Raw genomic sequence first — 49,457 nt, 5'->3', positions numbered from 1 at the left:
GTTCACTTTGCAGCCGGGCGCATAGATTGAAGTCGATTTCTCCGAATCCGCAATTTTGGGATTCTGTACGTCCGCGGGGATGTTGTTTTTCGTCTTCCAGGTTTTCCATTTTTCCTGGTTGAAGCTCGAAACGTCCTTGGGGCTGGACGTCCACTCGATCGCGTAGGAGTAGGTTTTCGTCTCGGTGGTCGTCTTCGTACCGGTAAGGGACTTGTCCGTTTTGCTGTCGCTCTTTACGTTTTCAACCCAGGCCATGACCTCCGTGGACTTGGAGATCGAAAGATACTTCCCCTTTTCGAGGTTCGCGCCGTCGCCGATCGCGTCCGCCACCGGTGTCCCGGTCACGTATGCAAGGTCGTCGCCCTTCGCCTGCTCCACGGGCACCGCGTTTTTGAATATTTTGTTCCAGTGTGTGCGCGAAGCCCCGCAATAGAGCACCGGCCAGCTTAATGCAAAGCAGACCAGGCCGACCAGCATGTTCTTGAACGAGCCGCCCATCTGGCTCAAAGCGCCCTGCTCGGTTACGGTGGTTTCGCTCATACTGTCGGATCCGGAAGAGGAACTTCCTCCCTCATCGTCTCCGAGTTCAAGATCATTATACGCCAGGTTCATACCGCCCTCCTTTGTTATTTCTCCAAATATTTTGAGTTGGTGTAGTAAAACAAATCCGCGATTGAATGTCTTAATTAAAACACAAAGTGCGACAAAAGTCAAAATGAAATTCAATAAAGAAAAAGCCCGGCAGCATACATGCCGCCGGGCATATTTATCTGATGGTGCTGAAAGGAGACTATATCCAGCCGAGAATACCCGCAAATACGATGAGCATGAGCGCGTTCACCGCGAACAGCGTGCCGATCACCGTCCTCTGTATCCTGGGCGCCCAGTCATAGCAGTACATCGAGACCACGAAAAAGGGGATGTACACCGTTACGAAGACGGGAAAGGCCCCCCACCAGGAATACACCCAGACGAACGCGGGCGTCTTCGCCAGGAAGATCTCGAATATGGAAAAGAAGGCGGCGTTTCCCAGCGCGATGGCGAGCCTGTTGTTTATGCCGAATATCTTCATTTTCGGGTCGGGGGGAAGAATCTTGCTGAAGATGAGCCCCGCGATCGAAAACATGAGACTCAGCTCCACGCCCACGCCCACAAGCAGCAGGAATGCCGTTCCCGTGGGCGCCGTCCAGAGCGCGTGTCCGGAAAAATGCTGGATGAGCGCGTTCATGATCTCGAAAAACCAGTGGACCATGTAAAGGGACAATCCCGCGGCGATGCCCCTCCAGTTTTTATTGGATATCTCGTTGAAGTACACGTAGAAAACGAGCGCCAGCAGTGTGATCACGTACCACTGGAACACGTCGCCGCTCCGGAGGAGCGCCATGGCCTTTGTGGTTGCTTCGGGGTTATTCATGCGTTTCTCCTTAAAGTTGCGTCATGAGATACATTATCCGGCTCGCGCGCTCGCGCGGAGTCATCTTTGAAAGCAGGAACGAGGTGATACTCTGGCGGCCGGCATCCGCCGCGTCGGCGTCCATCTGCCTGAGCACGTCGATCACCAGGGAGTCTTCCCATCGCAGCATGATGGCGACCGCGTCGTCGGGCGGGATGGTCCCGATCTTCTGCGCGAGATCGCGCACGTTTTTCATGTAACCCGAGTATTTCTTTTTTTCGTTCTCAAGCTTCCTCGCCTCGAGGTCCAGGCCCTTCTTTTTGTCCTCAAGCTTATCGCGCTCGGTGTCCAGGGATTTTTCAGCCTCGACTAGGTGCGCCTCCCGCTTGTCGATCTCTTCAATGCGCTCGCGCAGCTTGTGCTTTTCTTTTTCGAATTCCTCGCGCTCCACCAGGGAGGGCTCGTCGTTCTTCGCATCGATCACCCTGGGCGCTTCGCGGGAATACACCTTGTGGAACATGCGGTCAAGGTTGATGAGCCCGATATAATCCAGCCAGAAGAAGCCCACCACCACGAGGAAAACCGAAAGAAGCAGCAGGTAGATGATTTTCGCTTTGCCGGTGATAGTCATTATGTCACACTCCCGTCTATTGCTTTTCCCATTAAATTTTCATTCGCCTGTGCATCACGGCTCTACTTGCTGTTCTGCAGGTACTGCGAAATGACTTTTTTCACGTAGTCCTGCGTCTCCTTGTAGGGAGGCACCCCGCCGTTCTTGTCCACGGCGCCTTCGCCCGCGTTGTAGGCCGAAAGCGCTTTCTTGTAGTCCCCGTTGTACCGGTCGAGCAGGCCGCGCAGCAGGCCCACGCCGGCGTCGATATTCTCCTCGGGGGAAAACGGGTCCTTCACCCCGAGAGCCTGGATCACCGTGGGCATGAGCTGCATGAGTCCCTTCGCGCCCCTGGGGGAAACGGCGTTGGGATTGAAACCGGATTCTGCCTTGATGACCGATAGAACCAGGTCCTCGGGGACGCCGTTGCGCGTCGCGCTTTCCCGCGCGATCCTGGTGATGTCTTCCATGTTTATGCCGTTCTTCGCGGTTGGTGCCTGCACGCGGTGTACCTGCTCCTGGCGGGATACGGGAAGATAGGCCGCCGCGGACTGCGCGCCTCTCACCGCGGCGGGATCCTGTTCCGCCGGACGGATATCGCGCACCGCCCCCGCACGCGCGTCCAGCTGCGACTGGAAATTTTTTTCCTGGGCAGGGGCCTGCGCGGGCTTGCGGTAGAGGTTGAAGCGTTTCTTCAACTCGTGGATGCGCCCCATGACCTTGTACATGTCCTCGACCATCGGTTACTCCTGCCGGGCTTCTTCGAGACGGCTCTTGATATGGAGCTTCTGGTTCATGTCGTCGATTTCCTTCGCCATTTCCCTGTTGTACTCGTACTGGTACTCCTGCCACTTGCGTTCCTTCAGGCGCTCGACCACCTTTCGCTGTTTCTGGGCCTCTATGAGCCTCTCGCGCACCTTCTGAATCTCCGGCTCCAGGCGTTCGATCTTTACCTGCTGGTCCTTTACCACCATGTGCGCGAATTCCATGTAGCGCTGAAACATCACGGATTCACCGTATGAAAACCGGCCCTGCTTCAACCGGCCTGAAAATTTTTCGTGCTGCTCACGGATCGCGCGCCGATATTGCTCCTGCTTCATCCTCTCCCGGTTCTGCACGGAGAGCACCCCGGCCAGTTCGTTCTGGATCTCCTTTTCCCTGGCCCCCCTGAGATCGAGCAGTTTCTCGAGTGTGAATTTAAACTTTTTCATGTCCTAGTGCCGTGCGAACCCTTGGTGACCGATACCGCCCTTTCTAGCGTACGGTGCGCTGACGGGCGAAATACGGTGTCGCCGCGGCGAATTCCTTTCTTACCCCGGTCTCCGCCTTTTTGAAAATCCCCAGCAGGCGCGCGTGTATTCCCTCAAACTCGTCCTTTTCGTACACGCCCTGCTTTAAGAACGCGTCCATTTCTTCTTTCTTATCAATCGCCCTGTCTATCGATGGATTCGAGCCCCTTGCATAGGCTCCCAGGTTGATTAAATCCTCGGCATCCCTGTAGGCGGCGAGCAGTTCGCGGAATTTTCCGGCGGCCTCCTTGTGTTCGTCGTCGACCACGTCCTTCATGCACCTGGAAATCGATCCGAGCACGTCGACCGCCGGGTAATGTCCCTTATGCGCGAGATTGCGCGCAAGCACGATGTGACCGTCAAGTATCCCGCGCACCGCGTCGGCAATGGGCTCGTTCATGTCGTCGGCCTCGACGAGTATCGTGTAGAAGCCCGTGATGCTGCCGGCGCCCTCCCGCGTCCCCGAACGCTCCAGAAGCCGGGGGAGGAGCGAGAACACCGAAGGCGGAAAGCCGCGCGTCGCCGACGGTTCGCCTGCGGCGAGCCCTACTTCCCGCTGCGCCAGCGCGAAACGGGTCACCGAATCCATCATGAGATTCACGTCCTTGCCCTGGTCGCGAAAATACTCCGCGATCGCGTGCGCGAGATAGGCGCCGCGTATGCGCATCATGGGCGGCTGGTCGGATGTCGCGACCACAACCACCGATCGCTTGAGCCCTTCCACGCCCAGTTCTTTTTCGACGAAATCCCTCACCTCGCGACCGCGCTCGCCGATGAGCGCGATCACGTTCACGTCCGCGTTCGTATAACGGGCCATCATGGCGAGCAACGTCGATTTGCCCACCCCCGAGCCGGAGAAGATCCCGATCCTCTGGCCCTTGCCCACCGTGTTGAGCCCGTCTATCGCCCTGATCCCCACGGAAAGAGGTTCCCTGATGATTCTTCGCTGGAGGGGATTCAGGGGATGCCCCTGCACGGGGTACCGCGCCTCTGTGAAGACCTCCCCCTTCGAGTCGAGGGGCTTGCCGGTCCCGGATATCACGCGCCCCAGGAGCTCGGGCCCCACGGGAACCATCAGTGAAGAGCCGGCCGCGATCACCTCGGCGCCGGGAACGATCCCTTTCATGTCGCCTATCGGCATGAGAATGACCCGGTTCTTGTGAAAACCCACCACCTCGGCGTGCAGGTACTCCCGGTTGGCCATGCGAATCTTGCACAGCTCCCCGAAATGCACCGCGGGCCCTACGGATTCGATCGTGAGCCCCACGATCCGGTCGACCCTGCCGGTGTAATTGACGAGGCTCACCTCTTCGATGATCTTGGTGTACTTGGCGAGAACTTCCGCCTTGTCATGCTGGAGAATCCGTATCATTGTTTCTTTCCGTTAGGCGCTATTAGATCGGGTTCGCGTTACGTATCGCTTCCTCGATCGCATCCAGCTGGGTCGAAATGCGCGCGTCGATCGCGCCCACGTCGGTCTCTATGATACACCCGCCGCGGTCCACGCGGGAGTCTTCGTAAATGTTCACCTTCTTGAGCGATTCCATCATCTTGATGAGCTCGTCCTTGTGGGCCGTAGTCATGTCGAGGTCCGCGAAGTTGACGCGGATATCGATACGGTCGCGGTCCTTCACGCGCTTGATGGCCTCGCGTATGCTGTTGATGACGACCTCGCGCCGTTCCACGATCTCGTCCTTGATCACCTTCCGCGCGATCGTGAGGATCATCTCGGTCATGAGCTTTTCCGACGACCGCATGATGTCGTCCCGGATGTCGACGGCCGTGGACACGATGGTCCCCAGGCGGTCGATGAGGCGCATAACCTCGGCCTGGCCTTCCTTATAGCCTTCCTCGCGCCCGGCCTCGTAACCCTTCTTGTACGCCTCATGCTCGATCTCGGAAACCTTGAGCTCGGCGTCCTTGATCATTTTTTCCGCTTCGAACTTGCCGCGCTCGATCTCGCGCTCGGACTCGATGCGCAGGCGCTCCATCTCGGCCTTGATCTGCTCGCGCGCAGTCTGGAGCTCCTGGAACGCGGCGGCCTTTCCGTCTTCTTCGATCTTTTTCTGTCTCTCGCGGGCCTCGTCCAGCATGCGCCGGACTTCTTCCTCGGTCTCGCGGCGGTAACGCTCGAGCTCTGCCTCCATCTCCTCGATGGACGGCCCCTGGTAGACGTCTATGGGGTTCCCGGCCTCGTCGACCTCGAACTCCTTGTATTCCTCGTCGGAGATGACGTTCTTCTGGTACTTCTCCGGCATCTCAATCTGCTTCGCGGCACCGATGACCACGATCTCCATGGGCTTGAAAACAAGTTTAGACAATCAGCTCCTCCTCGCCGGCGCGCGCCACGATGATGTCGCCGGACTCCTCCAGTTTGCGGATGATGTTCACGATCTTCTGCTGGGATTCCTCGACGTCGCGAAGGCGAATCGGACCCATAAAATCCATGTCCTCGCGCAACAGCGACGACGCGCGCTTCGACATGTTGCGGAATATCTTTTCCTGCACTTCCGCGTCCACGCCCTTGAGCGCCTTGGCGAGGTCCTGCGTATCCACCTCCCTGAGCACCTTCTGGATGGAGCGGTCGTCCAGGAGCACGATGTCCTCGAAAACGAACATGCGCTTCTTGATTTCCTCGGCGAGCTCGGGGTCTTCCTCCTCGAGCGCCTCGATGATGATCTTTTCCGTTCCGCGGTCGACCTGGTTGAGGACCTCGACGATCGAATCGATACCGCCCGCGGAGGTATAGTCCTCGGAGGCGAGTGTCGAAAGCTTTCGTTCGAGCACGCGCTCCACCTCGCGGAGCACGTCGGGAGAGGTCCGGTCCATGGTCGCGATGCGCTTGGCGACGTCCGCCTGTATCTGGTGCGAGAGGCCCGAGAGGATGAGCGCCGCTTTCACGGGGTCAAGGTACGCCAGGATGAGCGCGATCGTCTGGGGGTGCTCCCCCTGGATGAAGTTCAACAAATGGCTCGGGTCGGTGCGCCGTATAAAGTCGAACGGCCGCACCTGCAGGGACGAGGTGAGCCGGTTGACGATATCGATCGCCTTCTGCGTGCCCAGCGCCCTTTCCAGGACCTCGCGCGCGTAGTCGATCCCGCCGGTGGAAATGAAGTCCTGGGCCATCATCATTTCCTGAAACTCCATGAGGACCTTGTCCTTCTCTTCGGGCTCTATCTTGTCCAGGCGCGCGATCTCGAAGGTAAGCTGTTCGATCTCGTCCTCGCGGAGGTGCTTAAAAATCTCCGACGAAACGTCGGAGCCGAGCGAGACCAGGAACATGGCCGCCTTCTGGCGGCCCGTGAGCTGGGATTTTTTGGACTGAAGCATCGGCCTACCTCGACAGTTTCGGGTTTCTGCGGGGCCTGCGCCCCCGGGAACCAAGATACTTCCCGGTCGCGGCGCCAGTCAAATGAAAATGCCCCGCCTCCGGCATTTACTCCTCCGCCAGCCAGGTGCGCAGGAGCGCCGCCACGTCGTCCGGACGCTCCCGGGCGAGGGAGACCGCGTTCGTCTGGAGCTCCAGGCGCGCCTTTTCCTCCAGGGAAAGCTCCACGTCCACGCCCTCCTCTTCGGCCGCGCGCAGGGCCGCTTCCCGCATCCGCTGCTGTTCGAGCGCGAGCTGCTCGTCCCTGACGCGCTTCCGGCGCTGAAGCTCCTTCCCTATCGAGCGGAAGAGCACCATTCCCACGAAGAGCGCGAGCACGCCGATAAGGGCGGCGAGCAGGATTCTCCTGAGCTGTTCCTTCTTCTGGAATTCCTCGCGAACCTTGTTCCATTCCTTCGTCCGGTCGAACATGATGTTCTCGACCGCCACCTGGTCGCCGCGGCCGCCGTTGAAGCGGATGGATTTCTTGACGATGTTTTCCGCCTGTTTCAGCTCCTCGCGCGTGAGCCCGATCTGGACCGGTTTCTTCGCGGGATCCAGGTCGTATTCACCGTCGGCGAGGCGCGGGAGATCCTGGAACCCGTCGATCGCAATGGCCACGGATATGCCCTTGATGTCATACGGCGCGCGCTGGATCTTCTTGAGCGCCTTGTTCACGACGTGATTCTTAACGTTTTCTTCCTTCTTGTATTTCGAGAACTGGTCGTCGGAGGCCTTGTAGCCGGCAGGCTTATTGCCCTCGGTGCCCGCGGGCCCCTCGGGATTCCAGCCGTGTCCCTCGAAGTTCTCACTCGTCGTCTTTTCGGAAATGGTAAGTGAGTCCTTATACTTGCGCTCGCTGTACGGCGTTTCGGGATTGTCGGCCTCGAGCTCGACCGGGGAATATTCTTCGCGCTCTTCCTGTATCTTGTCCCAGTTGAAGTCCATGTTGAGCCTGACCACCTGGATGCGATCGGGCGTATAGATGTTTTCAAGCCCCTTCTTGATGTCCTTTAACAGCTGGGCGCGCGCCTGCTCCTCGATCTTGCGCCGGTACTCGATAAGCGTGTATTCGGCCTTCGCGGCCTCGTCGTCGTCGTTGAAATCGGAAATGATCTTGCCGACCTCGTCCGTTACCACCACGTTGTCGGGTTTGAGCTTTCCGCCCACGGCGCGGGATACCAGGTAGGTGATACCCCTCACCTCTTTCCTGCTGAGCTTTTCGTAGCCGGGCGCCAGGTAGACGGTGACTGCGGCAGTATACGGGTTTTCGTTCTTGGTGAAGAGATCGTCCTCGGTAATGGCGATTTCAACGTCGGCCTTGTCGATGTTCTTGAGGGCCTCGATGTGGCGCTTGACCTCGTCGCGCAGCGCCCTCATGTACTTTATGTTTATTTCCTTGTCGGTTTCGGTCCATTTGGAGAGATCGAAAAGCTTCCAGCCAGGGATGCCCTTGGGAATCATGTTTTCCTGGGCCAGGCGGGTCATGATGAGCTCGCGCTGTCCCGGGCCTACGAAAATGGAGGTTGTCCCGGAGGTCGAGTACTTGAATCCCATCTCGTCGAGTTTCTTGGTGACCTGGCCGAAGTCCTCGGAGGGAAGGTCGGCGAAAAGAAGCACGTTCGATTTTTCGCTGGAGACGGCGAACAACACCATGAAGGACACCACCAGCACCGCCGCCACGGAAATCACGATGATGCGCTTGGTCTTGTCAAGCTTGCCGTAGACCTCCTTAAGCTGGCTCCACAACCTGTTAAAAAGCTCTCCCATGGGACCCTCCGTTAGACGATGAGTTGATGCCCGAACGCCGGCTTCAGAAATTAATTGTCAAGTTTACCGCTGTCTGTTTAGGTGACATAATACACCTACCAAACGTAAAAAAAATTGTAAACAAAAAAATCAATTAATTTCCAAAAAAATTCAATTAATTGACTAACTCGATCAATTAATTTCCACCCGCGCGCCGGTACGCCCCTCATCGCTTCCTTTCCGCCCCCTGCCCTCTACCTTAGATTCATCAATTCCCTATACGTCCGTATGGCTTCGTCCCGTATCGCCTTGGCGAAGGAGAGCGATATCTCGGCCTTCTGGCCGGCGATCATTACCTGGTGGATGTCGACCGAATCGGGCTGGGTAACCATCTTCCTGGACAGGTCGTCGCTGTCGGCCTGCAGGTCGTTGACCTTCCGGATGGCGCCCTTCAGCATGTCGGTGAAGGAGCCGGACGGCGCATCGGTCTCCCCCGTCCCTTCTTTTCCGGTAAAATGGAGCTTGTTAGTGGTCAGCAGATTGACGATGTTGCCCCTTCCCGCGATTTCAGCAATATTCATGGCACATTCTCCCGTTAATTTTTCCATCGCGGCTCTCCACGACCGCCCCAACGCGCACGTCCTCTCCGCCCCCGCCCATCCTGGATCCCTTCTTTAGGTTCTCAAGGGTGGAACAATCGTGCGTTATGTTGATCTCCAGCCTGCCCGTGTGTTCATTTTTCATGTCGTATCATCTCCTATGCGGTTCCCCGCCCGATTTCAAGAGCCCTGTTGTACATCGTGCGCGCGCTATTCACCATGGTGACGTTCGCCTCGTAGGACCTGGACGCCGAGATGAGGTCTGTCATCTCCATGACCACGTTCACGTTGGGCATCTCAACGTAGCCGGCCTTGGGACCGGCCTGGATCGCGTCCGGGTGCGAGGGATCGTAGGTGAGCCTGAAGGGGGACTGGTCCTCCTCTATCTTGATGACCCGGACCCCCTGCCCCGTCCCGTGCCGGATGCCGTCGGGCACCAGGGGCGATTTGTATTCGGGTCTGATATTTTCCGGTGCGAAGATGGCGCGTTTTCTCCGGTACGGTCCACCCTCCGGGGTGCGCGTCGATCCCGCGTTGGCGATGTTGGAGCTGATAAGGTCCATCCGGAGCCGTTGCGCGGTAAGCCCCGAGGCCGATATATTAAAGCTGGCGAACATTCCCACGATCAGCTACCCCCTTATGCGGTCCGCATCGATATTTTCAACAGCTTGTAATTCTGGTTCAGCATCGTCACATAGGCGTTGTAGCGCATCTGGTTCTTGGACGCGTCCACGATCTCCTTCTCAATATCCACATTGTTGCCGTCGTTCCTGTAGGTGGTGGAGTAATCCAGGTTGACCCGCGGCCGGACAACCTTGACGTCGCGCTCCACGAAGAATGGTATGTGGCGGTCATCGGTCACGATCCCGGGAAACCGGTTCGAGTCGTCCTGCTTTTCCTCCAGCACCCTGTTGAGCTCGCTCTCGAAATTGACTTCGCTTCTTTTAAAATGCGGAACGTCCACGTTCGCGATATTGTTCGCGATCACGTTACGCCGCAGCGATTCCGCGTCAAGGGCGCGTTCAAGAAGGTAGTTGGTCCGTGCGGCACCCGTCCCGTCAAACATAGCCTGCTTCCTCCCGCCAGAGACCTGGCCTTACCTGATACATCGGCATTTCACGGGGGAGCATGAGAAAATTTTCACTCAAGAGACATAATTTTCCGACACCCCGTTATCCAATAATTGTTTGCCATTAGCCCGTGCCCCTGGTATCGTCGGGAATCGAGTCGAGAGGGGGGGGGCTGGCGCCGATGCGCATCCGGGATGAAACCGAAGAAAAGACGGATTAACCGCCAATGCACGCTAACGAACGCGAATCATACTATCATTCGCGTTTATTCGCGTCTATTCGCGTCTATTCGCGGTCGTTTCCTTCATTTGGAGGACAAAGCATGACGATCCATTCCGGGCTTTCACGAACAGGCCGCATCCCCACCCGTCCACTGGGACGCCGTTCCCGGCAGGTCGAAATTCATTATGAACGTCAAACCGCTTGAAAGCAACGTGAACGAGCTTATCCGCCTGTACGCGGAGATCCGCCCGGAAATCCGTCTCAGGACCGCATTGTTCGCGTCGATCTGGCGGGACGGGACGGAAGAGGACATCTTCGCCGAACTGGTGTTCTGCCTTCTCACCCCCCAGTCGGGGGCCTTTCGATGTGCGCGCGCCCTGGAGATAGTGCGAGAGGACGGTCTCATGATGCGCGGCACGGCCCGCGAGATAGCGGCGCAGCTCGCGATCGTGCGCTTCAGGAACAAAAAGGCCTCGTATATCGTTGAAGCCCGCGATCGCTTCATGAATACCGGTGCGATCGACGTGCGCGGCAGGCTTGCCGCCGCGGGGGACCTGTTTCAAAGAAGGGAATGGCTCGCGACGAACATCAAGGGTCTTGGTTTCAAGGAAGCGAGCCATTTCCTGCGCAACGTCGGCTGGGGTGAGGATCTCGCGATCCTGGATCGCCACATACTGCGCAACCTGGTGCGGCTGGGAGTAATTGATCGCATCCCGCCTTCGATTTCCGGCCGCCGCTATCTGGCCATGGAAAACTCGATGAGGGCCTTTGCCCTTGAAATCGGGATCCCCCTGGGGGACCTGGACTTCGTCCTCTGGTACCGTGAGGCGGGCGCGGTATTCAAGTAAATCCCGTAATAATTTTTTGCCCGCATGGAATTATTCTTTACACGGGATTGATGTCTCGGGTAATTTGTCATTTCTGTTAAGCATTTCGGGGCGTGGCGCAGCCCGGTTAGCGCACTTGACTGGGGGTCAAGGGGTCGGAGGTTCAAATCCTCTCGCCCCGAAATAATTTAACTTCTTGCATCATGGAGAGCCACAGTATTACATACAGCATCCGCATTTCCAAGAACCTCAAGGTTTCGGCCCGCGCGAACGCGCATGTCCTTTCAACGGAAGCATACTCTCCCATGAACTACGTCGGCGGCATCCCAATTCCAAGCAGCGAGGAACTCATCCATGGCCACGACTAAAAAGCCATCGCCCAAGAAGGCGGCAAAGCCCGCGGTAAAACCCACAGCGAAACCCAAGGCAAAACCCAAGCCGAAGCCGATGCCCAGGAAGATCGCAAGGAGCAAAACGCCTCCCTCGATGAGTTTGGAAAACTACCTGGGGAAAACGCAGATATTCATGCTCAAGACGCGCGAAAAGCAGACCATCATCAAGGAGATGCTGCAGAAGCTGGAAAAGCTCGGCAAGCTCGAAAACTCCGACCGCTACTACGCCCAGGTGATTCACCGCGAGTCGCTGGAAAACACCGGCATAGGCGCGGGCCTGGCCATTCCCCACGCGCGTACCGATTCGGTGGCGAGCTTCACGACGGTGCTCGGGGTGTCCGAGGAAGGCATCGATTACCAGTCCTACGACGGTGTCCCGGTCCGCTACGTGCTCCTGAGCATCTTCCCCACCGAGATGAGCACCAAGTACCTCTACCTCGTGGGCATGATGGCGCGCATTTTTTCGAGCGCGGAAAAGCGGGTGAAGATAGATGAGGCGGGAACCCCCGCAAAAATTTTTGCCGTTCTCGCGAAGGACGCGAAGGAATATTTCGAAAGCATATCCGAAAAAACGGAAGAGACAGCCGAAAAGGCGGAGAGCCTCGCGGGAGTGCCATCAAGCGACCTCGACCTTCTCATCAGGCTGGACAGCCTTTACCACCTCCTTGACGAGGGAAACACCTCCGATTCACTGAACGGCAAGATCGACCAGATCAAGCGCCTTATTGACAACCGCTCGCTCACCTACTACGAGCGCATGCGCAAGAAATGCCAGAATCCTTTCTCTATCATCGAGAAAAACAGCTGCTCGGGCTGCCATCTCGAAATACCGCCCATTTACCTGAAGCAGATCAAGGAATCCAAGGGTATATCCGTATGTTCCCACTGCGGAAGGTTCCTTATCATCATTTAAGCACTGGTTCAAAAAAGCGGAACCGCGAATTGACGCGAATGAACGCGAATCATTAAATTGCGAACATTAGCGTTTATTCGCGTATATTCGCGGTTGTCCTTGCCCTGTCCATTTCGTAAATTCACCTCTCCCCCTACAGCAAGTTCCTGAATCGGTACCAGAACCATTCAAGCAGGAAGTTCCCCATGCTTCGCTTGTGCCAGCCCTCCAGGGTGAGCTCCTCGCTCTGGCGGAGATCGTTCGCGAAGACACGCTCCATCTCCTCGCCGAATTCCTGGTCCAGCGCCACCGCGTTTATCTCCAGGTTGTGCACGAAGCTCCTCCTGTCGATGTTGGAAGATCCCACCGTCGACCATATCCCGTCGATCACCGCGGTCTTCGCGTGGAGGACCGATCTCCCGTATTCGTACACGCGGATGCCGTGGCGCAGGTACCTCTTGTAGAGGTACCTGCCCGCGTGCTGCACGATGGGGACGTCGGAGATGCCGGGAAGGAGCACCCGCACGTCCACCCCCCGGCGCACCGCGCGCACGAGCGCGCGGTAGATGCGCGCGTCCGGAATGAAATACGCGTTCGCGATGTAAATGGAATTCTTCGCGTAATTTATCGCCGAAATGTACGATTCGTGAATGGGGCGGATGTTCCTGCGAGAGCGCGTGCACAGCACCATGAGGAGCTTCTTGCCGGCCTCTTTAATCTGCGGGAAATGTGTGCTGTTGTCCATGATCGCGCCGCCGTTGCGGTACCAGTTCTCGATGAAAAAAAACTGTATGTCGCGGACGGCCGGTCCCTCGATTTTCAGGTGCGTGTCGCGCCATCGTCCGCCGTTGTAGCGCGGGCCCGCGTATTCGACGCCAATGTTGATTCCCCCGACGAACGCGATTCGCCCGTCCACCACCAGGAGCTTGCGGTGATCCCTGAGGGAAACGTTCCAGAATTTTCTCCACGGCCACAGGGGATGATACTCGATCACCTCCACACCGCTGTCCCTGAGAAAGGCGAAAAGCGCGGGAGAGGTTCCGATACAGCCGACCGCGTCATAGATGACGTTCACCTCGCAGCCCGAGCGTGCCTTCCGCGCGAGCACGCGCGCGATCTTCCAGCCCACCTCGTCGCTCTTGAACGTGTAGGATTCCAGGTTGATGCTCTTCTTCGCCCCGGCGATGGATTTCAGATACGCATCGAAGCACTCGTCGCCGTCGGTGATGAGCTCGAGCCTGTTCCCGCCCGATATGCCGCCGATGCGCAGGCGTTTCATGGTGCGCAGGAACGCGGGGAGGAATAACCGGTTGCGCAGCTTCTTGATGCGCCGCTGCAACTCCTCCCCGGGGAGGTGTGAAGGTTTTTTCATGGTTTCACGATATCAGATCAGGCCGGCGCGGTTTGACAGCCGCATGGCCGGCTCGTCTTTCCAGGATTAGATTTGTGTGCCTTGTGCGCGGGGAAAGGCGTCGTCGCGCCCGCCCGGAGACGCGGCTCAGGAGACCCCGGCCTTTTCGGGCCGTGCGCGCCGGGCCTTCTTTTCACTCTCCGCCCGTACCGGGCGGAATGTCAGGGAATCCCCTTTTACGCCCACGGCGATCTTCTGCGCATCGCGGAAATTTCCATGGAGGAGCTCCATGGCGAGCGCGTCTTCCACGTGCGTCTGGATGATCCTGCGCAGGTAGCGCGCCCCGAATTTCTCGTCGTGGCCCTTGTCGGCAAGCAGGTCCCGGACGCTGCGCGAAAACTCGAGCTCCAGCCCCTTGTCGACGAGCCGCGCGTTAACCTCGGCGAGCATGATGTCGACTATCTTGCGGATATGCCCGCGATCCAGCCGGTGGAAGTACACCACCTCGTCCAGACGGTTGATGAACTCGGGGCTGAAAAGGCGCTTGAGTTCGTCGTAGACACGGTCTTTTTCCGCGCCCTCGGCCGCTCCCGTTTCCACGAAGCCCATGCGGCCGTGCTTCTGAAACTCGCGGTTGCCCACGTTTGAGGTCATGATGATGACCGCGTCCCTGAAGCTTATGGTCGATCCGAAATTGTCCGTGAGCTCGCCCTCTTCCAGCACCTGGAGGAGCACGTTGAAGATGTCTTGGTGCGCCTTCTCGATCTCGTCCAGGAGCACCACCGAATAGGGCCTGCGCTTGATCTTCTCGGTGAGCTGCCCGCCTTCGTCGTATCCCACATAGCCGGGGGGCGCGCCTATAATCCGCGAGACCGAGTGCTTTTCCATGTATTCGGACATGTCCAGGCGCACCAAGGCGCTCGGATCGTCGAACAGGAACTCGGCGAGCGCCTTGGCGAGCTCCGATTTTCCCACGCCGGTGGGTCCCAGGAAGATGAAGGAGCCTATGGGCCTCCGCCCGCTTCTCAGGCCCGTGCGGCTCCTGCGAATCGCGCGGCTCACCGCGGCGATCGCGTCGTCCTGCCCAATGATGCGGTTATGGAGCTCTTCCTCCATGCGCAGCAGGCGCGCCGTCTCGGATTCCTCGATGCGCTCGACCGGTATTCCGGTCCACTGCGAGACGATGTGCGCGACCATGTCCTCGGTCACGGTGATGGTGTACTCGTTGCGCTTCTGCTTCCAGTCGCCCGTTTTCGAGAGGGCGACCGCCTTCTTTTCCTTGATGAGATCGCGCAGCGAGGCGGCCTGCTCGTACTCCTGGGCCCGCACGAAATCGCCCTTGCGCTCGTTCAGCCGCGCGATTTCGTCCTCGAGCTCGCGTATGTCCGGCGGCTTGTCGGTGTTGTCGAGCCTGGCCTTGGAGCCCGCCTCGTCGATGATGTCGATCGCCTTGTCGGGAAGGAACCGATCGTTGATGTAGCGGTCCGCGAGCGTCACCGCGCGCGTGAGCGCTTCGTCGGTGAAGCGCACCATGTGGTGGCTCTCGTAGCGCTCGCGCAGCCCCTTGAGAATATCCACCGCCTCGGGTATCGTGGGCTCCTCCACGAGGACGGACTGGAAGCGCCGCTCCAGGGCCGCGTCCTTCTCGATGTACATCTTGTATTCGTTGAGGGTGGTGGCGCCGATACACTGGAGTTCCCCGCGGGCGAGCGCCGGTTTCAGGATGTTCGCCGCGTCGATCGCGCCCTCCGCCGCCCCCGCGCCAATTATCGTGTGAAGCTCGTCGATGAAGATGATGACGTTGTCCGATCCCCGTATCTCCTTCATGATGCGCTTCAGGCGCTCCTCGAATTCGCCGCGGTACTTGGTGCCGGCGACGATCGCGGGAATATCGAGCGAGAGGACGCGCTTGTTCTGCAGCGGCTCCGGGACGATCCTCTTCATGATGCGCTGCGCGAGCCCCTCGGCGATCGCGGTCTTGCCCACGCCCGCCTCGCCTATGAGAAGCGGGTTGTTCTTGGTCTTGCGGGTGAGTATGCGTATGACGCGCTCTATCTCCTTCTCGCGCCCTATGACCGGGTCAAGCTTGTCGTCCGCGGCGAGCTGGGTGAGGTTCTGGGCAAACTCGTCCAGGGTGGGCGTCTTGCTTTTTTCTGCGGCCTTGTCGCCGGTCGCGGCGGCCTGGTGCACGCCGAGTATCTTCAGTATCTCGTTCCGGATCGCATTGTAATCGATGCCGGATTTCACCAGGTCGTCCACGCCCGCGCACGAACCCTCGCGGAAGAGCGCGAGGAGCAGGTGTTCCGTGCCTATGTAATTGTTCTTGAACTTGCGCGCCTCGTCCTTCGCCGTCTCGATGGTCCGGCTGTAGCGCGCGCCCAGGGGGAGGTTTCCCAGTATCGTGATGGTGCCCGCGCGGCGCATGTTCTGCTCAATCCCGCGCCTGAGGACGTCGAAGTTAACCCCCAGGTTCTTGAGTATCCGCGCGGCGACCGAATCGTCATCTTTTAATAGCGCAAGAAGGATGTGCTCGGGGCCCAGCGAGTCCGAATTGAGCCTGCGGCCCTCGGACTGGGCGTACACCTCCAGCACCTTCTTCGAACGCTTGGTAAAATCGTACATGCTCATGGTCCCTCTTGCGCGAACGCCGCCCTCACGTAGTCGGCGCGGTATGAATCGCATTCCTGGGTGTTCGCAAACGCGGAACCGGCCCGCTTCTGAAGATGCGACCACTGGACATTCACCATTAAATCATTTATTTTCTGCAAATCAAGGTTTTTTATGACCGAGAGCACGACCCCCAGCCGTATGTTAGAAAGATGCTCCATGCAGTCGAGGTAGTTGATGATGCGCGCGTACCGCACGGTCCCGAATGAGCGCCACACCCTGTCCTCGAGGAGTGAGCGGTATTGCGACACATAGTCGTCGCGCGCTTCGTTTTCCATGCCGATAAGCGTGGACGCCGCCTCGTCGACCTGCTCGAGTATGTCCGGCTCGGACTTTCCCAGCGAAACCCTGTTCTGCACTATGTACATGCATCCCACGGTCTTCCCGCCCTCCCCGGCCGTCGCCTTGAGGTCCGCGCCGTGTTCCTTCACCGCGCGCACCACGTCGGGGATCGAGCGCATGTGGGTGAGCGCCGGAAGGTGCATCATCGCGGAGGCCCGAAGGCCGGTTCCCACGTTCGAGGGACAGGCGGTGAGGTAACCCAGGTTGTCGGAAAACGCGTAGGAGACATAGCGGTTCATCTCGGAATCGATGCGGTCGGCGTTACGGTAGCAGTCCATGACCTGGAGCCCCGGGCATATGACCTGGATGCGGAAATGATCCTCCTCGTTGACCATGAGAACGAAATTCTCGTCGTGGTTGATGATGACGAAGCTTCTTGCGGACTGCTCCATTTCGTTCGTAATGATATTGCGTTCCCGGAGAAACCTGCGGTCGTGCGCGTCGAGGGATGACACCTCTACGAAGAGCGCGTTCCTGTTGAGCTCCGATTCGTGCACGAACCGGTACGACACCGATTTCACGATGGTGAGCTCCGGTTCGTCCTGCTTGTGGGGGAAGGGAACCGTGGCGAGGTTGCGCGCCAGCCTCACCCTCGTGGATAGGACCACGTCGCCCTGCGGACCGGTCGTCGACCAGAATCCGCCCTGTCGGTACAACTCGTCAAACATCATTTCGTCAATCCCGCGGACCGCTTTCCTCTCGCTGCTTGAGCGCGTCCCTGATGAGCGCCGCTTCCTCGAACCGCTCGTCGAGCACCGCCTGCTCCAGCTTCTTCCTGAGGTCGGCCACGGTCTCCACCTTCTCCATGACCTTCACCGATGCGTCCAGGAATACTTTGCCGCGGGCCTTGATTTCGATATAGTTTGACGGCATCTTCCCGACATGCCTTTTTGCGCCGTGAAAATTCATGAGTATGGGTTCCAGGGCCGCGCGCAGGTGTCCGTAGCAGTCCGGGCACCCCAGCTTACCCGTGCGCTTGTAATCGACGAACGAGGTCCCGCAGCTCTTACAGACAGTCGCGTCCACCATGTCGCGGGTTTCATCGACGTCCAGGAACGAGAGCATGTCGGGGACCGTGAGGGTGAAGTTCGACAGCTTCGAGTTGAGACCGATCTCACGCGCGCAGCCTTCGCAAAGGTGCAGCTCCGACTTCACGTTCTTGATGATCTCGGTGAGATGTACGGTCGCCTCGTTGTTTTTACACTTTTCACACTGCATGGTGTACCGGTCCAGGCGCACTCAATTCCTTGAAAGCAGGCCGGCGTTTTAATTTGCCGCAGAAGCGCGGCATACGCTGACCTTCGTATAGTGTACCAAACTACAGGGTATTTGTCCACTAAAATAATGGGGGGCGACATAAGCCGGTATTAGCGCACAAGCCGCGGGTTTCGCCCGCGGCTTGTGGATAACTGAAGCCGGAAGGTGTTACAGCGTGGGGATATTCTTTACCCGCTTCTCCTTCGTTTCCTGCTGCTGCTTCTCGATGCGCTCTTTCTCGAGCCGCGCGGCTTCCGCCGCATCGCGTTCGGCCTTTTCGCGCTCGGCCTTTTCGCTCGCCAGCCGGTCGGCGGCAGCGCGTTCCGCCATGCCGCGGGCGCGGAGGTCGGCCTCGTCTTTCAGGCGGCGCTCTTCTTCTTTCTTACGGCGCTCCTCTTCCTTCTTTTTATCGGCCTCCTTGTCCTTGTCGTCCCTGGGCGCGATCACCACCTCCTGGAACTCCTTGCGGACCGATTCGTTGAGTCTTTCCGCGGGCTTGATATCCTTGACCTCTTCTCGTATCTTGCGGACTTCCTCGACCTTGAGCGCCTTAACCTCGATGGTCTTCTTCTCCTCGACCATCTTCTTGATGTCCTTTTTCTCGACGGTGACGGTCTTGTTCACCTCGACCACGGACTCGATTTCGGCGATCACTTTCCCGTCCTGGACCGGGTTCACCTTGATCGTGCCGGAGATGACGTCGATGCGCGAGGTTTCGCTGTCGGCCGTCACCTTGAAGCTGGTGCCGCGCACCGCGGCGATGGTGGTCGGGGACGCGACCTCGAACTTGTCGCCCTTCTGGAGCTTGGATACTGTCACGAACATGCGTCCCTCTGAGATTTCGATCCTGGAGTCGCCCCCCGCGCCACCGAACAGGGTGGCGAGCTTTACCAGGGAGGATTCATTGATCCTGATCACCCCGCTCACGCCGTAGGTGAGGTCGACCAGCGACTCGACACCCGTCTTGATGGTGTCTCCCTGGGCGACGGCCTCGCCCGTTTTCGCAGCGCGGTCGCCCTTCTCCGAAACGATCTTCACATCCCCCACCGCGGACTGGATGCTGACGGTCACGGCCTCGTTCGCTTTCTTGGAACACGCGGTGCCGTACAGCATTACACCGGCGCACACAATCGCAATAATGGCTCGCCTCATCTCTATATCTCCTCTATAAAGTGTACTGTCTTCCAATCATGGTACCCTTAACTGGATTACCCGGATTTTCGGAACTTGTACAGTATTTTTCAATCATTTTAAATCGTTGACGCGCTTTATTTCCGCATCAGCGCCATACATAGCGTTTTGACAGGGAGAAAATATACAAAAATGGTTGCGATATCAAGAACCGGCGCTAAAATTCGCCAAAAATAGGGTCATCACACGGCGAAATGTGCGATTTTCTCCGCACGGACCCGGGGAGCATACAATGCCATTAATATCATGGGACGAAAAATACTCCGTTGGATTTGACCTCATCGACGAGCAGCACAAGAGGCTTTTCGACCTGACGAACGGGCTGCACGACGCCGTCATGGTGCGCTCCGCCGATTCCGCCATGGGCAGGTCGCTCAGGGACCTGGTCGAGTACACCGTGTACCACTTCGCCGCCGAGGAAGAGCTCATGCGCGCGAACAACTACCCGACCTTCACCGAGCACAAGGCCCTTCACGATGCCCTCACCAGGCAGGCTGCCGATTTCAAGGACCAGGTCGAAGCCGGCAAAAAGGTGTCCTCGCTGGCCTTTATGCAGTTTCTCCGTGAATGGCTCACGCGCCACATCATGGAGGTGGATAGCGCGCTGGGCGCATTCCTCGCGTCAAAGGGCAGGGGCTAAGGCGCATCGGACCCAGAAGGGCTGCTTCGCGGCCGGTGGGAGCCCCGGCGGCAACCCGCCCGTCGTGCGCGCGTCCCCGGTCCGGGAACCCTGTCCCGGGACCTGCATGGAAAACGACCGGTATATCGGACACCACTCATTCTGGTTGACTTTTCCCCCCGGCCCTGTAAAAACTTCACTGTTCCGATCGCCCGGTTACCCTTACGTTCCGGATTCGCGCGCGGAAATGCGGGGAGCGACCGATGCGCTGGCGCGTTATGCGGTATACCGGGGCGCGGCCGTACGATCGATCGCCGCACACGCGGCAGGGATGCCCGGAACGACACTCGAAGGGGAGCGATGCGATGACGACACAGGCGATCCAGGACCTCTATCCCGGGGTATACAGTCACTGGCACGGATGCGGCCGCCGCGCGGCCGACGGGTAACCGGGCTTCATGGCGCTCCCGGTTCAAAGAAGCGCGCTGGCGGTAATCGCGCCGGTCGCGGGGTCCGCGCTGTTGACGGCCGTCGCGGCGGCGGTACTGTGGACAGCGGGCGGCGAACCTTCCCTGTCGTATAACGTCCTGATCCTTGCATGCGCCGCGGCGTGTTTCTGCATGAGCTATCTCTTCATGACGCGCACCTGGCGGCGCAGGAGGAAGGCGCTCGAAGCCCCCTTCCCCGCGGAACACGAGCGGCTTCTCCGCGCCCACGTCGCCTACTACGAGGCCCTTTCGCAGGACGAGCGCGCGCGCTTCCGCCGCGAGGTCCAGGTCTTCCTGGCCGAGCATCCCGTCCTGGGCGTGGGCACCGACGTGGACGAGCGCGTCCGGGTGCTCGTCGCCGCGAGCGCCGTGATTCCGCTCTTCGCGATCCCGGACCGGGAGTATCCCGACGTCGGGGAAATTCTCATCTACCCTTCCGACTTCGACGACGACTTCAACTTCACGCGGTCGCCCGACGAGATGATGGGAATGGTGACCAGCGACAGCTCGGCGGTGATACTCGCGAAGCCGGCGCTCCTGGAGGCCTTCAGGGGACGCGCGCGGATGCACGTGGGAATCCACGAGTTCGTCCACAAGCTCGACAACGGCGAGGGGGGGATCGACGGCGCGGTAGAGGCGCTGGCCGACCGCGCGACGCTCGCCCGCTGGAAAGAAATTTCCAGGCGGGAGATCGATGCGCTCGAACGCAGGGAGTCCGATATCGACGACTACGCGCTCTCCGCGGATTCCGAGTTCTTCCCCGTACTCGCCGAATATTTCTTCCAGGATCCCGCCGCGTTCGCGCGCCTGCACGGCGAGCTGTACGAGGTCATGATGAAAATATTCCGGCAAGACCCGCGCGCGATTCTGGGCGCGTACACCCCGCACACCGGTACCGCGAACCGGCGCCGCCGGCCGGGGAGGCTTTGAGAGGCGTGGAATGGAGAGGTGGGGATTGAAGAGATTAAGGAAAAAAGTCGGATTAACCGCGAATGCACGCGAATGAACGCGAATCAAAATATTAGCGTTTATTCGCGTCTATTCGCGGTTGCCACGCTGATACCGGGGCATGGGGATTCATGAAAGTATTGACTCCCGCGCTGAAGTTTACGAATATTATTCGAGTCCGCCAATCCAGCCCGGGGCACCGGCGGGATTGGTCCGATTCGCTGACATGCGGAGAAGATAAAATTGGCACCAGATACTAAACTGGAAAAGAGCCTGATCATCACCGCGCCCGACGGCGCGAAATCCGAACTCACCGTATACGAAAGCGGGAACGACCGCGCGCCCGTGTTCCTGTGCGTACCAGCCCTGGGTGTCCGGGCGCGCTTCTACGAGCCGCTTGCGCGGGCGCTCGTGTCCGCCGGGTTTAACGCCTCCTGCACCGAGCTCAGGGGGACGGGAACCAGCTCGGTACGCCCGGCCCGCGGCGTCGATTACGGTTATGAGACCGTGGTCTCGCTCGATATTCCCACGGCGATCGATGCATTAAAGGAAAAGTTTCCCGAGGCTCCGATATACCTGCTGGGCCACAGCATGGGAGGTCAACTTGCCACCCTCATGCTCGCCGCGCATCCTGACCGGGCCGACGGCCTCGCCCTCGTCGCGACGTCCTCGGTGTACTGGAGGAGTTACCCGTTCCCGCACAACCTGCGCACGCTGCTGGGGACACAGTTTATCAGAATCGTCGCGCGCATCGCCGGATACCACCCGGGGGCGCGTCTTGGTTTCGGAGGGAACGCCGCGCGCACCCTCATGACCGACTGGGCGCGCCAGGCGCTCTCTGGCAGGTACAGGCCGAAGGGAGCGCCGCTCGATTACGAGCAGGCGTTGGAGAACATGGCGAAGCCGGTGCTCGCCGTCTCGCTCGAGGGGGACTTCCTCGCGGCGCGCGGCGCCGTGGACCACCTGTGCGGGAAACTGAGGCGCGCCGCGATCACGCGATTGCACATAACGCTCGAAGGCCCGCGCGGACCCGGGGGCCCGCATTTCGACTGGGTGAAGAACCCCGCCCAGGCGGTCCGGCTCATCTCCGAATGGGTACGATCTTTGAATAAATAGAGAGGGATTTCATGAAGAAAACACGCATCGTGCTTGGATTCGCGCTGGTCGCGGCAGTGCTCGTATCGGCCCCCGAACCGCTTCTCTCGGTTTCCAAAAAAGACATCGCCCTGGACCTGCTGCGGCGTTACTCGCCCACGGGCCTCTACATCATCGATGAATACATGAAGGCGCCCACGAGCTTCACGATTGGCGGGTCGAGCATGACGGTGAGCCGCACCGATTTCGGGATTTACGTCGAGGGCTCCCGGGCCGCCGAGATCGTCAAGTCGCTCAACACCACGGTCCACGAGACCTGCCACGGCTACACGAGCACGATGGCGCTCGTCTACCAGCAGCAGAGCGGCGCGCCCGCCGACGGCCAGTTCCTGTGCTACTATGTGGGCGGAACGCAGGCGGTCCCGGTGCGCGTGACGAAGGTGTTCCGGACGCAGGAGATGGCGAAGACCTTCACGAAGTCGCAGAAGAGCTACAGGTTCAACACGTACGTAAATAGCTCGTCGGCGGACCTGGGCTCCCAGGTGCACGGCGCGTACGGCCTCATGGACGAGCTGAACGCCTACTACCACGGGACGAGGACCTCGCTCAACCTGCTTCCTTATTACAAGAACGAGCTTCCGCTTTCGTCCACGACATGGAACGCGTTTTTCCAGGACGTGAACGGCACCTACTACGCGGGCCTAGAGTTCACGCTCTACATCGCGAAGTATCTCCAGTACGCGAAGGCGAAGTACCCGGACGTCTTCGCCGGCATCGTAGGGAACCAGGCGTTCCGCCTCGCCTATTCGCGTATCAGCGCGAACTGGCGCGCGCTCATCCAGGAATATTTCGCCACGAAGGAAGAGATCTACAATTCCCTGCGCGCCGCCGGCTACAAGGTGAACGAGACCGGGAACATGCTCATGATCACCGACCCGTCCGGCAGGGGCACGGGAACCGGCAACTTCATGGACGTGTACGCGCAGCTACAGAAAGAGCTGGAGGACCCGGAGATGCAGTCGATGCTCGCGATGATTTCGCAGTAAACTTAATAGCCCATCTCCTTTCAAGCTTTCAGTGAGGGCGCCTTTCATGGGAGATTGGGAGAAGTCCACCAAGGACTCACCTCACCCCCGGCCCCTCTCCCACGGGAGAGGGGTGACGCGGTGGATGCGTTAAGTCTTTGTTAAAGACCTCCTTAAATAGGAAAGCATCGTATTGCGCAAACAATGAGCAAAGACGTTGATTCAACAAGTATCCGATGCAGCAGCAACTCCGCTGAAAGCAGTTCTCGTGACATTGTTGAGCTGGGAACAAGACCTGGATCGCCGCGCCAGCGGCAAACCTTCTCAGCCCGCTGCGATGGACAGGATGTCCAAGTGCCGGGCGCGCGACAGGAGGTCGCGTCTGCGCCCGGCTTTGAGCCGAGTCCGGCACAGCCGGCGAGGCGAGTTCGGGCGTCAGCCGCTCCGGCGTTTGAGGAGCGCGGAGAGTGGGAGCCACGAGGGAGAGAGGCCGCGAAGGCCTTTCTCCCTCGTGAAAGCACCCCCTGTCAGGGGACTGAGATGCAACGCCATTAGGCCTCCCCCGTAGCGCACACGGGATGTGCTAGGATAACTCGCGACCGCCCCAACTTCACCTCTTCATCGACATCCTTCCAATCCCATCCATGTGCGAAGCAAACGCCCCATACCCGTTCTTCTTGATGAACTGAATGCATTTGCCCCTGTCGGAGCGAAGAATGAATCCGATTACTTTCGAGATCGGGTTATTAAACTGTTTGCATTCCATGGGATCGCTGAACGTCGCGCAGTCGGCACAGCTTGTGTAGCCGTTCTCGATGCAGCATTTTCTCACGCCGCACCAGGTGGCCTTTTCGTTTCCCGCGCACCCGGGGCATTTGCCTTTTGAATACTTTCCGCAATTTTCACAATAGAGCCCACAGTAGGCTATGGTGGCGGCTTTCGATTTCGGCTGATTTTTTTCCATGATTATCTCATCTCCTCGCCCTGAACGAGTCACACTATATACATCATAAGCCATTCGGCGATGAGCGACGGCTTGACCGCTCCTTCCGCACTTACCGTGTGCGTCACCGTAACGAGCACCTTCCCGTTTTCTTTCTCTTCGATGCCGGCGAGTTTCATCACACTTTGAATCTTCGATCCGGACGGCACGGGTCCGACAAATCTCACTTTGTTGAAGCCGTAGTTGATCACCGCCTTGCAGCCCTCGGCAATCCACGTATCCGTGCTGGACAGCCTCGTAAGCATGGAAAGGGTAAGGAATCCGTGCGCAATGGTACGGCCATAGGGTCCCGACCCGGCCTTCTCGGGATCGACGTGTATGAATTGATGGTCCTCGGTGCAATCGGCGAACTGGTTGATCCTTTCCTGGGAAATTTCAACCCAGTCGCTTTTTTTCTCTTCCCCGATCATTTCCTTTAGTTGTGCCACGGGCGCTACGGTGAATGCCATGAAAACCTCCTATTATTATTATTTTACCCGACGAATTGTCGCCTTCTCCCGCGATTCACCTGAATTTCTTCTTTATATCCTTCTTCAAATCCCTGGCCTTGTCTTCCGCTTTATCGACGGCCCCCCCTTTCATCGTGTCGATCTCGGCATCGATCTTGTCCCACGGGATCGGGAAGGTCTTCTTCACCGGGACGGAGATGCTCGTTTCCAGCGTAAAGCTTCCGATCAGGATGTTCACGAATACCTTTGCATCGACGGTTACGGTTTCGGGACGCTTCCCGGCAAGCTTGAAGAGCGCCGATGCGGGAAGCGAGAGATCGATTTTCTCTATCGCCGAATCCTTTCCCTTGAGGCGGAGGAATTTCTTGTGCTCGATTGACGTGGTCTTGTCCCTGTCGAGGTAGATGTCCGCCTCGACCCGGTCCAGCACGACGTCGTCCTCCGTGGGATTGGTGATTTTCAAAAAGAGGTCGAAATCCGCCTGTTTGGGTGCGATGCCGTTGAATTCGATCCTGTTCAGCTTGAGGTCATTGAGCTCGAACTTGCATTTCTCGATGTTTTTCCGGGCCCGGATGTTCTGGTCGACGGTTCCGCACGAGAGCATGGCCGCACACGCGGCGAGCACCATAAAAAGAAGCGTTTTTCTCATTGCATTCTCCTTATCTCGCAATGCCGAAAATAGTTATATACTATGAACAAAAGTCAATTGGAATTCCGCGACACTATGCGCGTTTTCCGCTGAATTCAAGGGCGATACGCAGGTTATCATAAAAGCCCCTTGACATCGTCCGCACGCGCCGTTCAATCGTGTATCGGACCCGGCGGATCGCCTTTGCATTGCGGCGTCCATGGTTGCCGGGACATCACCGTAACCGGAAACACGCATGTTTACCCTCATCCACACCAGCGATGAATTCATCGTAATAAGCAAGAAGGCCGGGGTGTCCTTTCACGGGGACGATACGGCGATGTCCCTTGACGACGCGATCCGCGCCCAGCTTGGCATCACGGAACTGTACGCCCTGCACCGCCTGGACAACCTCACCTCTGGGCTCCTGGTCTTCGCGCGTACGCGCGCGGCCGTACGGGAGCTCGCGGCCCAGTTCCGCCTGCGCCAGATCGAGAAGTTCTACCTGGCGATCGGCGGGTCGCATCCCAAAAAGAAGCAGGGGCTCGTCATGGGCGATATGAAAAAGGGCCGCAACGGGACCTGGATCCTGGCGCATACCCATGCGCGCCCGGCGATCACCCGCTTCTACAGCACATCCTTGCAGCCGGGCCTCCGGCTTTACCTGGTCCGCCTCTACACCGGGCGTACCCACCAGATCCGGGTGGCGCTCAAGTCCGTAAGCGCCCCGGTCCTGGGGGACACTCAGTATTGTAAAAAGATACCAGTGGGAATAGAGCCCGACAGGGGATACCTGCACTCTTACGCCCTCGCCTTCACGCTGGGCGGGGTGCGATATAAATTCATCAACCCGCCCGACGAGGGACGCTATTTTCTTTCTACAGAATTCAAGGAGGCGCTTGCGCGCCTGGGAGAGGATCCGTGGACGCTGAAATGGCCGGGGAGGATGGAATCACATTAGACTTGTTACGCAGCTCAATTTGTTACGGGGTATAAGGGGCGAATCCCCTTATACCCCGTAGGGTTCCCTGCGAGCGCGAGACGGCAGTTTCGCAACAAGTCCATTAATCGTTGACAAATTGTTATGATGTATACAGTTATTATATTCACATTGAGGTGCCCGGGGACGCCCGTAACGTGCACGGCATCGGGTGCAGTGGAGCGACATGATGGGCTTAAAGGCCGAACTAAGATTACAGAAAGACTTCGCATCGCCGCAGCTTGAAGCGCTCCTGGGCATCTACTACACGGCGTCGATGATTAAAAAACGGGCGGACACGTTTTTCGGAGACTTTGGTCTCACCGACGTGCAATACAATCTTATGAACCTGCTCCATTACGAAAGCGGCCCCAAGGGCGGCATCAGCCAGGCACAGCTTGGCGAAATGATGATGGTCAACCGCGCGAATGTGACCACCCTGATCGACCGGATGGAGAAGTCGGCCCTGGTGGTCCGCACCACCCACAAGACCGACCGCAGGCTTAAAATCGTCAAGCTGACACCAAAGGGCGAAAAGCTCTTCCTGAAAGTGAGACCGTTCTATATCAAGCAGATAAATATGGCGATGTCGTCCCTTGACGAATCCGAGCTTAAGGTCCTCGACCGGATGCTGGAAAGGGTGCGCAACAACGTCAGGGACCCAAAATGACAGGATGTGTATGCGGAGCCTGGTGATCGCAACAGACCCCGTATGAACTGCCTGATCCTGCGTTTCCTCCCGGTGTCCGTATGCCTCCCGGGATAGCATATTATTCAAGGAGAATCGCATGAAAACCAGAATCACGGAATTGTTCGGGATCAAGTATCCGATCGTCATGGCGGGGATGAGCTGGATCAGCACCCCCGAAATGGTGGCCGCAGTGTGCAACGCCGGGGGCATAGGGATACTCGCCACGGGACCGCTCAACAAGGACACCACCCGCGCGGCCATCCGCCGGATTCGCGAGCTCACCAACAAGCCCTTCGCCGCCAACACCACCCTCATGTTTCCCGGTTCTAAGGAGAACGCCGAGGTGATGCTCGAAGAGAAGGTGCCGGTCATCAACTTCGCGCTGGGCAAGGGAGACTGGCTGTGCCGCGCGGCTCATAGTTACGGCGGAAAGGTTGTCGCCACGGTGGTAATGGAAAAGCACGCGGTGGCCGCGCAGGCGCAGGGCTGTGACGCGGTGATCGCGACCGGCCACGAGGCGGCGGCGCACGGGGAAGAGGTCACCACTATGCTGCTGGTTCCCTCGATCGCGAAAGCGCTGAAGATTCCCGTGATCGCCGCGGGCGGCATCGCCGACGGCAGGGGTCTCGCGGCCGCGCTGTCGCTGGGGGCAGAGGGGGTCTCCATGGGCACCCGTTTCATGACCACGAAGGAAAGTCCCCTGCACCAGAACTTCAAGGACCTGGCGCTGCAAAAGACCGTGTACGACACCCTTTTCTCCAAGCGTTTCGACGGCATCTTCTGCCGCATCATGGACGCCCCCGGCGCGCGCAGGCAGCTCAGGGCCGGCCTCAACCCGATCCAGCTATTAAAAGCGCTGCCCAATTCGAGCTTCATAGCCAAGCAGATGCGCATGCCCTATCTGAAGATGTTCTTCGGCGTGCTCTTCTCCGGATGGAAGACTTCGAAACAACTCGCGTACATGGCCAACGCGTTCGACATGATGAGCCGCGCGACCATGGACGGCGACGTCAAGGGTGGAATTCTCCCCGTCGGCCAGTCAACGGGCCTGGTGGAAGACCTTCCGACCGTGAAGGCGCTTCTGGACCGGATGGTCAGGGAAGCGGAGGATGTAGCCAAGGCGGTAGTTAAAAAGATGGCGTAAAGAAACGGATGCGCAACGCGGACGGGGCTTCGAGCGCTCAGTGAGGCGGTCAGGTCCCCGCCGTCCGCATCCCCAAGGGGGATTATCATGTCTATCACGTTTACGAAGGAACACAATACGGTCGCACTGGTCACCATGGATTCTGGGGAGAACCGCCAGAATCCGGAGTTCATGAGCACTATGGCCGCCGTCCTGGACGAGATCGAGGCCGATGAGTCGTTCAAGTCAGTGGTGCTGTGCTCGAAACACGAAAAGTTCTGGTCGGTGGGGATCGACGTCGAATGGATGGGGGGGGTGCTGGCAGCGGGCAAAAAGCAGGAGGCGCGCGATTTTGTCTACTCGCTCAACGCTCTTTCAAAGCGCATGCTGACCTATCCCATGCCCCTGATCGCCGCCATCGGGGGACATACGTTCGGTGACGGGGCCATGCTGGCCCTCTGCTGCGATTTCCGCTTTATGAAGACCGACCGGGGCTTTTTCTGCTTCCCCGAGGTGGATATCAACATTGCCTTCATGCCGTCCATGCTGGATATCATCAGGAAGACGATACCCGCATGGTTCATGGAGGAGATGATTCTCACCGGCCGCAAGGTGGGGGCGAAGGAGCTCGAGGATCTCCACATCGTACGGAAGGCCTGCGCCAACGAGGAGGAGCTTCTCAGGGAGTCGCTGGCATTCGCCGCGACCTTCGCCAAGCCCAGGGGAATCTTCGCCGAACACAAGAAAAGGATGTATAAGTCATCCATTGACCTTATGGACAGCGAGGACCCGGCTTTTATCGAGCCCCTCAACCTGACCGCGTAACGGATACTACGCTTTCCGGTTTCGCCAACAACCCCGCCCGCTGCGGGGTTGTTTTTCGTGTGCCGCTGTACCTATGCGAAGCATTTTTGCGCAGGTGCCTTTCAAGGGGGATGAAGAGATGACGGCAATAGAAGATGATCCCGCATCCTGGAAAATTTAAATGGTTTCCTGGCGGTGCCCTGTATATCGGACCCCCGATCTTTCAAAGAAATCCTGTATGGAATTTTTCCGATTTCGAGTACATGTTTACGGAATTGTGCTTGCACTATTCGGAATTCCGTCGTTATTACATCCAGAGTGACTGACCATTACGTGCTGGAGACGACATGCGCCAGTATAAATTTCTCTACTACCCCTATCAACTCTACAAATATCTCGTCTACATGCCGCTGCTCGTTGCGTCCACGATTTTCTGCGGCACGTTCGCGGCGCTTCTGGCGATATTCGTGGGTCCCCGGACCGGGAGCTTCATGGGGATCGTCTGGTCGCGCTTCAACTGCCTGGTGACGCCCATGCCCGTGCGTGTCTTCGGGAAGGAGAATATCGACCCGAAACGGTCGTACATTCTCGCCGTGAACCACCAGAGCCAGTTCGATATCTTCGTGATGTACGGCTTCTTCCCCCAGGATTTCCGCTGGGTCATGAAGGCGGAACTGCGCAAGGTCCCCTTCCTGGGTTATTCATGCTACAAGATAGGGCACATCTTCATAGACCGCAAGAACACGCAGGCGGCGCTCGAGCAGATCAACGCCGCGAAGAAGCGCATCACCGGCGGTACGAGCGTCATCTTCTTCCCCGAGGGAACGCGCTCCTACTCGGGCGAGCTGGGCGAGTTCAAGAAGGGCGCCTTCAAGTTCGCCCTGGACATGGGGCTCCCGGTGCTTCCCGTCACGATCATCGGGACGCGGAACGTGCTCCCCAACAACTCGATCGATCTTTTCCCCGGCAGGGCGGTCATGGCCATCCACAAACCTATCGAGACCGCGGGCTACCACGACGCCAACATCCAGGAGCTCATGGACCTCACGAAGGCATCCATCCAGAAGGGGCTGGACGAGTACGGGAAGAAATAGGATGCTTCAAAGAAATGGAGATAGGGATCAATCCCCCTATCACCCATTCTTACACCCGTCGAATCTCGACTTTTAATCAAATAAACCTCCCCACCCCTTGCTTGCGCGGACTTCCGTGTCTATGTTAATACATTCTTATGGGAACCGGGTCTTTGCGCAATGAGCCCCGTTTTCGCGTGAGCCTTATTAATCTTAATCCAGTCGAGAGAGAGAACATGATGAAGAAACCATTATTGATACTGACGCTCATGCTTACCGGCTTCTCCTGCGCCACGTCGGATATCGCCGTCGACAAGTCGCAGATCAAGTCCATCAAGTCGATCGCGGTGCTGCCGTTCACCACGCAGGCCGCGATTCCCGCGGACGTGCTCAGGGAGGCCGAGGCCGCCATGAAGGCCGCCGTGATCGCGGCCGGGTTCCGTCTCGTGGAGCGCGACAACATGGAGGCGCTCCTTAAAGAGAAGGAGCTGAGCATGTCCGGCATCACCGGAGAAAGCGCCGCGGCACTGGGAACTCTCCTGGGGGCCGATGCGCTCCTTACCGGGATCGTGAACGCGAACGAGGAGACGACACGTCCCGTCAAGGACGAGAAGACCGGCGTCGTCGCCGACCAGAAATTCATGCGCTTCCAGGTGGCCCTGCGGCTCACCAGCGTGAAGAACGGGGCTATCGTGATGAGCATGCAGAACCTCATGCCCGAGAGGCAGCAGGACCCGGCGTTCCTGGGATACGCCTCGCTCGCCGCCTACAGGAACATGACGATGAACGGGATGCGCGAAGACTTTGTGAAGGCCGCGGGAAAGAAAAAGTAGCGCGCGCCCGCGCAGCCCGGATTCACCACATCGCCGAACCTGTGCCTGCGGGGACGCGCGCTGACTTCGTCGGCGCGTGAGGATGTGAACGCGCAGATGGCTGCCGGCATTGCTGGTTCTCCTGAATTTTGAAAAACCCTTGCCGCATGGGGAAATTTGATCGACAGTTGGTTGCTTTTTATCGACCATCTGTGTTTCCGGCACATCCTCCCCCTTGAGGGGGGAGGACAGAGGTGGGGGTGAAAAGCGATTATAATCTCAGGCATTGGGGATTTACTTCCTCATCACCCTCCCCTAACCCCTCCCCTCAAGGGAGGGGAATCGATTTCTGGGAGCCCTTTCTATGCCCTTAACCTCGCTCACGAAGAGACGCAACCTGCACATCATACTCCCCCGCGTTCATCGGCTCGGTGATCGCGTACCTGGACCGCGTGAACATCGCCTACGCCGCGCTCACGATGAACGCGGACCTGGGGTTCTCGGCGCAGGTGTTCGGGATGGGGGCGGGAATATTCTTCGCCGGGTACGTGCTCTTCGAGGTCCCGGGGGCGCTGGTCGCCGAGCGCTGGAGCCCGCGCGCGTGGATCGCGCGCATCATGCTCACCTGGGGCGCGATCTCGGTCTTCATGGCGTTCATCCATACCGAGTGGCAGTTCTACCTCGTGCGCTTCCTGCTGGGCGCGGCAGAGGCGAGCTTCTACCCGGTCGTGTACGCGAGCGTGATCCCGCGCTGGTTCACCGCTGCCGAGCGCCCCCGCGCGATCGCCCTCATGCTCACCTCGCTGCAGGTATCGGCGATCGTGGGCTCTCCCGTCGCGGGGTGGTTGCTGGACATACGCTTCGCGGGACTCGCCGGGTGGCAGCTCCTCTTTGTCGCGGAGGCGGTCCCCGCCCTTATTTTCGGGGGGCTGATATACTTCTGGCTTCCCGACCGCCCCTCCCAGGCATCATGGCTTTCCGATGAAGAGAAGCACTTGCTCGAGGAATCGTACCGTCGCGAGACCGATGCTAAGCTCGCCGCGCGGAAATACTCGGTCCTGGAGGCGCTCAGGGACCCGGAGGTGCTCAAGCTCTGCTTCATTTATTTCCTGTGGATCACGGGCTTCTGGGGCTTCAACTACTGGATGCCCACGGTCCTGAAAGACGTCTCCGGCTGGTCGAACCTCGCGATAGGCGGGCTCATCGCCATTCCCATGGGTCTTTCCCTCGCGGCGATGGTGTGGATCGGGAGCTCATCGGCGCGGACGGGCGAGAAGCGCTGGCACGGCGCGATCCCCGTCTTCATTGGCGCGATCGGCATGGGCGTGGGCGTGTTTATTGAAGAACCCATGGTCAACTTCGCCTTCGTGTGCGTATCGGCGATCGGGGTGTTCGGCGCGTTCGGGGTCTGGTGGTCGTATCCCACGAGCTTCCTGTCCGGGGCGGCCGCGGCGGGGGCCGTAGGGCTCATCAATTCCTTCGGCAATATCGGCGGCTACGTGGGTCCGTACCTTACCGGCTTCGTCAAGGACATGACCGGAAGCTACCGCGGGGCGTACGTGTACCTCGCGTGTTCGCTTTTTGCGGCGGGGGTGTTGATGTTAACTTTGAGGAAGAGGCTTCCGGGTTCCACAGTGTGAGCGTTCTTCCGCGGGCGCTTTTCAAGGGAGATGGGGAGATAACGTTCTCGATGAAGGGGCGGATTCGAATCTGCGCCTCCATCGAGACCGTTTACACCGTCCTCCCCGCATGATCGCCTTCATGTATCGCTTCCAGCAATCGCCGGGGGCTTTTCGCGTCGCCCACGGTCAGGCAGGGGATGCCCATGCCTTTCAGGATTTCCTCGAGAGCGTTGTCCGGCTTCGCACCCATTGCCGTGATCACCGATGCGGCCGGCAGGGTTTTTTCTTCCTCGTCCTTTTTAAATGAAACAGAACCTTCTTCGATCTTCGTCACCCTGGCGCTGACGATGATCGTTCCCCCGCCCTCTTTTATTCTTTTATGGAGAAAGAACCCGTGGGCCGTGTGCTTGCCTACCGGGTAACGGGGCTGCATCTCGACGATGGTGCAGGGAACGCCGCGCGCTTCGAGGAAGTCCGCCGTTTCCATTCCCACGTACCCCGCGCCCAGGATGACGACGGGGCCGCTTACCGCGGCCTTTTCCGTCAGGACGTCGCGTGCGTCGAAAACGTTTGAGCCCTTGATGCCGGGAATATTCGGCGTTGAGGGATACGCGCCCGCGGCGAGGATCACCGCATCGGGCTTGTGTTGATCGAGCAACTCCCGCGTGACTTCCCGGCCGAACTGAATGTTAACTTTTCCATTAGCCAGTTGCCGAATCGCCCAGTCGATCCAGGTCCAGAAAACTTTTTTGTGGGGCGGCCTGGTTGCCGACTGGAGCTGGCCGCCCGGTTCGGCTTCCTTTTCGAAGACCTGGACCGCATGCCCGCGGCCCATTGCCGCGAGCGCGGCGGAGAGCCCCGCCGGTCCCGCGCCGACCACCCAGATCTTTTTTGCCGGGTCAGCTTTTGGCGGCGCGCCCTTGTATTCCCTCCCGACCTCCGGGTTGAAGGTACACGTAGTCGATTTCATCTCGAAGCTCAGGCGCTCGATGCAGCCCTGGTTGCAGGACACGCACTGCCGGATATCGTCGAACCTTCCGGCCTTCACCTTGTTCACGAAATCGGGATCGGTCAGGTGCTGCCTGCCGAAGCTGATCAGGTCCGCGTCTCCGCGGGCGAGCGCATCCTCCGCCAGGTGCGGATCGGTGATCCGCCCGACTCCTATGACCGGCACCTTTACAACTTCCTTCAGGGCCCTGGCGCGGAAGAGGTTGAAACCGGCGTCCGTGTCCATGGAGGCGATGCTGAGGTTCCCCGGCGTCGAATACACGCCCACGGAGGCGTGAATGGCGTTAACGCCCGCGGCGACGAGGCGCGGGGCAAGACGCTTCATGAATTCGAGGTCGTATCCGCCGCGGATGAGCTCATCGGTCGACACCCGGATGAGGACGGGGAAATCTGGTCCCACTTCTTTGCGAACGGCTTCCGCGATCTCGAGGGCGAAACGCATCCTGTTTTCCTCGGAGCCGCCGTAGGCATCGGTTCGCTGGTTTGAAAAGGGGGACAGAAACTGCGTGATCAGGTAGCCGTGGGCGCCGTGGATCTCCACGGCATCGAATCCGGCTGTCTTCGCGCGGCCCGCCGCCTTCGCGTAGGCGTCGATCACGACGGCGACGCGCTCCAGGCTCATCGCCTCGCAGGGCTGGCCCAGGATGACGCTCGGGATGCCGGACGGCGACTCGGGCTTCCCGCCGGCAGCCGCCTCGAAGCTTTCCCGGCCGGCATGGTGGAGCTGGAGGGCCGTCCTGCCCCCTTCGCGGTGAATGGCCTCGGGAATTTTCGCGAGGCTCGGAATGAGGTCGTCGCTCCAGGCGCCAATCTCGTTGGGGAATCCCTTTCCGCGCGGGGTAACTGCACAGGCCTCCGAAATAATGAGCCCCGTCCCTCCCCTCGCCCGCCGGGCAAGATAGGCCGCGAGTCGTTCGGTCACGGTTCCGTCGGTATTTCCGTACCCGGTCGCGATGGCGGGCATGACCGTCCTGTTAGCCAGGGTCATGCCATTTATTGTGATAGGCTCGAATAATTTTTCCATTTTCATTTGATTCCTTTTTTGGCGATGTAATTCGCGAGGTCGGCGACCCTGCAGGAATAGCCCCATTCGTTGTCGTACCAGGTGACGAGCTTGGCCATGTTCTTCTGTATCACCTGGGTGAACTCGAGGTCCACGATCGAGGAATAGGGATTGCCCTTGAAGTCCGACGACACAAGCCTCCGGTTCTCGCACGCCATGATTCCCTTGAGGGAGGCGCGGGACGCCTTGACGAGCGCGTCCCTGAGCTCCTCCGTCGTGGTATCCTTCGCGAGCAACACCGAAAGGTCCACCACCGATACCGTGGGCGTGGGTACGCGCAGGGAGTATCCGTCTATGCGTCCCTTGAGCTCCGGGAGGACCAGGGATACCGCCTTGGCCGCCCCCGTCGTGGTCGGGATGATGTTGAGCGCCGCCGCACGTGCGCGCCGCAGGTCCTTGTGCGGAAGGTCGAGGATCCTCTGGTCGTTGGTGTAGGAATGCACCGTGGTCATCCAGCCCTTCTCTATCCCGAAGGCGTTGTGCATCACCATGGCCGGGGGCGCGAGGCAGTTCGTGGTGCAGGAGGCGTTCGATATCACATGATGCTTCGACGGTACGTAGTTGCCGTGATTCACGCCCATGACGATGGTGATGTCCTCGTCCTTCGCCGGGGCCGATATGATCACCTTCTTCGCCCCGCCGTGCATATGGGCCGACGCCTCCGCCTTCGCCAGGAAGAGACCGGTCGATTCCACCACGAGATCCGCTCCCACGTCGTCCCAGGGGATGCTCGCCGGGTCCCGCATCTTGAAGCTCTTTATCGTCTGGCCGTTTATCACGAAGGCGTCCTTCTTTACTTTGATATCCCCCGCGAACTGGCCGTAGTTAGTATCGAACTGGAACAGGTGCGCATTCGTTTCAACGTCGAAGAGATCGTTTATCGCGACCACCTGAAGGGTCTTGCCATGGCGCTCCATGATCGCCTTTAACACCTGCCGTCCGATCCGGCCGAAGCCGTTGATTCCCACGCGTATCATAATGGCCTCCTGTTAATTGTCATCGAGCCGGTATTTATGGGCCACGAGCAGGTCGTAGTCGGTTTGCAGAACCTGGTGAAGACGCGCGTTGTCGAGCGCAAGCGCGCTCAGGTTCGCCACCGCCTCCAGGAACTGGATTTCTTCTTTTTTGAATTCCCTCACCTTGTCCGTATACACGCGGAGCATGCCGATCACCTTTTTTCCGGTCGACAGGGGCGCGACGATGAGGGACTTGATCCCCTCGGTCTTTGCCACCGCGCCGTACTGGAAATCCGGATCGTTCTGGACGTCCTTGATGTAGATGAGCTGGCCCTTGAGGACTTTCTGGTCGAGACCGCTTTCCTTCACGAGCACGGGCCCTTTTTTAATATAGCTTTTCGAAAGCCCGAACGCCGCACCCATGATGAGCACCTTTCTCCGCGATTCGAGAAGGCGTATCGATGACGCCTTTACATTCAGCGCGCCCACCACCGATTTTACGATCTCCTCGAGCACGATATTGACGTCCAGCGAAGAGTGGATGACGCGCACGACTTCATACAGGGATTTGAAATAGTTCGTTTCTTTGTCTTTCAAACTCATCACCCTCCTTGAAAGGAATTGAGCGCCTGCAACGGCACGATACAAGCCTGGTATCCGCGCCCTGACACTACAGGGCCCGGGGACAAAGTCAATGAAATATCATGCCAGATGAAGGCGCGGATTCGAATCCGCGCCTTCATCTGGTGCTCAAGGGCAATTTTCAAAAAATTAGTTGACAGAATATCAGTATTTTAGTATTTACTTAATATTAAGAGGAGCACGCCATGCCTGTATATGAGTTTATCTGCGACGAATGCGGAAACGTGTTTTCCGAGATAAGGAAAATCGGCGATTTCAGCGTTGGTAACTGCGAGAAGTGCGGTTCGAGCAGGGTCAAGAAAATGATTTCGACCTTCCTGAACGCGACCCTCGGCGCATCATGCACCCCTTCGGGCGGGGGCTGAAGACCCCGATGACGGCCCGTGCGGCCGCATACGACCCATGTGCAGGAACATTAAACCGCTTTTCAATTTCGACCCCCCGGCGACCGAGGAGGAGATACGCTCCTCGGCGCTGCAGTTCGTCAGGAAGGTGAGCGGCTTCACCCATCCATCCAGGGCGAACGAGGAGGCGTTCCTCGTCGCGGTCGAGGAGATCGCCGCGGTGTCCCGCGCCTTACTCGACTCGCTCAAAACCACGGCACCGCACCGCGACCGCGGGGAAGAGGCGGCAAAAGCGCGTGCGCGGGCGGCCCGGAGGTTCGGAGACTGACCCTGGCGCGTTACCTTCTCAGCACGTACCTGTTCAACGCGATGCTCATTCCCTTCACCACGCTGTTGTAGACAAAGAGCACCGAGTCGCGCGTGTCGAACATGGGGTTGGGAAGGCCGAACAGGAACGGGATCTTCATGAACAGCACCTTCACCCCGATAGGACACCCCTTGACGCGATAAATCTTCTTTGCATCGAGTTTGCCTTCCACGCGGGTGCAGTCACCCAGAAGGAGCACGGGACCGTCGGGCATGATGACGTCGCCCTTGTAGATTCCCTGCACGATCGCGCCCTTCTTCGCTTTTTTCAGGGAGCCGGGACGCCGTTTCTCTATGGTGCCCAGGCAGCCCTTCACCGCGCCCTCGCACCCGCCGTCGCAGAGTACGCTGGTGTCGGGCGCATGGCCGGTGTAGAATTGTATGGGGGTATCGAGCTCGTTCAGGTGCTGGAAGAGGCGCGTCTGGCCCTTGGGCTTCGCGCGAAGTTTGTCGATGTCGGCATCGCCCTCGACCGATATGTCTTTAAGGCTGATCGAACCGTAGCCGCGCTGGGACGCGATCTTGAGGTGCTGCACCTCCTCCGGCCTGTAGCCCATGATGTGCGCCGTCACGGTGTCGGCGGCGACCGGGTCGTTCGCGATGATGAGCGCCCCCAGGTGCACGGGATACGGCGCCGATTCATACCCGTAGGTGATGTCGATCGCGTCGGTGATCACGAGATCGGGGTACCCGACCTCGAGCAGGTCGACGATCTTCTCGTGGATGCGGTGATCGTGGAAGAGCATGCGCTCCGCGTGCTGGAGGATCCCGATGTTGAGCTTGAGCGCGTGCGTGACCTGGGCGAAGATGTGGAACTTGAGCTTGGGCATCCAGATCTTGAAATCGGCGTCTTTAATGTCGCGCGCGAGGAGCATCGATTTGTGCCACTTCCCTTTCTTGAGCTCCACGCGGTCCACGGGGTGCTCGTTCAGGTCGATGACCCTCACGCCCAGGCGCGCCCCCATCTCGAGGTAGCCCGCTTCTTTCAGGAACAGGCGCGACGGAATGCCGAACCCGCCCGATTCGCCCACGGTGATATCGGGCACCCCCTGGCCTTTCAGGACCTTAATGGCCGATTCCACGACCGAGGGCTCGGTGAAAGAATTGTGAATGTAGTTTTTATTCGCCGATACCACATTCGGCTTGATGAACACCTTGCCGCGGGGCTTCATGCCCAGCTCATCCATGGACTCGCGGATGATCTCCTGGATGCGGGGGGGATCGTACTCGTCGCAGAGCCTCACGATCACGCGGGGCTTCGCCTTTCCCGCCGTCTTTTCGCTCCCCTTCGCCTTCTTCTTAACCGGACTCTTTTTCATTACGCCCTCCTGTTTGAGGAAATTGTTCGTCGCGCCGTTCTCCTCCCCCCTGATGGGGGCCGCTCACGGACATCCGTGTCCTCCGCGGCATTCGTACATCCTGTACATCGAGGCCGGGTGGGGGTGGAAAGCCTCCCTGCTATGCAAAGCTCTCACCCTTCCCTAACCCCTCCCCTCAAGGGAAGTCCGAACCATAACACGGTTTGCCAAGTCATTCCCTAACAACCGGGATTTAACCGCAAATAGACGCGAATGAACGCCAATATTTTTTTAATTCGCGTTCATTCGCGCTCATTCGCGGTTGCATATGCTTTCATCGATCCTGAAATCGCCCCCGCACCCCCGGAGGGGGCAAGGCAATGTCAAGTTTCGATTCCCTTCGCTTTGAATATATCGCGGCAGCGCCGCAGATTCTGCTTATCCATCCACGCGCCCATCGCGGGGTCGTTCGCGTAACGGTCCGCCGCGCCGATCTTCGCGGCCTTGTCGTGCCAGAGCGGGTTGTACTGCATGAGCGCCGCCTTCTTCACCCCGAGTCCCGCGAGGAAATCCGCGATGCCGGTCAAATTGGAATCCGTGTCGGTGATGCCGGGCACGAGGGGCGTGCGCGGAAGGAGCTCGACCTTCGCGCGGGCAGCGTCCGCGAGAAGGCGCCGGAAGTTTTCCAGGATGCGCGCATTCGGGACGCCCGCGTACTTCCAGTGGGTCGATTCATCGATAAGCTTGATGTCGAAGTAGATCGCGTCCACGTTCGAAAGCACCCGTTGGGCGAAATTAGAATAATCGAAGAAACCGCTCGTCTCGATGAGGGTATGGACTCTTTTTTTCCTGAGCATCGCGAGCAGTGCCGATACGAACTCGATGAAGAGCGCGGGCTCGCCCCCCGAGAGCGTCACCCCGCCGCCGGAGGTATCGTAGAACGGCTTGTCCCTGAGGAGCGCTTCCGTAATTTCGCCGACGGACATCTCCCTGCCGACCCGCGCGAGCGCGCCCGAGGGACAGGCCTGGGCGCACGCGAAGCAGAGATCGCATTTCTTCCGGTCGATGAAACCCGCGTTTTTGCGGGAAAGCGCGTTTCGCCCGCACAGGGGTATGCAGGTATCGCACCCGACGCACTCGCGCGCGTCGTAGGCGATCTCCTCGTGGACGCTCTTGCTCTCCGGATTGTGGCACCAGGCGCACGAGAGCGGGCATCCCTTGAAGAACACCACCGAGCGGATACCCGGCCCGTCATCCAGCGAGTTCCCGCGGATTTCCAGGACGAGGGGGGTTTTTATGGTATCATTTCTCATAGCTTTTACATTTACAGTGCTGAATTCCTCAGGCGCCCTGAATAGGAGAGGAGGAAATAAGGGAATGAAACCGCAGAGGGAATTCGGTTAACGGCATTTCCGTCGATCCGAGTCCTTGCCCCCTTCGGGGGTGCGGGGGCGTCTTTCTCATCATTATCTTCTTCATCACATTCCATCTCTCCCACGAGAAGCTTATCTGCCAATAGCATTCTGCCACATCCCCCTCCCTCGACGGGAGGGGTCAGGGGAGGGTGTAGAGTATGCCTGTGCATGTTAGATGCTCTTTCACCCCCACCCAGCCTCCCCCATCAAGGGGGAGGAGAACGGCGTCCCCATCTCATGATACGCTTAGCCTGCCGCCCCTTTTCTCGAGGGGGGCAAAGGGTTCATATCCCGTACTCCGCGCGCTCGATGAGCTCCATCTGCATGTCGCGGTTGAGGGTCACGAAGTACGCATTGTAGCCCGAGATACGCACGATCAGGTTCCGGTAGTTCTCCGGGTGCGCCATCGCGTCGCGGAGCATCGCAGAGGTCACGACGTTCATCTGCATCTGCATCCCGCCCAGGCCGAAATAGGTCTTCACGTACGAGAACATGTCGTCCACGGTCTTTCCGTGCGTATCGGTCGCGGCCGGGACCACCTTCACGTTGAAGGCGATGTTATTATTTAAATTTACGGGATCGAGACGAGCCACGTCGCGGATGTTGTCGAGCAGGCTCTTCGACGCGAAGGGCTGCGGGGTGAGCCCGGGCGTAAAGGGCTTGCCCGAGAGCCTCCCGGAGGGAAGCGCCCCCGTGAGCGTCCCGAACGCCACGTGGTTGGACATGGACCAGAACCCCGTATTGTACGTGCCTCCCCGGTAGTGCGGGATGGACGCGTAGTAGTCGTGCGCCCACTTCGCGACGCGGTTCGCCATCGCGACCGCCTCGTCGCTCCCCGAGCCGAAGAGCGGGACCTTCCTGCGCACCATTGCCAGGAGTCCGGGATTGTCGCGGAAATCCGTATCGACGGCCTTCTTGAGCTCCGCGAAGGAAATCTTTTTCTCGTCGAACACGAGCTTCTTTATTACCATGAGCGAATCGGTCACGTCAGCGAGCCCTATGATCGCGGTGCCGGAACTGTTGTAGGTCGCGCCCCCCTTAGTGACGTCGCGCCCCTTCCTGATGCAGCCGTCGATGAGCGACGAAAGGAGCGGCGTGGGCCGCAGATACTGGTGCGCCTCCGCAAGCATGTGGTTGTACTCGATGGACTTGTCGATGAGGAAGGCGAACTGCCTCGTGAAGGACGCGAAGAATTGATCGAAGCTCGCGAACGCGCCGTCTTCGACGGCGCCCGTGTCCGGACCCAGCTTCCAGTCCGTGAGCGGGTGCCTGCCGTTGCACATCGCCATCTCGAGCGCCGCGACCATGTTCATCATCTGCATGTTCGTGTGCCCAATGTGCTTGCCCGAGAGCGTGGGCTCCACGCACCCGGTCGCCGACCAGTTGCGGATGTCCGCCTTCGCCCATCCGAGCTTCGAGAGCGAGGCGATGATCGCGTCGTCGTTGTGCATGGAGGGCGTCGCCGCCGTGATCAGGTTCACCTCGCACAATCTCTTCAAGTAGGCGTCGCTGTTGACCCCGGGCGCGTAACGCGCGTTCACGTTGGGGTCGCGTATGGAGAGCATCTCGGTCACTTTCAGGAAGATGTAGGTCATGTCGTTGACCGCGTCGCGTCCCTGCGGGGTCATGCCCCCGAGGGTGAGGGCCTGGTCGGACGAGCTTCCCCCGAAATAGAAATTCGCGAGGTCCGGCGTGAGGGGGAAGTGATCGGTGCAGCGCATGAAGAAATCGCCGATGAGCTCGATCGCGCGGCGGATATAGTCCTCCCGCGCGGCCCGTCCCTTGATCTTCTTCATGTCCGCGTCGAAGTACGGCTGCAGCCACTGGTCGAGCCTCCCGAGCGAGAGCCCCGCGTTCATGCTCTCCATGTGGAGCGCGATCCAGGTGATCCAGACCGCATTCATCGCCTCGTAGAGCGTCCGCGCCGGCTTCTCGACCACGCGCGCGCACGCCTGCGCGAGCCCGGCGAGCTCCTTTTTCCGCGCGGGGTCTTTTTCGGCGGCGGCGTCCCGCGCCGCCCGCGCCGAGAGGTTCTTCGAGTACGAAGCGAGTCCCTCGAGTGTGAGCACCATCGCCTGGAGGACCGCCTTAGTATCGGCCCCCAAATTCTTTTTTTTGAGCGCGCCCTTTATCTCCGCGATCACGCCAGAAGTGCCCTTCGCGAGTATCTTCGGAAAATCGGGGATCGTGTGGGAGATGGTTGCCTGTTTCCAGTTGAAGTAGAGCGCGTAACGCTCGTCCATCCGCTGGCAGAGCGGGTTGCCGTATTTGTCGCGCACCCATTCGCGGAAGTTGCGGTGCGCCCAGTAGGGAAACACGTCGCGATGCAGGAGCTCCCGCGTGTGGGCCGATATCGCGAACGGGTTGTGTGTGCGGTGCGGGATGGTGAGGAGCTCGTTCCAGATGAGGCCGCCGCTTCCCTCGGGATAGACGACACAGCCGACCTGTTTGCTCGTCGTGGTCCCCGCGAGGAGCGAATCCTCCGCGATTATGGGCTCCTTGTGTTCCATCAGGTGCTTGTAGGCGTGCGCCTTGCGGAGAATGGGGTTCCAGGGTTTTCCCGTGGAATCGTGCTCGAAGCCGTGCTCCCGGTGCCACGCGGTGAGAAGCCCGGGCAGCTCCGGGCAGACCTCGGGTTTTACGGTGAGGTGAAGGTCAAGAAATTTCCCGAGCCGGGGAAAGTCCGCGAGCCCGTACGCCGGGAGGTACGGGTCCTCCAGGTGCTTCACACCGCGGTCCCGCGAGGGCGCGGCAAGGCGCGCCGTCTTCCGGGCGGCGAGCCCGGCGGACAATTCGGCATTGGCGGCGGGGGATGCTTTCAGGAGCTCCCTGCGGCGGGAGGCGCGCTCCCCTTCCATGAGCTTCACCTGCTTCGCATTCATGAGAAGCGAGAGGAAATAGAAGAACAGGTTTATCTGCCCCATGCTCCCCTCGACGCGCATCTCGCTTTTCAAGAGCATATGGATCTGGTCGGTGGGGGTCGCGGAGAGGAGTTTGCGCATCGCCGCGTCGGTGCGAAAGACCAGCGTCGCGTCCGCGCGCGGCGGAATCCCGCCGGTGACCGATACGCGTCCGCCCGCGAAGACGATGCCGCATTCGACGGAGCCGCTTTCCGTCCGCACGCCCACGGCGAGGTCCAGCCAGCCGTCCACGCTCTTCAGCTTCGCCCTGAGCGCCGGGCGCAGGTTGAAGTTCGCCGCCGCGACCCTGAGGAGCGTCTTTATAAGAAAGTTAGTCGCGGACCTTCCGGTCTTCGTTTCGCTTTCGACGTAGAGCAGCATGTTTTCCTCCCGCGCGCGGATCGCGCTTTTGTGTATCGGAACCTTTTCTCCGGACGCTTTATATTGAAGTATACAATAATGGTACAACCGCGAATAAACGCGAATAGACGCTAATGATCTTTGAAATTCGCGTTCATTCGCGTGCATTAGCGGTTTACTTACCACGTCCCCCTCCCTCGATGGGAGGGGTCAGGGGAGGGTGTAGAGCATGCCTATGCAGATTCGATTCTCTTTCACCCCCACCCGGCCTCCCCCATCAAGGGGGAGGAGTACGACGTATTCTCCATTGCCGCGCATCCCGGATTCAAAACCTTTCCAGTATCTCCGCAGCCAGCTTGTCCATGAGCCCCGTGACGTCCGTTTCCACCTCGAAGAGAAGGCGGCTGTTCCTGAGACTGAGCACGCCGGTCATTTCGCACCAGAGGCGTATGGTCTCCCGGTACGCGTCCTCGTAGGTAAACGCGGGGTCGTCCGCGTGGTAGTCCTTTATCGTCTCGACGACGAGGAAGAAAGAGCTCAGCGCCGTTTCGCGCTCGCGCAGGGATATCTCCTCGAGGGGGGTGCCGATGCACTCCTTGTACTTGGGGACCGTCCGGTCGATGAACATGATGTCGAAGTAATCCGGGTACTCGGTCCCGAACGCGATGTAGCCGCGGACGAGCGCGTGAATGCGGGCGCGGGGCCCGTCGTGCACGCCGTTGGTATCGGCGAAGCGGCCGTACAGGAGCTCGAACCCGTGCATGCGTATCATGAAATAGAGTTCGTCGATGTTGTGAAAATAGTTATATATGGTGGTGGCGGTGACGCCCAAGCGCGCGGCGATCTTGCGCATGCTCAGGCTCTTGAAGCCCTCCTCGATGATGATACGCAGGGCCGAGGCCAGGATGTTTTCCTTGACCGCGTTGATCTCTTCCTTTGTGCGGGGGGCCTTTGGCATAGTTATGCCTCTCGAATATTACAGTTACACTGTTATATTAACACTGTAATTATATCAAGCTTTTTTCTCGTAAATCAGAACTTTTCCCTTGAGCGCCTTTCAACGAGGATGAAGCGATGATCTCCCGCGGCACATCTGAAAATTGAAACTTCTGTTTTGGCACAAAAATGCTTGCAAAATAACTATACCTATGTTTAGGTAACATTGGATTTGTTGCGAAACCGCTGTCTCGCGCTCGCTGGGAACCCCTACGGGGGGCTTTTAAGGGGCTTCGCCCCCTAACCCCGTAAAAGATTGAGTTATGCAACAAGTCAATCAGTGAGGATACTATGGACATATATGAAAAACTGGAAATACTCTCGAGCGCGGCGAAATATGACGTCTCCTGCGCATCGAGCGGGACCGACAGGAAGCGCGCCGCGGGGGGAATAGGAACCGCAGTGCGAAGCGGCATCTGCCACAGCTGGTCCGATGACGGACGCTGCATCTCGCTGCTCAAGGTATTGATCACGAACAAATGCGCGTATAACTGCGCATATTGCGTAAACAGGGCATCCAACGATCTTCCCCGGGCGCTCCTGACCCCCGAAGAAATAGCCGGGCTTACCGTTCAATTTTACAGGAGGAACTACATCGAGGGCCTTTTTCTCAGCTCCGCGGTGTACAGGAATCCCGACTACACCATGGAGCTCATCCTCCGGACGGCGGCGCTCCTGCGCGAGAAATACCGCTTTAACGGCTATATTCATGCCAAGGCGATACCGGGCGCGGACCCGGCGCTCATACGAAGAACGGGCTTCCTTGTCGATAGAATGAGCGCGAACATCGAGCTCCCCTCCGAAAAGAGCCTCGCCCTGCTCGCTCCTCAAAAGGCAAAGGGGGCTATTTTCAGGGCGATGAAAGACATCAACGGCGCCATACTCGACTACAGGGAGGGAAGCCGCTCCCCGCGGCCGTATCGGGGCTTCGTCCCGGCGGGTCAGAGCACGCAGCTCATCGTAGGGGCCAGCCCGGAGAGCGATCACGCCATATTGTGCCTTTCCGAGGCGCTGTACCGGGGCTTTTCCCTCAAGAGGGTCTATTACTCGGCCTATGTGCCCGTCACAACCGCCGACACCAGGCTTCCCCTGGCCGATCCTCCCCTCAGGCGCGAGCACCGGCTCTACCAGGCCGACTGGCTGCTCCGCTTTTACGGCTTCAGCGCCGGGGAGCTGTTGAGTGAAAAGAATCCCAACTTCGATCCGGATCTGGATCCCAAAAGCCATTGGGCCCTTTCCAACTTGCACCGCTTCCCCGTTGAGCTCACTACCGCCGACTACGAGATGATTCTGCGGGTGCCCGGCATCGGGCTGCGCTCGGCGCAGCGCATCGTGCGGCTGCGCACGGTACGGGCCCTCGCGTTCGATGACCTCAGAAAAATCGGCGTCGTGCTGAAAAGGGCGCGCTTCTTCATCACCTGCGGCGGCACGCACCTTGAAAAAGGGGACCTGGAGCGCGGCGCGCTCAGGGCGCGCATCGTTGGAAACCACGCTCCCCTCCTGCTGACCGGCGCCCGCGGCGAAGAACGAAGCGGGGGGCAGCTCGAATTATTCGGTCCCGATTTTTTGCGCACGCGGGAATCCGGGGCCGTTGCCCTGACGGGGGAATTGTAATGTCCGCGGCGACCGGGTCGCGGCAGGTAAGCTATACCTATGACGGCAGCTTTCACGGATTGATGACCGTGGCACATGAGGCCTCGAAAAGGAATATCACCCCTCACGATATCATCGCCGGAGAGCCGGAGAGCCCGCTCCTCTTTCACGATTACGTCCACATCGCCACCGACCCGAACAAGGCGGAGGCGGTCATCCGGGCGATTAAGACCAGGCTTCCCTCTTTGGCCTACAAGCGCGTCCTCTTTTGTTACCTGTCCGAGGCGGCACACGCGGCCACATGCGTTATCGATTATCTCACCCTGGGCTGGCGATGCGGCGCGCTGCTGGATCATTACACCACCCATGAAAAGGTAAAGCCGCTGCATGTTTTGTCGGAGAAAGTCGCGCGGGAATGGCACAGGATGATGGGGCTCGTCCGGTTCAAGCTTACTGCGCAGGGAATACTCTACGCGGCTATCGAGCCCGACCACAACGTTCTTCCGCTGCTTTCGCTTCATTTCGCGGAGCGCATGGCGGGGGAAAACTGGATCATCCATGACGTGGGAAGGAATACCGCGTCCAGGTATTCCGGCGGCGAGTGGGATATTTTCGATTTCGAGGTCGTCGACGCCATCGCGTATGGGGACGGGGAGCTCGCGTACCAGGAATTGTGGAACAATTATTTCACGAACATCGCCATTGGCTACAGGAAAAACAAGGGGCTGCAGAAACAGTTTTTGCCGCGGCGCTACTGGAAGCATCTCGTGGAGTGCATCTCCGATTGACTTTTCATAATTTCGTGCTTTATCTTTTTCCTGTTTCCCCGAATCGTGGACGCTTGGGTACTGTCCATGCCGGAATATCCCGACATTACGGTTTATATTGAACGGCTCGATGAGCTTTTAAAAGACCGGGTCCTGGAAAGGATACGCCTCGTGTCCCCCTTCTTCCTTCGCTCGGCACTGCCGCCCATCTCCCTGGTCGAGGGCCTGGCGGTCCGCCATTTCCGGCGGATGGGCAAGCGCATCGTATTCTCCCTTGCCGATGACTATCATCTGATCCTCCATTTGATGATCGCCGGCCGGCTCTACTGGAAGAAAAACGGGGCGCCCGTCCCGCGCAAAAACGGTTTGGCCGCGTTTGATTTTCCCAACGGCTCCCTGCTCGTCATGGAGCACAGCTCGAAGAAACGCGCCTCCCTTCACCTGGTCCGGGGGGAGGCAAGCCTGGAAGAATTCAACCCCGGGGGTCTTGAGATATTCGGGGCGTCATTGGAGGAATTCCGGGAACGGCTCTGCTCGGAAAACCATACGCTCAAGCGTGCGCTCACCGATCCCCGGCTCTTTAGCGGCATCGGCAACGCCTATTCCGACGAAATCTTACACAGGGCCCGCCTCTCGCCCCTGGAGATGACGCACAAAATGGACGACGAGCGGACCGTGCGGCTTTTCGACGCCGCACAAAGCGTCCTGGAAGAATGGACGGCGCGCCTGCGGGAGGAGGCGGGAAGCGGGTTCCCGGAGAGGGTCACAGCGTTTCGCGGGGAAATGGCGGTACACGGGCGTTATCGAAAGCCCTGCCCCGTGTGCGGCACCGAAATACAGCGCATTCAATACGCCGAGAACGAAACCGACTACTGCCCGCGCTGCCAGACCGGCGGGAAGCTGCTCGCCGACAGGGTGCTTTCGCAGTTGTTAAAGAAGGATTGGCCGCGCACCATAGACGAACTTGAGTCAAAGCGAAAGTGAGCCCGATACGCACGATGCGGGGTGTGCTTTCAGCGTGTTCCTCCATGCGCTCCGCCTCGCTGGTGGGTCGTTACCGGTCTGTCGCACACGGGAAGTTTCCGCGCATGGGCGCGCAGCACAGATAATTCGTTGACATTTCCGCCTCACGCCCTAGCTTTCGGGAGGTTGTTACAGGTTTCATCCTTACACGAACACGAATTTCCGGGAGGCATACATGAAAGCGAAATACGACGTCGACGTGGTCATCGTCGGTGCAGGGACCGCCGGCTGTTACACCGCATGGCGGCTCGCGGAGAAGGGACGCTCGGTCCTGATCGTCGAAAAAAAGAAACGGAAGACCCTGGGCACGAACGTCGGGATTTTCCACGTCGACGAGATCCGCTTCCAGCAGTTCGGCATTCCGCTACCTAAAGGGAAGGAGCTCATAGGCTACTACCCCGACGGCCTGGCCTGGCCCCCGGACGGGGACGCCACGAAGAAGGTCAGCTACGCCTTCTACGTAATGGAGCTTCCCCTCTTTATCGAACGGATGCAGGGCTACGCCGAGAAGGCCGGCGCCAGGATACTCTTCGAGACCGACTATAAAGGACCGCTCACGTCCGGCACGAGGCTCGCGGGCATCCGGGTCAAAAAAGGAACGTCTACGTTCGACATCGCTGCGAAGATCGTCATTGACGCCTCGGGCGTGGACGCATCGGTACGTACCTCGCTCCCGGCGGACCGCGGCCTGGAGATCGATAAGATCAAGCCGTCCGAATTCCTGTACGTCATCCTCCAGTACTGGGACAAGATCGAGGGCAAGGACACCGGGCGCTTCCCCACGGGACTCAACTTCTACCCCTTCCACAAGGCATTCATCAACCCGAGCTACGGCAAGGGCGCGATCGTGGGCATTGGCCAGCCCGAAAGCCTCCAGAAGGCGGAGCAGGTCCAGAAGGAATTCCTGGCGGAGCGCTTCCCCGACACGCGGCACACGCTCGTGAAGAAGACCTGGGGACGGACCCCCTTCCGGCGTCCCCCCCTCTCGCTCGTCGCCGACGGCTTCATGGCCGTGGGTGACGCCGCGTTCATGACCAAGCCCTTCTCCGGCGAGGGCGTCACCTCCGGGTTCACCGCCTGCCAGATCGCCGCGGAAACCGCCGATGCGGCGCTTACCGCGGGCGACTTCTCGGCGAAGGCCCTGTGGCCGCTCAACACGCGCTATTTCCGCGACCAGGGCGCGAAGTTCGCGGGACTCTACGCCCAGGTCCCCGCCGCCGCCGAGCTTTCCCGCCACGAGGTCAACTACCTGTTCGAGAAAGACATTATCTTCTCTTCGTTCGATTTCGAATCGATGAACCGCGACTTCGAGGTGAAGATGGGGCCGCTCAAGCTCGTAGCGGTGGCCGCGAAGCTTGTCGCGGGGAGGCTGAACGGCGGCATCTCGAAGAAGGGGTTCGACTGTCTCATGGCGGCCATGTCGGTCGCGGGGAAGATACGGAAACATTACGAAGGGTATCCCGCGGAGCCGGCGGGGTATCCCGCGTGGGAGGAGAAGGCGCGGGAGTTGTGGGGGGAGAAGCGATAGGGCTTTATTTAATTTACCGTTGAAATTTTTGTTCAATTCAACCTCATGGATGATTAAGGTTCATTCATTTAGAAAATACTATCTATCGATTGGAGGGTTTCATGAGTTACAAATTGAAAATTGCCGCAATAATTCTGATTATGCTGGGAGCTTTTACATTTACCGGTTGCAGCGATGAGGAGGGTACAGAAACCACGACATACGCCATAGGCGACACCGGCCCAAGCGGAGCAGGTATCGTATTCTACGTAACCGATGGTGGATTACACGGATTAGAGGTGGCGCCGGTTGATCAGAGTGCAGGAGCGGCATGGAGTGATATTACAATTGGACTAATCGGGACAACGGGAACTGCAATAGGAACTGGTTCTGCGAACACTGATGCTATTATCGGTCAGATTGGTAGCAGCTCAAGCGCGGCGAAAATATGCAGAGACTACCGTGCGGTAGAAGAAGGAGACTGGGTTTTGCCATCCATGGATGAGCTGAATGCTATATATGTGGGGCTTCAGACTATCGTGTGGAATCCGGAAACAGGTCTAATCCACCTAAATGAAACAGAATTGCGGTTTTAAATCTATTTCTATTGCGAAAACCACAGGCTTTACTTTTAATTTTCTG

At 58.9% G+C, this 49,457-nt stretch carries 47 protein-coding genes, 1 tRNA gene and 1 pseudogene; 22 read left to right on the top strand and 27 right to left on the bottom strand.

Annotation, left to right across the window (positions count from 1 at the left end):
- The 12 genes from EPN93_10485 to flgB all read right to left on the bottom strand — a co-directional run.
- The coding region (locus EPN93_10485) for a hypothetical protein (GenBank protein TAL35448.1) at nt 1-540 on the bottom strand (540 nt) is incomplete at its 3' end.
- Nucleotides 541-790: 250 nt separating this feature from the next.
- The gene (locus EPN93_10480; protein TAL35447.1) at nt 791-1,414 is read right to left on the bottom strand and encodes a hypothetical protein; all 624 of its coding nucleotides are present in this window, start codon (nt 1,412-1,414) and stop codon (nt 791-793) included.
- A gap of 10 nt (nt 1,415-1,424) precedes the next feature.
- Complete coding sequence (locus EPN93_10475; protein ID TAL35446.1) at nt 1,425-2,024, bottom strand: hypothetical protein; 600 nt, start codon at nt 2,022-2,024, stop codon at nt 1,425-1,427.
- Nucleotides 2,025-2,086: 62 nt separating this feature from the next.
- Nucleotides 2,087-2,473: a lytic transglycosylase domain-containing protein gene (locus EPN93_10470; protein ID TAL35451.1), complete on the bottom strand. Its 387-nt coding sequence runs from the start codon at nt 2,471-2,473 to the stop codon at nt 2,087-2,089.
- 273 nt (nt 2,474-2,746) lie between these two features.
- Nucleotides 2,747-3,214, bottom strand: coding sequence for a flagellar export protein FliJ (gene fliJ / locus EPN93_10465; protein ID TAL35445.1), 468 nt, complete (start codon nt 3,212-3,214; stop codon nt 2,747-2,749).
- A 43-nt stretch (nt 3,215-3,257) separates the two neighbouring features.
- On the bottom strand, nt 3,258-4,664 hold the full coding sequence (fliI, locus tag EPN93_10460; protein ID TAL35444.1) for a flagellar protein export ATPase FliI: 1,407 nt from the start codon (nt 4,662-4,664) through the stop codon (nt 3,258-3,260).
- 22 nt (nt 4,665-4,686) lie between these two features.
- Entirely contained in the window at nt 4,687-5,613 is a 927-nt protein-coding gene (fliH, locus tag EPN93_10455) for a flagellar assembly protein FliH (GenBank protein ID TAL35443.1), read from the bottom strand.
- Nucleotides 5,606-6,622, bottom strand: coding sequence for a flagellar motor switch protein FliG (gene fliG, locus EPN93_10450; protein TAL35442.1), 1,017 nt, complete (start codon nt 6,620-6,622; stop codon nt 5,606-5,608). The genes fliH and fliG overlap by 8 nt, the downstream gene beginning before the upstream one ends.
- A gap of 106 nt (nt 6,623-6,728) precedes the next feature.
- The gene (gene fliF / locus EPN93_10445) at nt 6,729-8,429 is read right to left on the bottom strand and encodes a flagellar M-ring protein FliF (protein TAL35441.1); all 1,701 of its coding nucleotides are present in this window, start codon (nt 8,427-8,429) and stop codon (nt 6,729-6,731) included.
- Nucleotides 8,430-8,662: 233 nt separating this feature from the next.
- Complete coding sequence (gene fliE / locus EPN93_10440) at nt 8,663-9,016, bottom strand: flagellar hook-basal body complex protein FliE (protein ID TAL35440.1); 354 nt, start codon at nt 9,014-9,016, stop codon at nt 8,663-8,665.
- A gap of 149 nt (nt 9,017-9,165) precedes the next feature.
- Nucleotides 9,166-9,630: a flagellar basal body rod protein FlgC gene (gene flgC, locus EPN93_10435; protein ID TAL35439.1), complete on the bottom strand. Its 465-nt coding sequence runs from the start codon at nt 9,628-9,630 to the stop codon at nt 9,166-9,168.
- A 14-nt stretch (nt 9,631-9,644) separates the two neighbouring features.
- Nucleotides 9,645-10,073: a flagellar basal body rod protein FlgB gene (gene flgB, locus EPN93_10430; protein ID TAL35438.1), complete on the bottom strand. Its 429-nt coding sequence runs from the start codon at nt 10,071-10,073 to the stop codon at nt 9,645-9,647.
- Nucleotides 10,074-10,484: 411 nt separating this feature from the next.
- Here flgB and EPN93_10425 point away from each other — a divergent pair, with 411 nt between their 5' ends.
- From EPN93_10425 to EPN93_10415, 3 genes are all read left to right on the top strand, one after another.
- Entirely contained in the window at nt 10,485-11,147 is a 663-nt protein-coding gene (locus tag EPN93_10425; protein ID TAL35437.1) for an N-glycosylase/DNA lyase, read from the top strand.
- A gap of 86 nt (nt 11,148-11,233) precedes the next feature.
- A tRNA-Pro gene (locus EPN93_10420) sits at nt 11,234-11,308 on the top strand.
- Between the two features lie 172 nt (nt 11,309-11,480).
- Complete coding sequence (locus tag EPN93_10415) at nt 11,481-12,431, top strand: hypothetical protein (protein TAL35450.1); 951 nt, start codon at nt 11,481-11,483, stop codon at nt 12,429-12,431.
- 133 nt (nt 12,432-12,564) lie between these two features.
- Here EPN93_10415 and cls read toward each other — a convergent pair whose 3' ends face one another.
- From cls to EPN93_10390, 5 genes are all read right to left on the bottom strand, one after another.
- The gene (cls, locus tag EPN93_10410) at nt 12,565-13,782 is read right to left on the bottom strand and encodes a cardiolipin synthase (GenBank protein ID TAL35436.1); all 1,218 of its coding nucleotides are present in this window, start codon (nt 13,780-13,782) and stop codon (nt 12,565-12,567) included.
- Nucleotides 13,783-13,908: 126 nt separating this feature from the next.
- Nucleotides 13,909-16,443: an ATP-dependent Clp protease ATP-binding subunit gene (locus EPN93_10405; protein ID TAL35435.1), complete on the bottom strand. Its 2,535-nt coding sequence runs from the start codon at nt 16,441-16,443 to the stop codon at nt 13,909-13,911.
- Nucleotides 16,386-17,441, bottom strand: a complete 1,056-nt coding sequence (locus EPN93_10400; protein TAL35434.1) for a hypothetical protein — start codon at nt 17,439-17,441, stop codon at nt 16,386-16,388. The genes EPN93_10405 and EPN93_10400 overlap by 58 nt, the downstream gene beginning before the upstream one ends.
- A gap of 4 nt (nt 17,442-17,445) precedes the next feature.
- Nucleotides 17,446-17,988, bottom strand: coding sequence for a hypothetical protein (locus EPN93_10395; protein TAL35433.1), 543 nt, complete (start codon nt 17,986-17,988; stop codon nt 17,446-17,448).
- A 207-nt stretch (nt 17,989-18,195) separates the two neighbouring features.
- On the bottom strand, nt 18,196-19,179 hold the full coding sequence (locus EPN93_10390) for a hypothetical protein (GenBank protein ID TAL35432.1): 984 nt from the start codon (nt 19,177-19,179) through the stop codon (nt 18,196-18,198).
- Nucleotides 19,180-19,450: 271 nt separating this feature from the next.
- On the opposite strand from EPN93_10390, the gene EPN93_10385 reads away from it, so the two are divergent.
- The 5 genes from EPN93_10385 (at nt 19,451) to EPN93_10365 (ending at nt 23,414) form a co-directional block, all read left to right on the top strand.
- Nucleotides 19,451-19,858: a bacteriohemerythrin gene (locus tag EPN93_10385; protein TAL35431.1), complete on the top strand. Its 408-nt coding sequence runs from the start codon at nt 19,451-19,453 to the stop codon at nt 19,856-19,858.
- A 242-nt stretch (nt 19,859-20,100) separates the two neighbouring features.
- Complete coding sequence (locus EPN93_10380; protein TAL35430.1) at nt 20,101-20,286, top strand: hypothetical protein; 186 nt, start codon at nt 20,101-20,103, stop codon at nt 20,284-20,286.
- Between the two features lie 9 nt (nt 20,287-20,295).
- Nucleotides 20,296-21,255 (top strand): hypothetical protein, encoded by a 960-nt coding sequence (locus EPN93_10375; GenBank protein TAL35429.1) that lies wholly within the window; start codon nt 20,296-20,298, stop codon nt 21,253-21,255.
- Nucleotides 21,256-21,510: 255 nt separating this feature from the next.
- Nucleotides 21,511-22,389, top strand: coding sequence for an alpha/beta fold hydrolase (locus EPN93_10370; protein ID TAL35428.1), 879 nt, complete (start codon nt 21,511-21,513; stop codon nt 22,387-22,389).
- An 11-nt stretch (nt 22,390-22,400) separates the two neighbouring features.
- The gene (locus tag EPN93_10365; protein TAL35427.1) at nt 22,401-23,414 is read left to right on the top strand and encodes a hypothetical protein; all 1,014 of its coding nucleotides are present in this window, start codon (nt 22,401-22,403) and stop codon (nt 23,412-23,414) included.
- Nucleotides 23,415-24,003: 589 nt separating this feature from the next.
- Here EPN93_10365 and EPN93_10360 read toward each other — a convergent pair.
- From EPN93_10360 to EPN93_10350, 3 genes are read right to left on the bottom strand one after another with little or no spacing between them, the layout of a single operon-like run.
- Nucleotides 24,004-24,357, bottom strand: a complete 354-nt coding sequence (locus EPN93_10360; GenBank protein TAL35426.1) for a DUF3795 domain-containing protein — start codon at nt 24,355-24,357, stop codon at nt 24,004-24,006.
- Between the two features lie 29 nt (nt 24,358-24,386).
- Complete coding sequence (locus tag EPN93_10355; GenBank protein ID TAL35425.1) at nt 24,387-24,845, bottom strand: MaoC family dehydratase; 459 nt, start codon at nt 24,843-24,845, stop codon at nt 24,387-24,389.
- Between the two features lie 55 nt (nt 24,846-24,900).
- Nucleotides 24,901-25,494 (bottom strand): hypothetical protein, encoded by a 594-nt coding sequence (locus tag EPN93_10350; GenBank protein TAL35424.1) that lies wholly within the window; start codon nt 25,492-25,494, stop codon nt 24,901-24,903.
- 235 nt (nt 25,495-25,729) lie between these two features.
- On the opposite strand from EPN93_10350, the gene EPN93_10345 reads away from it, so the two are divergent.
- The 7 genes and pseudogenes from EPN93_10345 to EPN93_10315 all read left to right on the top strand — a co-directional run bounded on the left by EPN93_10345 (nt 25,730) and on the right by EPN93_10315 (nt 32,595).
- Complete coding sequence (locus EPN93_10345; protein TAL35423.1) at nt 25,730-26,434, top strand: RNA pseudouridine synthase; 705 nt, start codon at nt 25,730-25,732, stop codon at nt 26,432-26,434.
- A gap of 205 nt (nt 26,435-26,639) precedes the next feature.
- Nucleotides 26,640-27,122 (top strand): MarR family transcriptional regulator, encoded by a 483-nt coding sequence (locus EPN93_10340; protein ID TAL35422.1) that lies wholly within the window; start codon nt 26,640-26,642, stop codon nt 27,120-27,122.
- Between the two features lie 118 nt (nt 27,123-27,240).
- On the top strand, nt 27,241-28,287 hold the full coding sequence (locus EPN93_10335; GenBank protein TAL35421.1) for a nitronate monooxygenase: 1,047 nt from the start codon (nt 27,241-27,243) through the stop codon (nt 28,285-28,287).
- A gap of 87 nt (nt 28,288-28,374) precedes the next feature.
- Entirely contained in the window at nt 28,375-29,091 is a 717-nt protein-coding gene (locus EPN93_10330) for an enoyl-CoA hydratase/isomerase family protein (protein ID TAL35420.1), read from the top strand.
- Between the two features lie 326 nt (nt 29,092-29,417).
- A complete protein-coding gene (locus EPN93_10325; protein ID TAL35419.1) occupies nt 29,418-30,164 on the top strand; it encodes a 1-acyl-sn-glycerol-3-phosphate acyltransferase in 747 nt (248 codons plus the stop codon).
- A gap of 137 nt (nt 30,165-30,301) precedes the next feature.
- Nucleotides 30,302-30,976, top strand: a complete 675-nt coding sequence (locus EPN93_10320) for a hypothetical protein (GenBank protein TAL35418.1) — start codon at nt 30,302-30,304, stop codon at nt 30,974-30,976.
- A 343-nt stretch (nt 30,977-31,319) separates the two neighbouring features.
- A pseudogene (locus EPN93_10315) lies at nt 31,320-32,595 on the top strand (MFS transporter).
- Between the two features lie 91 nt (nt 32,596-32,686).
- On the opposite strand, the gene EPN93_10310 reads toward EPN93_10315, so the two are convergent.
- From EPN93_10310 to EPN93_10300, 3 genes are read right to left on the bottom strand one after another with little or no spacing between them, the layout of a single operon-like run.
- Nucleotides 32,687-34,675, bottom strand: coding sequence for an FAD-binding protein (locus tag EPN93_10310; GenBank protein ID TAL35417.1), 1,989 nt, complete (start codon nt 34,673-34,675; stop codon nt 32,687-32,689).
- Nucleotides 34,612-35,625 carry a type I glyceraldehyde-3-phosphate dehydrogenase gene (gene gap, locus EPN93_10305; GenBank protein TAL35416.1) on the bottom strand — a complete coding sequence of 338 codons (1,014 nt, stop codon included), beginning with the start codon at nt 35,623-35,625 and terminating at the stop codon, nt 34,612-34,614. The genes EPN93_10310 and gap overlap by 64 nt, the downstream gene beginning before the upstream one ends.
- A gap of 12 nt (nt 35,626-35,637) precedes the next feature.
- The gene (locus EPN93_10300) at nt 35,638-36,201 is read right to left on the bottom strand and encodes a GAF domain-containing protein (GenBank protein ID TAL35415.1); all 564 of its coding nucleotides are present in this window, start codon (nt 36,199-36,201) and stop codon (nt 35,638-35,640) included.
- 230 nt (nt 36,202-36,431) lie between these two features.
- Between EPN93_10300 and EPN93_10295 the strand changes: the two genes are divergently transcribed.
- Together EPN93_10295 and EPN93_10290 are read left to right on the top strand one after the other, a co-directional pair.
- Entirely contained in the window at nt 36,432-36,611 is a 180-nt protein-coding gene (locus tag EPN93_10295; GenBank protein TAL35414.1) for a zinc ribbon domain-containing protein, read from the top strand.
- 37 nt (nt 36,612-36,648) lie between these two features.
- On the top strand, nt 36,649-36,918 hold the full coding sequence (locus EPN93_10290; protein TAL35413.1) for a DUF2277 domain-containing protein: 270 nt from the start codon (nt 36,649-36,651) through the stop codon (nt 36,916-36,918).
- A 10-nt stretch (nt 36,919-36,928) separates the two neighbouring features.
- Here the strand turns inward: EPN93_10290 and EPN93_10285 are convergent, their stop codons facing one another.
- The 4 genes from EPN93_10285 to EPN93_10270 form a co-directional block, all read right to left on the bottom strand.
- Entirely contained in the window at nt 36,929-38,275 is a 1,347-nt protein-coding gene (locus EPN93_10285) for a DUF362 domain-containing protein (GenBank protein TAL35412.1), read from the bottom strand.
- Nucleotides 38,276-38,637: 362 nt separating this feature from the next.
- Nucleotides 38,638-39,567 (bottom strand): glycyl-radical enzyme activating protein, encoded by a 930-nt coding sequence (locus tag EPN93_10280; protein TAL35411.1) that lies wholly within the window; start codon nt 39,565-39,567, stop codon nt 38,638-38,640.
- Between the two features lie 386 nt (nt 39,568-39,953).
- A complete protein-coding gene (locus EPN93_10275; GenBank protein ID TAL35410.1) occupies nt 39,954-42,950 on the bottom strand; it encodes a formate acetyltransferase in 2,997 nt (998 codons plus the stop codon).
- A 304-nt stretch (nt 42,951-43,254) separates the two neighbouring features.
- Nucleotides 43,255-43,887, bottom strand: coding sequence for a TetR/AcrR family transcriptional regulator (locus EPN93_10270; GenBank protein TAL35409.1), 633 nt, complete (start codon nt 43,885-43,887; stop codon nt 43,255-43,257).
- Nucleotides 43,888-44,216: 329 nt separating this feature from the next.
- On the opposite strand from EPN93_10270, the gene EPN93_10265 reads away from it, so the two are divergent.
- From EPN93_10265 to EPN93_10245, 5 genes are all read left to right on the top strand, one after another.
- Nucleotides 44,217-45,539: a putative DNA modification/repair radical SAM protein gene (locus tag EPN93_10265; GenBank protein TAL35408.1), complete on the top strand. Its 1,323-nt coding sequence runs from the start codon at nt 44,217-44,219 to the stop codon at nt 45,537-45,539.
- A complete protein-coding gene (locus EPN93_10260; protein ID TAL35407.1) occupies nt 45,539-46,306 on the top strand; it encodes a DNA metabolism protein in 768 nt (255 codons plus the stop codon). Before EPN93_10265 ends, EPN93_10260 begins: the two co-directional genes overlap by 1 nt.
- A gap of 66 nt (nt 46,307-46,372) precedes the next feature.
- Nucleotides 46,373-47,269, top strand: coding sequence for a formamidopyrimidine-DNA glycosylase (locus tag EPN93_10255; protein TAL35449.1), 897 nt, complete (start codon nt 46,373-46,375; stop codon nt 47,267-47,269).
- Nucleotides 47,270-47,483: 214 nt separating this feature from the next.
- A complete protein-coding gene (locus tag EPN93_10250) occupies nt 47,484-48,836 on the top strand; it encodes an NAD(P)/FAD-dependent oxidoreductase (GenBank protein ID TAL35406.1) in 1,353 nt (450 codons plus the stop codon).
- 101 nt (nt 48,837-48,937) lie between these two features.
- A complete protein-coding gene (locus tag EPN93_10245) occupies nt 48,938-49,411 on the top strand; it encodes a hypothetical protein (protein TAL35405.1) in 474 nt (157 codons plus the stop codon).
- Nucleotides 49,412-49,457: the final 46 nt, after the last annotated feature.

Source organism: Spirochaetota bacterium (assembly GCA_004297825.1).
In the GTDB taxonomy this organism is placed as follows: Bacteria; Spirochaetota; UBA4802; order UBA4802; family UBA5368; genus FW300-bin19.
Note: the sequence above shows the minus strand (reverse complement) of the source record. Positions and strands in the feature narration are given on the sequence as shown.

Bases quoted from the DNA above. Each gene is read 5' to 3' on its own strand.
- EPN93_10480 (TAL35447.1), bottom strand. From the start codon at position 1,414: ATGAATAACCCCGAAGCAACCACAAAGGCCATGGCGCTCCTCCGGAGC.
- EPN93_10475 (TAL35446.1), bottom strand. From the start codon at position 2,024: ATGACTATCACCGGCAAAGCGAAAATCATCTACCTGCTGCTTCTTTCG.
- EPN93_10470 (TAL35451.1), bottom strand. From the start codon at position 2,473: ATGGAAGACATCACCAGGATCGCGCGGGAAAGCGCGACGCGCAACGGC.
- fliJ (TAL35445.1), bottom strand. From the start codon at position 3,214: ATGAAAAAGTTTAAATTCACACTCGAGAAACTGCTCGATCTCAGGGGG.
- fliI (TAL35444.1), bottom strand. From the start codon at position 4,664: ATGATACGGATTCTCCAGCATGACAAGGCGGAAGTTCTCGCCAAGTAC.
- fliG (TAL35442.1), bottom strand. From the start codon at position 6,622: ATGCTTCAGTCCAAAAAATCCCAGCTCACGGGCCGCCAGAAGGCGGCC.
- fliF (TAL35441.1), bottom strand. From the start codon at position 8,429: ATGGGAGAGCTTTTTAACAGGTTGTGGAGCCAGCTTAAGGAGGTCTAC.
- fliE (TAL35440.1), bottom strand. From the start codon at position 9,016: ATGGAAAAATTAACGGGAGAATGTGCCATGAATATTGCTGAAATCGCG.
- flgB (TAL35438.1), bottom strand. From the start codon at position 10,073: ATGTTTGACGGGACGGGTGCCGCACGGACCAACTACCTTCTTGAACGC.
- EPN93_10425 (TAL35437.1), top strand. From the start codon at position 10,485: ATGAACGTCAAACCGCTTGAAAGCAACGTGAACGAGCTTATCCGCCTG.
- EPN93_10415 (TAL35450.1), top strand. From the start codon at position 11,481: ATGGCCACGACTAAAAAGCCATCGCCCAAGAAGGCGGCAAAGCCCGCG.
- cls (TAL35436.1), bottom strand. From the start codon at position 13,782: ATGAAAAAACCTTCACACCTCCCCGGGGAGGAGTTGCAGCGGCGCATC.
- EPN93_10405 (TAL35435.1), bottom strand. From the start codon at position 16,443: ATGCGATTCATACCGCGCCGACTACGTGAGGGCGGCGTTCGCGCAAGA.
- EPN93_10400 (TAL35434.1), bottom strand. From the start codon at position 17,441: ATGATGTTTGACGAGTTGTACCGACAGGGCGGATTCTGGTCGACGACC.
- EPN93_10395 (TAL35433.1), bottom strand. From the start codon at position 17,988: ATGCAGTGTGAAAAGTGTAAAAACAACGAGGCGACCGTACATCTCACC.
- EPN93_10390 (TAL35432.1), bottom strand. From the start codon at position 19,179: ATGAGGCGAGCCATTATTGCGATTGTGTGCGCCGGTGTAATGCTGTAC.
- EPN93_10385 (TAL35431.1), top strand. From the start codon at position 19,451: ATGCCATTAATATCATGGGACGAAAAATACTCCGTTGGATTTGACCTC.
- EPN93_10380 (TAL35430.1), top strand. From the start codon at position 20,101: ATGCGCTGGCGCGTTATGCGGTATACCGGGGCGCGGCCGTACGATCGA.
- EPN93_10375 (TAL35429.1), top strand. From the start codon at position 20,296: ATGGCGCTCCCGGTTCAAAGAAGCGCGCTGGCGGTAATCGCGCCGGTC.
- EPN93_10365 (TAL35427.1), top strand. From the start codon at position 22,401: ATGAAGAAAACACGCATCGTGCTTGGATTCGCGCTGGTCGCGGCAGTG.
- EPN93_10360 (TAL35426.1), bottom strand. From the start codon at position 24,357: ATGGAAAAAAATCAGCCGAAATCGAAAGCCGCCACCATAGCCTACTGT.
- EPN93_10355 (TAL35425.1), bottom strand. From the start codon at position 24,845: ATGGCATTCACCGTAGCGCCCGTGGCACAACTAAAGGAAATGATCGGG.
- EPN93_10350 (TAL35424.1), bottom strand. From the start codon at position 25,494: ATGAGAAAAACGCTTCTTTTTATGGTGCTCGCCGCGTGTGCGGCCATG.
- EPN93_10345 (TAL35423.1), top strand. From the start codon at position 25,730: ATGTTTACCCTCATCCACACCAGCGATGAATTCATCGTAATAAGCAAG.
- EPN93_10340 (TAL35422.1), top strand. From the start codon at position 26,640: ATGATGGGCTTAAAGGCCGAACTAAGATTACAGAAAGACTTCGCATCG.
- EPN93_10335 (TAL35421.1), top strand. From the start codon at position 27,241: ATGAAAACCAGAATCACGGAATTGTTCGGGATCAAGTATCCGATCGTC.
- EPN93_10330 (TAL35420.1), top strand. From the start codon at position 28,375: ATGTCTATCACGTTTACGAAGGAACACAATACGGTCGCACTGGTCACC.
- EPN93_10325 (TAL35419.1), top strand. From the start codon at position 29,418: ATGCGCCAGTATAAATTTCTCTACTACCCCTATCAACTCTACAAATAT.
- EPN93_10320 (TAL35418.1), top strand. From the start codon at position 30,302: ATGGGAACCGGGTCTTTGCGCAATGAGCCCCGTTTTCGCGTGAGCCTT.
- EPN93_10310 (TAL35417.1), bottom strand. From the start codon at position 34,675: ATGGGGCTATTCCTGCAGGGTCGCCGACCTCGCGAATTACATCGCCAA.
- gap (TAL35416.1), bottom strand. From the start codon at position 35,625: ATGATACGCGTGGGAATCAACGGCTTCGGCCGGATCGGACGGCAGGTG.
- EPN93_10295 (TAL35414.1), top strand. From the start codon at position 36,432: ATGCCTGTATATGAGTTTATCTGCGACGAATGCGGAAACGTGTTTTCC.
- EPN93_10290 (TAL35413.1), top strand. From the start codon at position 36,649: ATGTGCAGGAACATTAAACCGCTTTTCAATTTCGACCCCCCGGCGACC.
- EPN93_10285 (TAL35412.1), bottom strand. From the start codon at position 38,275: ATGAAAAAGAGTCCGGTTAAGAAGAAGGCGAAGGGGAGCGAAAAGACG.
- EPN93_10280 (TAL35411.1), bottom strand. From the start codon at position 39,567: ATGAGAAATGATACCATAAAAACCCCCCTCGTCCTGGAAATCCGCGGG.
- EPN93_10275 (TAL35410.1), bottom strand. From the start codon at position 42,950: ATGCTGCTCTACGTCGAAAGCGAAACGAAGACCGGAAGGTCCGCGACT.
- EPN93_10270 (TAL35409.1), bottom strand. From the start codon at position 43,887: ATGCCAAAGGCCCCCCGCACAAAGGAAGAGATCAACGCGGTCAAGGAA.
- EPN93_10265 (TAL35408.1), top strand. From the start codon at position 44,217: ATGGACATATATGAAAAACTGGAAATACTCTCGAGCGCGGCGAAATAT.
- EPN93_10260 (TAL35407.1), top strand. From the start codon at position 45,539: ATGTCCGCGGCGACCGGGTCGCGGCAGGTAAGCTATACCTATGACGGC.
- EPN93_10255 (TAL35449.1), top strand. From the start codon at position 46,373: ATGCCGGAATATCCCGACATTACGGTTTATATTGAACGGCTCGATGAG.
- EPN93_10250 (TAL35406.1), top strand. From the start codon at position 47,484: ATGAAAGCGAAATACGACGTCGACGTGGTCATCGTCGGTGCAGGGACC.
- EPN93_10245 (TAL35405.1), top strand. From the start codon at position 48,938: ATGAGTTACAAATTGAAAATTGCCGCAATAATTCTGATTATGCTGGGA.